This is a genomic window from Streptomyces sp. NPDC051913 (assembly GCF_044593635.1).
GTDB lineage: Bacteria > Actinomycetota > Actinomycetes > Streptomycetales > Streptomycetaceae > Streptomyces.
Window position 1 is genome coordinate 673,777 of the sequence record NZ_JBIUCI010000003.1, and the last position, 49,644, is coordinate 723,420.

Annotated in this window: 46 protein-coding genes and 3 tRNA genes (1 of these 49 only partly in view); 26 read left to right on the forward strand and 23 right to left on the reverse strand. The window is 71.3% G+C overall.

Annotated elements, in window-relative coordinates; translation table 11 throughout:
- Together ACIHIX_RS12135 and ACIHIX_RS12140 are read left to right on the forward strand one after the other, a co-directional pair.
- Positions 1-137, forward strand: partial view of an intradiol ring-cleavage dioxygenase gene (locus ACIHIX_RS12135; RefSeq protein ID WP_399953515.1) — the 3' portion only. The gene continues 805 nt to the left of window position 1, outside the view; 137 of the gene's 942 nt are visible here — the last part of the coding sequence; its start codon lies off the left edge, out of view; the stop codon is at positions 135-137.
- A 9-nt stretch (positions 138-146) separates the two neighbouring features.
- Positions 147-986, forward strand: coding sequence for a triphosphoribosyl-dephospho-CoA synthase (locus ACIHIX_RS12140; RefSeq protein WP_399953516.1), 840 nt, complete (start codon positions 147-149; stop codon positions 984-986).
- Positions 987-1,115: 129 nt separating this feature from the next.
- Here the strand turns inward: ACIHIX_RS12140 and ACIHIX_RS12145 are convergent, their stop codons facing one another.
- From ACIHIX_RS12145 to ACIHIX_RS12160, 4 genes are all read right to left on the reverse strand, one after another.
- Positions 1,116-2,360 carry an MFS transporter gene (locus tag ACIHIX_RS12145; protein WP_399953518.1) on the reverse strand — a complete coding sequence of 415 codons (1,245 nt, stop codon included), beginning with the start codon at positions 2,358-2,360 and terminating at the stop codon, positions 1,116-1,118.
- Positions 2,361-2,406: 46 nt separating this feature from the next.
- On the reverse strand, positions 2,407-3,780 hold the full coding sequence (locus tag ACIHIX_RS12150) for a PLP-dependent aminotransferase family protein (protein ID WP_399953520.1): 1,374 nt from the start codon (positions 3,778-3,780) through the stop codon (positions 2,407-2,409).
- A 93-nt stretch (positions 3,781-3,873) separates the two neighbouring features.
- Positions 3,874-5,334, reverse strand: coding sequence for an aminopeptidase P family protein (locus ACIHIX_RS12155; RefSeq protein WP_399953522.1), 1,461 nt, complete (start codon positions 5,332-5,334; stop codon positions 3,874-3,876).
- Positions 5,335-5,444: 110 nt separating this feature from the next.
- On the reverse strand, positions 5,445-6,956 hold the full coding sequence (locus ACIHIX_RS12160) for a PP2C family protein-serine/threonine phosphatase (protein ID WP_399953524.1): 1,512 nt from the start codon (positions 6,954-6,956) through the stop codon (positions 5,445-5,447).
- 492 nt (positions 6,957-7,448) lie between these two features.
- Here ACIHIX_RS12160 and ACIHIX_RS12165 point away from each other — a divergent pair, with 492 nt between their 5' ends.
- The gene (locus tag ACIHIX_RS12165; RefSeq protein ID WP_399953526.1) at positions 7,449-8,114 is read left to right on the forward strand and encodes a bifunctional DNA primase/polymerase; all 666 of its coding nucleotides are present in this window, start codon (positions 7,449-7,451) and stop codon (positions 8,112-8,114) included.
- 57 nt (positions 8,115-8,171) lie between these two features.
- On the forward strand, positions 8,172-8,714 hold the full coding sequence (locus ACIHIX_RS12170; protein ID WP_399953528.1) for a hypothetical protein: 543 nt from the start codon (positions 8,172-8,174) through the stop codon (positions 8,712-8,714).
- Between the two features lie 255 nt (positions 8,715-8,969).
- Here the strand turns inward: ACIHIX_RS12170 and ACIHIX_RS12175 are convergent, their stop codons facing one another.
- The 3 genes from ACIHIX_RS12175 to ACIHIX_RS12185 all read right to left on the reverse strand — a co-directional run bounded on the left by ACIHIX_RS12175 (position 8,970) and on the right by ACIHIX_RS12185 (position 11,672).
- Positions 8,970-9,935, reverse strand: a complete 966-nt coding sequence (locus ACIHIX_RS12175; RefSeq protein ID WP_399953530.1) for a DUF5926 family protein — start codon at positions 9,933-9,935, stop codon at positions 8,970-8,972.
- Positions 9,936-10,061: 126 nt separating this feature from the next.
- Complete coding sequence (locus tag ACIHIX_RS12180) at positions 10,062-10,700, reverse strand: ATP-binding protein (RefSeq protein ID WP_399953532.1); 639 nt, start codon at positions 10,698-10,700, stop codon at positions 10,062-10,064.
- Between the two features lie 162 nt (positions 10,701-10,862).
- Positions 10,863-11,672 (reverse strand): glycerophosphodiester phosphodiesterase, encoded by an 810-nt coding sequence (locus tag ACIHIX_RS12185; protein ID WP_399953535.1) that lies wholly within the window; start codon positions 11,670-11,672, stop codon positions 10,863-10,865.
- Between the two features lie 281 nt (positions 11,673-11,953).
- Between ACIHIX_RS12185 and ACIHIX_RS12190 the strand changes: the two genes are divergently transcribed.
- Positions 11,954-13,480 carry a S1C family serine protease gene (locus tag ACIHIX_RS12190; protein WP_399953537.1) on the forward strand — a complete coding sequence of 509 codons (1,527 nt, stop codon included), beginning with the start codon at positions 11,954-11,956 and terminating at the stop codon, positions 13,478-13,480.
- A gap of 92 nt (positions 13,481-13,572) precedes the next feature.
- A tRNA-Ser gene (locus tag ACIHIX_RS12195) sits at positions 13,573-13,659 on the forward strand.
- A gap of 91 nt (positions 13,660-13,750) precedes the next feature.
- Here the strand turns inward: ACIHIX_RS12195 and ACIHIX_RS12200 are convergent.
- Positions 13,751-14,212, reverse strand: coding sequence for a hypothetical protein (locus tag ACIHIX_RS12200; RefSeq protein ID WP_399953540.1), 462 nt, complete (start codon positions 14,210-14,212; stop codon positions 13,751-13,753).
- 73 nt (positions 14,213-14,285) lie between these two features.
- The gene (locus tag ACIHIX_RS12205) at positions 14,286-15,221 is read right to left on the reverse strand and encodes a bifunctional DNA primase/polymerase (protein WP_399953543.1); all 936 of its coding nucleotides are present in this window, start codon (positions 15,219-15,221) and stop codon (positions 14,286-14,288) included.
- Positions 15,222-15,569: 348 nt separating this feature from the next.
- On the opposite strand from ACIHIX_RS12205, the gene ACIHIX_RS12210 reads away from it, so the two are divergent.
- The 6 genes from ACIHIX_RS12210 to ACIHIX_RS12235 all read left to right on the forward strand — a co-directional run bounded on the left by ACIHIX_RS12210 (position 15,570) and on the right by ACIHIX_RS12235 (position 21,454).
- On the forward strand, positions 15,570-15,884 hold the full coding sequence (locus tag ACIHIX_RS12210) for a hypothetical protein (protein ID WP_399953545.1): 315 nt from the start codon (positions 15,570-15,572) through the stop codon (positions 15,882-15,884).
- A 380-nt stretch (positions 15,885-16,264) separates the two neighbouring features.
- A complete protein-coding gene (locus ACIHIX_RS12215) occupies positions 16,265-17,239 on the forward strand; it encodes a bifunctional MaoC family dehydratase N-terminal/OB-fold nucleic acid binding domain-containing protein (RefSeq protein ID WP_399953548.1) in 975 nt (324 codons plus the stop codon).
- On the forward strand, positions 17,226-17,669 hold the full coding sequence (locus ACIHIX_RS12220) for a MaoC/PaaZ C-terminal domain-containing protein (protein ID WP_399953550.1): 444 nt from the start codon (positions 17,226-17,228) through the stop codon (positions 17,667-17,669). Before ACIHIX_RS12215 ends, ACIHIX_RS12220 begins: the two co-directional genes overlap by 14 nt.
- A complete protein-coding gene (locus ACIHIX_RS12225; RefSeq protein WP_399953553.1) occupies positions 17,666-18,832 on the forward strand; it encodes a lipid-transfer protein in 1,167 nt (388 codons plus the stop codon). The genes ACIHIX_RS12220 and ACIHIX_RS12225 overlap by 4 nt, the downstream gene beginning before the upstream one ends.
- A gap of 206 nt (positions 18,833-19,038) precedes the next feature.
- Positions 19,039-19,605: a SigE family RNA polymerase sigma factor gene (locus ACIHIX_RS12230; RefSeq protein ID WP_399953556.1), complete on the forward strand. Its 567-nt coding sequence runs from the start codon at positions 19,039-19,041 to the stop codon at positions 19,603-19,605.
- A gap of 172 nt (positions 19,606-19,777) precedes the next feature.
- Positions 19,778-21,454 (forward strand): long-chain fatty acid--CoA ligase, encoded by a 1,677-nt coding sequence (locus ACIHIX_RS12235; protein ID WP_399953559.1) that lies wholly within the window; start codon positions 19,778-19,780, stop codon positions 21,452-21,454.
- Between the two features lie 37 nt (positions 21,455-21,491).
- On the opposite strand, the gene ACIHIX_RS12240 is transcribed toward ACIHIX_RS12235, so the two are convergent.
- Both ACIHIX_RS12240 and ACIHIX_RS12245 read right to left on the reverse strand, forming a co-directional pair.
- Positions 21,492-25,694: a PAS domain-containing protein gene (locus ACIHIX_RS12240; protein ID WP_399953562.1), complete on the reverse strand. Its 4,203-nt coding sequence runs from the start codon at positions 25,692-25,694 to the stop codon at positions 21,492-21,494.
- A 303-nt stretch (positions 25,695-25,997) separates the two neighbouring features.
- Entirely contained in the window at positions 25,998-26,471 is a 474-nt protein-coding gene (locus ACIHIX_RS12245; RefSeq protein ID WP_399953565.1) for an SSI family serine proteinase inhibitor, read from the reverse strand.
- A 172-nt stretch (positions 26,472-26,643) separates the two neighbouring features.
- Between ACIHIX_RS12245 and ACIHIX_RS12250 the strand changes: the two genes are divergently transcribed.
- The 3 genes from ACIHIX_RS12250 (at position 26,644) to ACIHIX_RS12260 (ending at position 27,739) form a co-directional block, all read left to right on the forward strand.
- Positions 26,644-26,734: transfer RNA gene (locus tag ACIHIX_RS12250), tRNA-Ser, on the forward strand.
- A 188-nt stretch (positions 26,735-26,922) separates the two neighbouring features.
- Positions 26,923-26,995: transfer RNA gene (locus tag ACIHIX_RS12255), tRNA-Arg, on the forward strand.
- Between the two features lie 69 nt (positions 26,996-27,064).
- The gene (locus ACIHIX_RS12260) at positions 27,065-27,739 is read left to right on the forward strand and encodes a signal protein (RefSeq protein ID WP_399953567.1); all 675 of its coding nucleotides are present in this window, start codon (positions 27,065-27,067) and stop codon (positions 27,737-27,739) included.
- Between the two features lie 21 nt (positions 27,740-27,760).
- On the opposite strand, the gene ACIHIX_RS12265 is transcribed toward ACIHIX_RS12260, so the two are convergent.
- Positions 27,761-27,940 carry a hypothetical protein gene (locus tag ACIHIX_RS12265; protein WP_399953570.1) on the reverse strand — a complete coding sequence of 60 codons (180 nt, stop codon included), beginning with the start codon at positions 27,938-27,940 and terminating at the stop codon, positions 27,761-27,763.
- 276 nt (positions 27,941-28,216) lie between these two features.
- Here ACIHIX_RS12265 and ACIHIX_RS12270 point away from each other — a divergent pair, with 276 nt between their 5' ends.
- On the forward strand, positions 28,217-29,500 hold the full coding sequence (locus ACIHIX_RS12270) for a hypothetical protein (protein WP_399953573.1): 1,284 nt from the start codon (positions 28,217-28,219) through the stop codon (positions 29,498-29,500).
- 7 nt (positions 29,501-29,507) lie between these two features.
- Here ACIHIX_RS12270 and ACIHIX_RS12275 read toward each other — a convergent pair whose 3' ends face one another.
- Positions 29,508-30,014 carry a hypothetical protein gene (locus tag ACIHIX_RS12275; RefSeq protein WP_399953576.1) on the reverse strand — a complete coding sequence of 169 codons (507 nt, stop codon included), beginning with the start codon at positions 30,012-30,014 and terminating at the stop codon, positions 29,508-29,510.
- A gap of 132 nt (positions 30,015-30,146) precedes the next feature.
- Complete coding sequence (locus ACIHIX_RS12280) at positions 30,147-30,647, reverse strand: MarR family transcriptional regulator (protein WP_399953578.1); 501 nt, start codon at positions 30,645-30,647, stop codon at positions 30,147-30,149.
- A gap of 59 nt (positions 30,648-30,706) precedes the next feature.
- Here ACIHIX_RS12280 and ACIHIX_RS12285 point away from each other — a divergent pair, with 59 nt between their 5' ends.
- From ACIHIX_RS12285 to ACIHIX_RS12325, 9 genes are all read left to right on the forward strand, one after another.
- Positions 30,707-31,081: an HGxxPAAW family protein gene (locus tag ACIHIX_RS12285; RefSeq protein WP_399953582.1), complete on the forward strand. Its 375-nt coding sequence runs from the start codon at positions 30,707-30,709 to the stop codon at positions 31,079-31,081.
- A gap of 39 nt (positions 31,082-31,120) precedes the next feature.
- Positions 31,121-32,002, forward strand: coding sequence for a DUF2797 domain-containing protein (locus tag ACIHIX_RS12290; RefSeq protein ID WP_399953585.1), 882 nt, complete (start codon positions 31,121-31,123; stop codon positions 32,000-32,002).
- A 167-nt stretch (positions 32,003-32,169) separates the two neighbouring features.
- On the forward strand, positions 32,170-32,478 hold the full coding sequence (locus ACIHIX_RS12295) for an antibiotic biosynthesis monooxygenase family protein (protein WP_399953588.1): 309 nt from the start codon (positions 32,170-32,172) through the stop codon (positions 32,476-32,478).
- Positions 32,479-32,578: 100 nt separating this feature from the next.
- Complete coding sequence (locus ACIHIX_RS12300) at positions 32,579-33,319, forward strand: response regulator transcription factor (protein ID WP_026179246.1); 741 nt, start codon at positions 32,579-32,581, stop codon at positions 33,317-33,319.
- Positions 33,316-34,941, forward strand: a complete 1,626-nt coding sequence (locus ACIHIX_RS12305) for an ATP-binding protein (protein ID WP_399953591.1) — start codon at positions 33,316-33,318, stop codon at positions 34,939-34,941. Before ACIHIX_RS12300 ends, ACIHIX_RS12305 begins: the two co-directional genes overlap by 4 nt.
- A 14-nt stretch (positions 34,942-34,955) precedes the next feature.
- Entirely contained in the window at positions 34,956-36,407 is a 1,452-nt protein-coding gene (locus ACIHIX_RS12310; protein ID WP_399953594.1) for a glycosyltransferase, read from the forward strand.
- The gene (locus tag ACIHIX_RS12315) at positions 36,404-38,557 is read left to right on the forward strand and encodes an ArnT family glycosyltransferase (protein ID WP_399953595.1); all 2,154 of its coding nucleotides are present in this window, start codon (positions 36,404-36,406) and stop codon (positions 38,555-38,557) included. Before ACIHIX_RS12310 ends, ACIHIX_RS12315 begins: the two co-directional genes overlap by 4 nt.
- 106 nt (positions 38,558-38,663) lie before the next feature.
- On the forward strand, positions 38,664-40,145 hold the full coding sequence (locus ACIHIX_RS12320; RefSeq protein WP_399953598.1) for an MFS transporter: 1,482 nt from the start codon (positions 38,664-38,666) through the stop codon (positions 40,143-40,145).
- Between the two features lie 120 nt (positions 40,146-40,265).
- Positions 40,266-41,030, forward strand: coding sequence for a TetR/AcrR family transcriptional regulator (locus ACIHIX_RS12325; protein WP_399953601.1), 765 nt, complete (start codon positions 40,266-40,268; stop codon positions 41,028-41,030).
- Here the strand turns inward: ACIHIX_RS12325 and ACIHIX_RS12330 are convergent.
- The 4 genes from ACIHIX_RS12330 to ACIHIX_RS12345 all read right to left on the reverse strand — a co-directional run bounded on the left by ACIHIX_RS12330 (position 41,027) and on the right by ACIHIX_RS12345 (position 45,457).
- A complete protein-coding gene (locus ACIHIX_RS12330; RefSeq protein ID WP_399953604.1) occupies positions 41,027-41,500 on the reverse strand; it encodes a PPOX class F420-dependent oxidoreductase in 474 nt (157 codons plus the stop codon). The two genes, ACIHIX_RS12325 and ACIHIX_RS12330, sit on opposite strands and share 4 nt — an antisense overlap.
- A gap of 9 nt (positions 41,501-41,509) precedes the next feature.
- The gene (locus tag ACIHIX_RS12335; protein ID WP_399953607.1) at positions 41,510-42,334 is read right to left on the reverse strand and encodes a YceI family protein; all 825 of its coding nucleotides are present in this window, start codon (positions 42,332-42,334) and stop codon (positions 41,510-41,512) included.
- A gap of 83 nt (positions 42,335-42,417) precedes the next feature.
- Positions 42,418-44,964, reverse strand: a complete 2,547-nt coding sequence (locus tag ACIHIX_RS12340; protein WP_399953610.1) for an MFS transporter — start codon at positions 44,962-44,964, stop codon at positions 42,418-42,420.
- A gap of 13 nt (positions 44,965-44,977) precedes the next feature.
- A complete protein-coding gene (locus tag ACIHIX_RS12345; RefSeq protein ID WP_399953612.1) occupies positions 44,978-45,457 on the reverse strand; it encodes a MarR family winged helix-turn-helix transcriptional regulator in 480 nt (159 codons plus the stop codon).
- Between the two features lie 231 nt (positions 45,458-45,688).
- Between ACIHIX_RS12345 and ACIHIX_RS12350 the strand changes: the two genes are divergently transcribed.
- A complete protein-coding gene (locus tag ACIHIX_RS12350) occupies positions 45,689-45,895 on the forward strand; it encodes a hypothetical protein (protein ID WP_399953615.1) in 207 nt (68 codons plus the stop codon).
- Positions 45,896-45,913: 18 nt separating this feature from the next.
- Here ACIHIX_RS12350 and ACIHIX_RS12355 read toward each other — a convergent pair whose 3' ends face one another.
- The 5 genes from ACIHIX_RS12355 to ACIHIX_RS12375 all read right to left on the reverse strand — a co-directional run bounded on the left by ACIHIX_RS12355 (position 45,914) and on the right by ACIHIX_RS12375 (position 49,360).
- A complete protein-coding gene (locus ACIHIX_RS12355; protein WP_399953617.1) occupies positions 45,914-46,582 on the reverse strand; it encodes a hypothetical protein in 669 nt (222 codons plus the stop codon).
- A gap of 39 nt (positions 46,583-46,621) precedes the next feature.
- On the reverse strand, positions 46,622-47,515 hold the full coding sequence (locus ACIHIX_RS12360; protein WP_329337269.1) for an RNA polymerase sigma factor SigF: 894 nt from the start codon (positions 47,513-47,515) through the stop codon (positions 46,622-46,624).
- Between the two features lie 303 nt (positions 47,516-47,818).
- Positions 47,819-48,685, reverse strand: coding sequence for an RNA polymerase sigma factor SigF (locus ACIHIX_RS12365; protein ID WP_399953620.1), 867 nt, complete (start codon positions 48,683-48,685; stop codon positions 47,819-47,821).
- A 185-nt stretch (positions 48,686-48,870) separates the two neighbouring features.
- Positions 48,871-49,164 carry a Dabb family protein gene (locus tag ACIHIX_RS12370; RefSeq protein ID WP_399953623.1) on the reverse strand — a complete coding sequence of 98 codons (294 nt, stop codon included), beginning with the start codon at positions 49,162-49,164 and terminating at the stop codon, positions 48,871-48,873.
- A 19-nt stretch (positions 49,165-49,183) separates the two neighbouring features.
- The gene (locus ACIHIX_RS12375) at positions 49,184-49,360 is read right to left on the reverse strand and encodes a hypothetical protein (RefSeq protein ID WP_399953626.1); all 177 of its coding nucleotides are present in this window, start codon (positions 49,358-49,360) and stop codon (positions 49,184-49,186) included.
- Positions 49,361-49,644 lie beyond the last annotated feature (284 nt).

A 49,644-nucleotide genomic window follows, 5' to 3' on the forward strand; every position in this document is an offset into this window, starting at 1 on the left:
ACCCCGACGCCGAGAGCACCGGCGCGGGCAGCGGCGGCGGTGGCGGCGGCACGCCCCCGAGCGGCGCGCCGACCGGCGAACCGCCGTCCGACGCTCCGTCCGAAAGTGCCACTGCCTCGGCCTCGGCGTCCTCGTAAGGTACGGCCATGAGCAGCCGCGAGGACGAAGCGCTGGCGCATGCCGCGGTGACCGCGCTGACCGGGCAGCTGGCCCTGGCTCCCAAGCCGGGGCTGCCCGATCCGCGCGACCTGGACGCACGGACCACCCGCCTGGACCACTGCGCCCTGCGCTGGTCGGCGAAGGCGCTCGTACCCGGCCTCGCGGCCATGGCCGCCGCCGCCCGCCGCACCGGCGAGCCGACTCCCGGGCTCCGCGGCGAACTCGGCGCGATCGGCCGCTGCACCGAGCACTCGGTGGGCCTCGCGGGCGGCGGTCACCGGGGCGCCCTGTGGGCTCTCGGCCTGCTGGTCGCCGCGGCCGCCCTGAACCCCGGGGGCAAGGGCTGGGACGTCGCCGCGACCGCCAAGGGTATCGCCCGGCACCCCGACAAACGGGCCCCGCGACGCCCGTCGCGAGGCTCGTCGGTCTCGGCGAAGTACGGTGCCGCCGGGGCGCGTGGCGAGGCGCGGGCCGGATTCCCGCACGTACGGCGGGCGTTGGACGCGCTGGCCGCCGCCCGCAAGGCGGGTGCCACGGAGGCGGAGGCCCGCCTGGACGCCCTGCTCACCGTGATGTCCACCCTCCAGGACACCGAACTCCTCTACACCGCCGGCCCACTTGGTCTGCGCCACGTCCAGGCCGGCGCCCGCGGAGTCCTGGAAGCGGGCGGCACGGCCACGGCGGCGGGCGCGACGGCCCTCGCCGCCTTCGACGAGGACCTGCACGCGCGCGCGTGGAGCCCCCGCGGCAGCGCGGGGCTGCTGGCGGGGGCGCTGTTCCTGGACTCGCTTCCGGTACGCGCCGGTTCACCGGCCGGAGCGGCCTGAACGCCGGACAGCCGCCCGCACCCGCTCCGGGCGGCCGTCCCTCGCCTCGGGCACCTGTCGGTTGACGAGCGGCGGCTGCCGTCATGTGACGACCAGCGGCTGCCGTCAGTTGACGACCAGCTGCTGCTGTCAGTTGACCAGCACCGGCTGCGGGCCCGCCTCCGGCTGGGCGACGGCGGCCCGGCGCCGCGCGGCCGGGCCCATGGCGTACGACGCCACGAGCGTCGCCGCTCCCAGCAGCAGCCACCCGGCCGTGCCCCACCCGAGCAGCAGCGTCGTCAGCACGAGGGGGCCCAGCGTCCGCGCCACCGTCACGCCGGTGCCGAAGAAGCCCTGGTACTCGCCGACCCGGTCGGCCGGCGCCAGTTCGAAGGACAGCTGCCAGGACCCGGCGGACTGCCCCATCTCCGCGACGACTTGAAGCACCGCCCCGGCGACCAGCGCGCCGGCGGCCACCCACGCCGAGCCGCCCGCCGACAGCGCGAACACCGTGCACGCGGCCAGCATCACCCACCCCGCCCGCCGCACCGCGCGCGTGGCCGACACGAGCCCGGTGACCCCGCGGGCCATGCGCACCTGGAACAGCATCACGGCCCCGGTGTTGAGCACGAACAGCACGGAGACCAGCCAGGCCGGGGCGTCGGTCCGCTCCGCGATCCACAGCGGCAGCGCGAGGCTGAGCAGCGGCATCCGCAGCAGCAGGACGGTGTTGAGGAGCGTGACGACGACATAGCGCCGGTCGCGCACGACGGCGAGGCCGTGACGTTTCCGCGTACCGGCACGAGGCGTCGGCGAAGACGCCGGCGAAGGCAGCCGCAGCAGCACCCCCGCGCACACCACGAAGCTCAGCACGTCCACCGCGAACACCCCGAGATACGCCGCCCGCGTACCGGCCTGGAGCGCCAGCCCGCCCAGCCCCGCACCCACCGCCAGACCGGCGTTGAACGCCGACTGCAGATGGGCCAGCAGCCCGGTGCGCTCCCCGGCGGGCACCAGTCCCGCCAGCAGCGTCTGCCGGGCCGCCGCCAGCCCCGACTGCGCGGCGGCGTAGACGCACGCGGCCAGGACGAACGGCACGAACCCGTGGACGAACAGAAACACCGCCACCGCGCCCCCGGCCACCACCGCCAGCAGCACCGCCGTCCCACGCGCTCCACGCCGGTCGGCCAACCGCCCCAGCGGCACCCCCGCCAACGCGCCGAGGGCCCACGCGAGGGTCAGCCCGAGCCCCACGCGCGCGGGGTCGAGGCCGACGACGTACGTGAAGTAGAGCGCCGACGTCACGAGGAAGGCACCGTCACCGACGGCGTTGGTCAACTGGGCCAGGGCGAGGACGCGTTGCGGCCCCCGGGGCGGGACGAGCGAGTTCGTCATACGACCGACGTTAGAAGCCGACTGGACCGACGGACAGGCCCATTGGTCAACGCTTTTCCTGGCCCAATCCGTCGAGCACCCGCCCCAGCACCTCCAGCGCCTGCGGATAGGCCCGCTCCCGAGGAGTCCCGTACCCCACGACCAGCCCCTGCGCCCGCCCGTCCGCGTCGTCCGGCGAGTGCCAGTGGTCGCCGAGCCGCCCCACCGCGAGCCCCGCCGCCTCGGCCCGCGCCAGGGTTTCCTTCTCGTCGGCGACCTCCACGAGCGCGTGCAGCCCGGCCGCGATCCCCCGCACCACCCGCCCCGTCCCGAGCCGGTGCAGCAGCTGGTCCCGGCGCCGCCGGTACCGCAGCCGGCAGGCCCGTACATGACGGTCGTAGGCATGGCTGTCGATGAGTTCGGCCAGCGCCAGCTGTCCGATGGTCTCGGTGTGGTGATCGCTGTGCAGCTTGGCGTCGGCGACCGCGTCGACCAGGTGCGGCGGCAGCACCATCCAGCCGAGCCGCAGCGCGGGCCCCAGGGTCTTCGACGCGGTGCCCAGATAGACCACGTGCCCGGGCGCCATGCCCTGGAGTGCCCCGACGGGCTGCCGGTCGTAGCGGAACTCGCCGTCGTAGTCGTCCTCGACGATCAGCCCGCCCCGCGCGCGTGCCCAGTCGGTGACCGCCCGCCGCCGCGAGGGATGGAGCGTCACCCCGGTCGGATACTGGTGCGCCGGCGTCAGCACGACCGCCCGCGCGTCCCCCAGCTCCCCCGCACAGGCACCCTTCTCGTCCACCCGCACCGGTACGACCCGACCGCCACCCCGGCGCACCACCTCCCGGTGGAAGGCCAGCCCGGGCTCCTCCATGGCGATCTCGCCGCCGTCGAGCACGCGCGTGAGCAGCGCGAGCCCCTGCACGTACCCCGAGGTGATCACGATCCGCTCCGGCGGCGCGACCACCCCACGCGCCCGCCCCAGATACCCCGACAGCGCGGTCCGCAGCTCGATCCGCCCGCGCGGATCTCCGTAGTCGTACGCCAGCGAGGGCGCCGTGGCGATGGCCCGCCGCAACGCCCGCAACCAGGCCGCCGCGGGAAAGGCCCCGACATCCGGACTCCCCGGCCGCAGATCGAACCGAGGCGCACGCGCGCGTGAGGCGACGGGCGCGGCTTCGGCATCGCCGACCGGAAGAGACGCCACCTGCGTCCCGGCCCCCTGTCGAGCGGTCAGATACCCCTCGGCGACAAGCTGGTCGTAGGCCGCTTTGACAGTCCCCCGAGAAACCCCGAGCTCCTCGGCCAGCCGCCGAGTAGCGGGCAACCGAGCCCCAGGAGCGAGCCGCCCATCGCGCACGGCATCACGAAGGGCACGCTCAAGCCCCGACCGTCGCCCTTCAGCGGCGATCAGCTCAATATGCAGGTCCACTGCAACCCCCAAGGGGCGCGGGGAACTGCGCGACAAGCCCCCACACGCCCGCACAACGCGACGAAAGGCCGGGCACCCCACTGGTACCCGGCCTTCAAGACAACCTCAGGCCTTGAGAGCAGCCATCCAGCTCTCGACCTCGTCGGACCGCCGAGGCAGCCCCTCGGACATGTTCCGGTTACCGTCCACGGTCACCAGGATGTCGTCCTCGATCCGCACACCGATGCCCCGGTACTCCTCGGGCACGGTCAGATCGTCGGCCTGGAAGTACAGCCCGGGCTCGACGGTCAGCACCATCCCCGCCTCCAGGGTGCCGTCGACGTACGACTCCACGCGCGCGGCAGCGCAGTCATGGACGTCCATGCCGAGCATGTGCCCGGTCCCGTGCAGCGTCCAGCGCCGCTGAAGGCCGAGTTCCAGCACCCGCTCGACGGGCCCCTCGACCAGCCCCCACTCGACGAGCCGCTCGGTCAGCACCCGCTGCGCGGCGTCATGGAAGTCCCGGTACTTCGCGCCCGGCTGCACCGCGGCGATGCCGGCCTCCTGGGCGTCGTACACGGCGTCGTAGATCTTCTTCTGGATCTCGCTGTAGCGGCCGTTGATCGGCAGCGTGCGGGTGACGTCGGCGGTGTAGTACGTGTGCGTCTCGACGCCCGCGTCGAGCAGCAGCAGGTCACCGGAGCGCACCGGCCCGTCGTTGCGCACCCAGTGCAGCGTGCAGGCGTGCGGACCGGCGGCGCAGATGGAGCCGTAGCCGATGTCGTTGCCCTCGACCCGCGCGCGGAGGAAGAACGTGCCCTCGATGTAGCGCTCGCTCGTCGCCTCGGCCTTGTCGAGGACCTTCACGACGTCCTCGAAGCCGCGCGCGGTCGAGTCGACGGCCTTCTGCAGCTCGCCGATCTCGAAGTCGTCCTTGACCAGCCGCGCCTCGGAGAGGAAGACCCGCAGCTCCTCGTCGCGCTCGGCGGTGACCTTGTCGGTCAGCGCGGCCTCGATGCCGGCGTCGTGGCCGCGGACGACACGGACCGGGCCCGTCGCCTCGCGCAGCGCCTCGGCCAGCTCGCGGACGTCGGAGGCGGGGATGCCGTACAGCTTCTCCGCCTCGGTCAGGGAGTGCCGGCGGCCCACCCACAGCTCGCCCTGGCCGGAGAGCCAGAACTCGCCGTTCTCACGGTCGGAGCGCGGCAGCAGATAGATCGTCGCCTTGTGCCCGTCTCCGGCCGGCTCCAGGACGAGGACGCCGTCCTCGGTCTGGTTGCCGGTGAGGTAGGCGTACTCCACGGAGGCCCGGAAGGCGTACTCGGTGTCGTTGGAGCGGGTCTTCAGGTTGCCCGCGGGGATCACCAGCCGCTCGCCGGGGAAACGCGCGGAGAGCGCGGCACGGCGGGCCGCGGTCTCGGCGGCCTGGGCGATCGGCTCCAGGTCGTGCAGTTCGGTGTCGGCCCAGCCGGACTTCATGTTCTCGGCGAGCTCGTCGGAGACGCCCGGGTACAGGCCGTTCTTCCGCTGCTTGATGGGCTCTTCCGACTCAGTCTCCGGGGTCTCCGGGGTGAGCTCGTCGGCCACGGTCATCCTCCTCGATACGGCACTGGACCTCCTCCATCGTACGGTCGTACGGAAGGGGGCCCAGGGCCGGAAGGCCTGTTACACGCCGCTGTCCGGCGTTACACGGGGCGCTACTCGAAACGGGCGGCGAGCAGCACGACGTCCTCGTCGGAGTCCGCCGCGTCCAGTCCGTCCGGCAGCACCGTGCGCAGCACGTGGTCGGCGATCGCGTCCGGGTCGTGCCGCAGTGCCCTGGGCACTCCGGCGGCTGCCGCGTGCAGCCGGGCGAAGGCGCGGTCGGTGGCGTCGCCGGTGCGGTGCAGCAGCCCGTCGGTGTAGAGCAGAACCGTCTCTCCGGGTTCGGCCACCAGCTCCACGCTGGGCGCCTCCCAGCAGGCCAGCATCCCGAGCGGCGCCGACACCGACGTCTCCACGAACTCCGTGCGCCGCTCGCCGACCAGCAGCGGCGGGCAGTGCCCGGCCCCGGCCAGCGTGATCTTGCGCAGCGCGGGCTCGCAGTAGGCGAACAGGGCGGTGGCGGAGCGGGCGGGCTCGGTCAGGCGCAGCAGCAGCTCCAGGTCGGACAGGACCGCGACCGGGTCCTCGCCCTCCATGACGGCGTACGCCCGCAGCGACGCTCTGAGCCGGCCCATCGCGGCGACCGCGCTGGGGCCCGAGCCGGTCACCGAGCCGACGGCGAGGCCCAGGGCCGCGTCGGGCAGCGGCAGTGCGTCGTACCAGTCGCCGCCGCCGCGCGGGCCGGTGCGGTGCCGGGCGGCGAGCTGGACACCGGCGACGCGGGGGAGCCGGGACGGCAGCAGCTCCTCGGCCATCGTCGCCATGGACGCGCGCGTGCGCTCGACCTCGACGACGCGGGCCAGGTGTTCGGTGGCGTAGCGGGCGTACAGGCCGACGAGATGGCGCTGGCGCTCGGAGGGCTCGGCCGGTTCGTCGTAGAGCCACACGGCGGCGCCCAGCCGGCCCGCCGCGTCCGACGACAGGGGCAGCGCGTAGCTCGCGGCGTAGCCGAGGCGGGCGGCGACCTCGCGGTGGCGGGGGTCGAGGCCGTCCTCGGCGAAGAGGTCCGGCTCGGCGATCTCGCCGTCGCCGTCGGGCAGTCCCTCCAGGATGCGGCCGTACGACATGACGCTGCGCGGCACCGTCTCGATGTGACCGAGGTCGGCTCGGGCGAGGCCGAGGCCGATGGTGGTGTCGGGGCCGAGTCCGTCGCCGGGTTCCAGGACGAGGAGACCGCGCCGGGCGCCCACCAGGGCGGCTCCGGCGCGCAGCAGTTCGGTCAGGGCGTCCGCGAGTACGTCCGTGCGGGCCAGCCGTTCCGTGAGTTCATGGAGGGTCGTGAGGTCGGAGACCCAGCCGGCGAGCCGGTCCTGGAGCAGGGCTCCCGGGGCGCCTGGTGGAGGGGCCGGTGAGGTGTCCGGGGCTACGGGCGCGGGCGCGACAGTGTGTGCGGGCGAGGGAACCGTTGAATCGATTCCGGCCACTTTCGGAGGGTGAGGGGCGTTCATGGCGTCCGGCTTTCCGACCGGTGCGTATTGCTCAAAAGCATCGCAAACCCCCATGTCATTCTGCGCCGCTAGCAGTGTCTCCACATGTACACGCACTCGTGAGGGGATGTCCAGCATTGTCCTGCCGGGATTCCTGGTGTCCGTGGGTCACCGGTGCACCCCTTGCCGAAAAGCGAAGTTGGCTTGAAACTGACTCAGGTAACGCCTTATTGCGGTCGACTGGCCTTGCTCCACAGAGCGTCACAGCGGTCGTGATGGGTACGTACTCGGAGAAGGCCAGGGGTGGTTGACAACCTCCCGGAACCTGGTGACGGACCCGGGCGTCTTAGCCACCGACGACCGAGCCCCATCCTCCCGTGGCGGAGGCGAAGAGATACACGCGGGACGGCAAACGCCAGACTTCGCCACCCCCACGCCACGCCCATGCTTTTGATAGATGCAGTGTGGGCCCGGCTGCCGTGGACGCAGCCGACGTTCGGCCCATAGGGGTTCCCCTTGTCTCGGGCAGGGGTGTGATGCGCCAACAGGTACGCACAGTGCAGTGATCGACACATGGTGTGATGTGGCCCACGGTGTTGCCAGCGGTGCAACGGAAAGGAACGAGCGCTCATGCGCGAGATCCTCGGAAAGGCACGCAGGCTCCTGTCCAAGCGGAACGACGGGGGGCCTGAGTTGATCAGCGCGGCCCTGACCTTCGCGACGGAATGGCAGTGGCCCGTACTCCCGGGCGCGGCACCGGACCCGCAAGGCCGGGCCCGCTGCTCGTGTCCCGACCCCGAGTGCACGGTGCCCGGGGCGCACCCCTTCGATCCCGGCCTCCTCGCGGCCACGACCGATGAGCGCATGGTGCGCTGGTGGTGGACCAACCGGCCCGCCGCCCCGATCGTCCTGGCCACCGGCGGACCGGCCCCGTGCGCGGTCTCCCTGCCGGCCCTCGCGGCCTCCCGGGCGCTCACCGCCCTCGACCGCCAGGGCATGCGCCTGGGCCCGGTGATCGCCTCGCACCACCGCTGGTCGATCCTCGTCAAGCCGTACTCCATGGAGCAGTTGGGCGAACTGCTGTACGCCAAGGACTTCGTCCCCGGCTCGCTGCGGTTCCACGGTGAGGGCGGCTACCTCGCCCTGCCCCCGTCCGAGACGGGCCACGGCGCCATCCGCTGGGAGCGCGCCCCGCTGCCCGGCTCGGCCTCTCCGTGGGTGCCCGATGTGGAGGCCGTGGTCGACGCGGTGGTCGACGCCCTCACTCGTACGGGTGTGAGCGCGCCCGAGTTGTAGGGGTGTCGGGCGCGCACGCAACCAGCCGTGCGCGCCCGGTCGTTATCGTCCCCTTTCATGAACCTTCGTCTCCTCGCCCTCTCGGGCGTCGTGGCATGCGCGGTCGCGCTGCCGCTGGCCGTGGCGTCCGCAGGGCAGGTGGGAGACGACGTCCGTACGGCTGTACGACCGTCCGGACAGGAACGGTCCTCTGACGAAAAGGCGCCGTCCGCCGCGCCCTCCCGTTCCCCCCTGCTGCTCGGCCTGGGACTCGCCACCGCCGCGCGCTGCGGTCCCGAACTCACCTCCGCGGACGGCATCGAGGCGCAGACGTGTGTGCTGACGCAGGGCGAGGAGACCTGGGCGCGGACCTACTACCGCAATGTCACCGGCAGCGCGCTGGACTCGGTGCTGAGCCTCATGGGCCCGGACGACCGCACCGTGCAGATGCGGTGTGCCGTGGGCGCGGGGGACGAACCGGGGACCTGCGAGACACCCCGGGAGCCCACCCGGGGCGGACCGGAGGCCTACACGGCGGTCGCGGAGTTCGCGGGGGAGGCCGGAAGCGGGCCACTGCTGCTGCGTTCCGGAAGCAACTCTTCGGCGCCTGACGGCAGTTGACGTGCCCCAGCGGTCCGTGAACGGAGGCGGGCAGAGAAAGACCCGGTTGCTGGCGACGGGGGATGCACCAGCAACCGGGCTACTCGAACGGTAACAAGAGATCGGCTGTTCGCAAATTCGATCTCGGAAGTTCGTCGGCTTTCCGGACACCGACTCACTTGTTCCGGACGGGAGTTGTGATCCGTTCCCAGCGATCCTCGAGTGCCGGAGCAGCTGACCGACCGGTCAGCCGCTGTCCGGTCTCGAACCTGTGTGTTAGCTGAGGGTCACCTGTCGGTTGGTCAGGCCGCCCCGCGCGCGACGCTCGTCCGCGGTGAGCGGAGCGTCCGAGGCCAGGGCGGCGGTGAGCCGCTCGGCGAACTCGGCCGCCGGCTTCTCCACGTCGTCCGCCGTCACCCCGCTCGGCAGGTCCCAGACCGGCACGGTCAGGCCGTGGGCCCGGAAGGAGCCGACCAGCCGGGTGCCCTCACCGAGGCTGGACCTCCCGGCCGCGTGCAGCCGCGCGAGGGCGTCCAGAAGCTGCTCCTCGCCGTACGGCATGACCCAGCGCAGGTGGTTCTTCTCCGGCGTCTCGCACCAGTAGGCGGCGTCCACACCCTGGAGCTTCGCGGTCGGGATGGCCGCGGCGTTGGCCCGCTCCAGGGAGGCGGTCACCTCCGGGGTGGCGTTCTCCGCGTCCGGGACCCAGAACTCGAAGCCCTCGTGCACGACTGGCTCGAACGCGCCTTCGGGGTCGAGGAGATCCTGCAGCCGCGGACCGTCGGCGGGGGCGCGGCGGCCCTGGACCGGGGTGCCCGGGTCGGCGGTGAGCGCGCGCTGGAGGGTGTCGGCGAGGTCGCGGCTGATGTCGCCGGACGCCGTGTCGTTCTGCAGGCCCAGCAGGACCGAGCCGTCGTCGCGGCGCAGCGCCGGCCACGCCATCGGCAGCACTGTGGCCAGGGTGACCGACGGGACGCCCTCGGGGAGGCCGCCCTTCAGGGACAGCTCGACCGTGGCGGCCGGCACCAGCTCGCGCAGGGCCACCCAGTCGCCCTCACCGGCCAGGCCCTCGAACGGGCGCTGCACCAGCTCGGTCACCGCGTGCGCGGCGGCCCGGCCGTGACACGCCTTGTAGCGGCGGCCGCTGCCGCAGGGGCAGGGCTCACGGGCACCGACGACCGGGACCTCCCCGTCGGCGATCTGAGGGCGCTGGGCCTTCGTCTGGGGTCGCTTCTTGGCCATCGTGGGGTCTCCCGGTTACGGCTCGTCTCGTACGGCGGGAGCCTAGCCGTTCACGCCATGCGCGACGGGAGCCTGTGGACAACGTGCCGATGTGCCGGGTCGCCCCGGTGCGGCGAGCCCCGGCCCTCAGTCGAGGTCGGTGAAGGCGTCCGCGAAGTCCAGGTCGGGCATGGACGACACCGAGGGGGCCGTGACGCGCGTAGCGAAGTCGTCCCTGCGGTGACCGGCGTCCGGATCATGAACGTCGTCGTGCACGACCACCCACACCGTGATCTCGCCGCGGGCGTCGTCCCGGACGCCCCAGTCGTCGGAGAGCGCGGTGATGATGTTGAGCCCGCGGCCGCCGTGCGCGGTGACCGAGGGCGTGGCCGGAGCAGGGCGGGTGGGCCCGCCGCCGTCCGTCACCTCGACCGTGAGTCTGCCGCTCGGCTCCACGCGCCATGCGGCGCGGACGTCGCCGTCCCCGGCCAGGGCATCGCCCAGTGGCCGGCCGTGTTTGCACGCATTGCTCAAGAGTTCGGAAAGGATCAGTACGGCGTCGTCGATGACCGTTTCCGACACACCGCCCGTCCGTAGCTGAGAACGCATCCGGTGTCTTGCTTCCCCCACGCCCGCAGGGCCATGGGGTACGGCCATGCTCGACGACGTGGGCACCTCCTGTGCCACCACCAACGCCACCCCCGAGACCTCCTTTGCCCCACGCCACGGTGTGGATGCCCCATTGGCCTGTACCGGAAACCGGCCAATCCAGGTCCGCCGACGCATTCGCCGCGATCGAACACGGACCGAACGCGCCGGTGCACTCCCTGTAATCGGATGGCCGGATTTCGGCGATTTGGCCGAGACTGAAGATGCTTCAGTCGACTCGTGGGGTCAAGGTTTCTTCACAGGTCTTTACCAGTGAGTCACCGTCAGGAGCCGGACCGGTCATCGGCCCAGTCGGCGCAGTACCGCGCGGGGCCGGTTGGTGATGATGGCGTCGATGCCCAGCTCGACGCAGAGATCGACGTCCTCGGGCTCGTTCACCGTCCACACGTGCACCTGGTGGCCGGCTCGCTTGAGCCGCTCGATGTACGCCGGGTGATTGCGCACGATCCGGATCGAGGGGCCCGCGATCCGCACGCCCGCCGGAAGCCGGCCGTCCCGGAGGCGGGGCGAGACGAACTGCATCAGGTAGACCGTCGGCAGCGCCGGCGAGGCGGCACGCACGCGTGCCAGCGACCGGGCGGAGAAGCTCATGATCCGCACCGGGGACTCGGCCGCCGTGGCGGGGGCCTCCAGCCCGAACCGCTTCAGCAGCACCAGCAGCCGCTCCTCCACCTGACCGGCCCATCGCGTGGGGTGCTTGGTCTCGATGGCCAGTTCCACCCGCCTGTCCGCGTCCGCGACGAGTTCCAGGAGTCGCTCCAGGGTGAGGACGGAGGTCTCCTCGCGGTCCTCGGGGCGGTGCTCCCAGTCCGGCTCCTCGTCCCGGTTCTTCCAGGAGCCGAAGTCCAGGGTGGCCAGCTCGGCCAGCTCCAGGGCGGAGACCGCCCCGCGCCCGTTGGACGTGCGGTTGACGCGTCGGTCGTGGACGCAGACGAGATGGCCGTCGGCGGTCAGGCGCACATCGCACTCGAGGGCGTCGGCGCCGTCCTCGATCGCCTTCCTGTACGCGGCCAGAGTGTGCTCGGGGGCCTCTTCGGAGGCTCCGCGGTGGGCTACGACCTGAATGCTGTGCTGCCGTGCGTGGGTCACCGCGTCATGGTGCCACCGCCGCGGGGTACGCGTCGCACGAGGTGGGCGACGATCGGACGAGGAGTGAGCGCCGAGATGCGACCGCTTCGTCTGGAAGGTCCCATATAAAGGATGGTCGCAGACCCACAGGCACCGCTTATGGTGCTCTGACGTCCTGTGGGAAAAGCTGACGGCATACAAAAGCACATGCACAGCTGCATCGCGCCGGACCGTCGGCAAGCGTGAACGAGCGTGACCGAGTGCGACCTTAGGACAACAGCCGTGGATCGAGGAGACAAGCTGTGAGCACCGAGAACGAGGGCACTGCCGTACCCCCGGCCCCGTCCGCACCTCCCGTGCCGGTGGATTCCCCCGCAGCCTCCCCGGCCTCCCCGCAGGCGAGCGGACCCGACAGCGGCGCCCCGACGACCCCGCTCCCCACGACGCCTCCGCACGCCCCCGGCGCGCCGGACCAGGAGCTGGTGCACGCGGGCCAGACACCGGCCTACGCGTCGGCGGGACCGAGCGGCCCGCAGGGCGCGCCGGGTCAGCAGGCGCCCGGCTACGGCGTCCAGGGCCAGGCTCCGCAGGCCGCGGACGCCTCGTGGCCGCCTCCGCCGCCCGCCACCCCGGCGTACGCCGACAGCGGCTCCGGTGGCGCCGGCGCCGATGGCTGGGGCGCCTCCTACCAGCAGCCCGCCCCCAAGTCGGGGCGCGGACGCGGCGGTCTGATGGCGGCTGTCCTGATCGCGGCCCTGGTCGCGGGCGGCCTGGGCGGCGGCCTCGGCTACACCCTGGCCAAGAACGACGACAACACCTCGTCGACGACCGTCGCCGCCTCCGACAGCGGCGGAGACGTCAAGCGCGACGCGGGCACGGTCGCGGGCGTGGCCGCCGCGGCCCTGCCGAGCACGGTGACCATCGAGGCCGAGTCGAGCAGCGGCGAGGGCGGCACCGGCACCGGCTTCGTCTTCGACCGCGAGGGCCACATCCTCACCAACAACCACGTGGTGGCGGACGCGGTGGACGGCGGCAAGCTGACCGCGACCTTCCCGAACGGCAAGAAGTACGACGCCGAGGTCGTCGGCCACGCACAGGGCTACGACGTCGCGGTGATCAAGCTCAAGAACGCGCCGGGTGACCTGAAGCCGTTGACGCTCGGCAACTCCGACAAGGTGGCGGTCGGCGACTCGACCATCGCGATCGGCGCCCCCTTCGGTCTGTCCAACACGGTCACCACCGGCATCATCAGCGCCAAGAACCGCCCGGTGGCCTCCAGTGACGGCACGGGCTCGAACGCCTCCTACATGAGCGCCCTCCAGACGGACGCCTCGATCAACCCGGGCAACTCGGGCGGCCCGCTGCTGGACGCCCAGGGCAACGTGATCGGCATCAACTCGGCGATCCAGTCGACGAGCAGCGGCGGTCTCGGCGGCAGCAGCCAGTCCGGCTCGATCGGCCTGGGCTTCGCCATCCCGATCAACCAGGCCAAGTACGTCGCCCAGCAGCTCATCAAGACCGGCAAGCCGGTCTACGCCAAGATCGGCGCGTCGGTCTCCCTGGAGGACTCCAGCGGCGGCGCGAAGATCACCGAGCAGGGCGCCAGCGGCTCCGACGCCGTCGAGTCCGGCGGCCCGGCCGACAAGGCCGGTCTGAAGCCCGGCGACGTCATCACCAAGCTCGACGACCGGGTGATCGACTCCGGTCCGACCCTCATCGGCGAGATCTGGACCCACCAGCCCGGCGACAAGGTCAAGATCACCTACGAGCGGGGCGGCAAGACCAGCACGGTGGAGCTCACCCTGGGCTCGCGTGAGGGCGACAGCTGACCTCACGCGCGCGGCCGTACCGCTGACCCCACGCGCGCGTGGGCACCGGTTACTCTTGTCCCCGCGCCGCCGGTCGACGAGCGGCGGCGCGGGGTGGGTTGCCCGAGCGGCCTAAGGGAACGGTCTTGAAAACCGTCGTGGCAGCGATGTCACCGTGGGTTCAAATCCCACACCCACCGCATGTGTTCGAAGGGGTGTCTCTCCAGGAGAGACACCCCTTCGGCGTTCTCCCCGCGCGTCCCTGGGGCGCCAGGGGCCCGGCCAGGCCCTTCACCTTCGTCCCGGCGTGAGCGGCGGGTCCTGTAGGGCGTGGTCCTGGGCGAGTTCGTCCCAGGCCACGTCCCTGAGGGCCTCCTCGGCGTCGCAGCCCGAGGGCACGAAGGTCGTCGACTGGAACCAGACGACGGTGAGCCGGGAGCGGTACAGGACCGGGTCGTGGGACGGGTCCAGGGCCGTGGAGCGGAAGGCGCCGACACAGGCCACCGCCGGGAGGATCTCGACCGGGCCGTGGGCGCCCGCGTACTGGTCGGGGTACTCGCGCGGCGGTGGGACGAGGTGGAGGGGAGCGGTCGGGTAGGCGTGTGCGGCCGAGCGCAACAGGCCCTGGATCCTGACCTCGTTGACCGGTCGGCACGGATAGCCCTCGGGCAGTTCGCCGTACGTCGAGGAGAGCCGCAGCTCGGCGAGGACGACACTGCGGCCCGAGGCGAGGGTGAGGCGTGCCAGGGCCATGGTCGGCACTCCGGGACGGTGGCGCATCGTGCTCCCGTGGATGGTGCTGTACGTGGTGCCGGGGCATCCGTCCTCACGGCCGGTGCCCCGTCATGCGTGCCGCCGACGCGATCGTGGCGCGGGCCTCGCGTTCGGACAGGCCGGTGTTGAGGGCCGCCTCGACGAGGGGGTCCAGGAGGGCGGGGCCGATGCCGTCCTCGTAGGCACGGCAGGCCGCCCAGAACAGGCGGGTGTTGCGCTGGCCCTCGTGCGCGGCCAGGACGAACTGCACCAGGCCCTGCCCGTGGTCGCCGGTCGACGCGGGCGTGGGGTGGTGGGTGGTGCGGGGCGGCGGGAGCAGGAGGCGCAGCAGGGCCGGCGGGCAGGTGGCGGGCGCGAGGTGGGCCGTGCCGGGGGCTGTCGCGTACACGCCGTGGTCGGTGCGGGAACCGGGGCCGACGAGATAGCCGCCGGCGCCGCGGATGTCGATGCCGGGCGCAAGCCGCCCCGCGGAATTGGGGACGACCACGTCGGGCGGGCCGCTCAGCCACAGATGGCGGCCGCCGCTCGGGGTCAGGACGACCACCGTGGCCGGGATCGTGAAGAGGTGGCGCAGGGCCAGTTCGCGCAGGGCCGTCGAGGAGTCCGTGCCCGATTTCGTGTCGAGGTCGACGCCGATCAGATGGTGGGGCGGGAGGCCGCAGGCGATGCCGTAGCCGGTCGCCCAGGGGGCCGCGGCGAACAGTTCGCGGATGCGGGACGGGTCGGTGGCGGCGTCGTAGACCCCGTGCCCGAAGCGGCCGCACTCGCCGTGGCAGGGCGGGCCCGACGCGGCCTCCGGGGTCGCGTGGGCCGGGGCTACTGGGGTCGCGGGGGCGGGGATGCCGGGGTTCGCGGTGCCGTCGCGGTGCGGCGAGCGCAGCGCCGGGAGCTTCGTCCGGGACAGGGGGATGACAGCCAGTCCGCGCTCGGCCGCGGACAGGGCGTGTGCGAGGGCCAGCGTCGTGGCCTGCCGGTCTGTGGTGGCCATGACTCCATTTTCGTACGAGTGTTCGAAAAAGGGAAGGGAGTTCGGGGGCGACTCGCCGGGCGGGGCGGATTGGCCGGAAAGACGCCGGAACGCTTCACCTCTTGCGGCGCTTGAGGTGGAGATGCCCGGAGAGGGCTGATCCGACGCCTTAGATCGCGAAAGGGGTTTATCGACTTGTCCTCACGCTTCAGGGGGAATGGTGGCTTCCGGGGTGGTTCGCCGGGGATTCGGTGGGCAACTCTGGTCTCGCGACGTCGTGAACGACACCGGGGTGGTCGGCCAACTGCCCTGGAAACAGACTTACTTGACGTATTTCCGGCTCAAGCAGCCGGGTTCTGGAGGAAGAACATGGCAAGCATCCGTACCGCCCGCGTCATCGCCGCCGTCTCCGCCCTTCCGCTCGCCGCGGTGCTGTTCACCGGCGTCGCGACGGCGGACAACGGCGGCTTCGCGGACAACGGATCGAACGCGGGTGTCGCGAGCATCGTCGGCAGCGGGGTCGGTGGCGCGAACAACGGCAACTCGTCCACCACGCAGCAGAACGCGGTCGGCTCCGGCGCCTCGAACCAGAGCAACACCGCGCAGGTCAACGGGTCCGCGTTCACGGCCATCAATCAGGGCAACGACAACACCTCCATCAATTTCACGCCGCTGTGGTGGTGAGCCGGGGGTGAACCGAGGGGGTGTGCCGGGGGGTGGCCTGAGGGGGTGAGCCGAGGGAAGGGCCGGCGGGCTGGGGGGTCGGCCGGCCTGATCCGCCGGGTGTGCTCGAAGGGGTGGTTGTACGGCTGCGCGGTGGTGCTTCGGCGCCGCCGCGCAGCCGTTTTCGTATGACCTTGACAGCTCCGAATATCTGACGGACAGTCAGAAATCTTCTCGAAGTTCGTGGCCGGGTGGTGGGAACCCGGGCGGCGGCTGCGGTGTACCAGAAATGACAGAACGCGACGGGCGGGACGACGGGGACGCGGAAGACAGAGCGAGACAGAGCGAGACAGAGCGAGACAGAGGAAGACACAGGAAGGCAGAGGAGGAGGCTGAGGTTCATGGCGCACGAGCCGCGGGTGAGTGACGAGTTGGGCAGGCGACTGAAGGCGTACGAGGGCCGGACCGCCGCCGTCTCCGCCGCCGGGAAGGACCCTGTCAACGCGCCGATGATCCGGCACTGGTGCGAGGCCATGGGCGACACCAACCCGGCGTACACCGGCCCCGACGCCATAGCGCCCCCCACCATGCTCCAGGCGTGGACGATGGGCGGCCTCTCCGGTCACACGGCCCGCTCCTCGGCGTACGACGAACTGCTCACCCTGCTCGACGAGTCGGGCTGCACCTCGGTCGTCGCCACGGACTGCGAGCAGGAGTACGCCCGCCCCCTGCGCCCCGGTGACGAGATCACGTTCGACGCGGTCATCGAGTCCGTGTCGGACCGCAAGACGACAAAACTCGGCACGGGCTACTTCGTCACGACCCGCATGGACCTCCACGTCGGCCCCGACCTGGTCGGCACTCACCGCTTCCGCATCCTCAAGTACGCACCGGCGCATCGGAGGGAGGGCCCACCGCGAGAGGAACCCGAGCGGGAGAAGCCCCCGCGTCCACGCCCCGTCGTCAACCGTGACAACGCCGGCTTCTGGGAGGGCGTCCGCGAGCGCCGACTCCTGATCCAGCGCTGCACCGGCTGCTCCACCCTGCGCCACCCCTGGCTGCCCGGCTGCGCCACCTGCGGACACCCGGGGTGGGACACGGTCGAGGCGAGCGGTACGGGACAGGTCCACTCGTACGTCGTCATGCATCACCCGCCCTTCCCGGCCTTCGACCCTCCTTACGCGGTCGCGCTGATAGAGCTCACGGAAGGCGTGCGAATGATCAGCAACGTGATCGGGGTGCCGTACGAAGAGGTGCGGATCGGTATGCCGGTGAGGCTCGAATTCAAGGCGTACGACGAGGAGTTGGTGCTGCCGGTCTTCCGGGCCGAGGAAGAACGCGTCGCCGTCGGGGGAGGCTCCCGTGCGGCCCGGTGAGCAACTGCCGCCGTTGGAGATCCCGGTGACCCGCACGCTCGTCGTCGCCGGGGCCATCGCCTCCCGCGACTACCAGGACGTCCACCACGACGCCGAGCTGGCCCGGCAGAAGGGCTCCCCCGACATCTTCATGAACATCCTGACCACCAACGGCCTGGTCGGCCGCTACATCACCGACCACTTCGGAGCGACGGCCGTCCTGCGCCGCGTGGCCATCCGGCTGGGCGCCCCCAACTACCCAGGAGACACGATGGTGTTGAGAGGCGTGGTCGAGGAGGTCACCGAGGAGGCGGACGGCGACACGGCGACGGTCCGCGTGACCGGGGACAACGGCATCGGCAGACACGTCACGGGGACGGTGACGGTCACGGTCCCCTCGGCAGCGGACGCGCCCTCGGAAGCGACCGCCCCCGCGGGAGGTGCCGGATGAGCGTGCGGACGCGGGACTCCCTCGGCGGGCGGGCGGCGATCGTCGGTGTCGGGGCCACGGAGTTCTCCAAGAAATCCGGGCGCAGCGAGCTGAGCCTGGCCGCCGAGGCCGTGCGGGCGGCGCTGGAGGACGCCGGGCTGACGCCCGCCGACGTGGACGGGATGGTGACGTTCACGATGGACACCAGCCCCGAGATCACGGTCGCCCAGGCCTGCGGCATCGGTGAGCTGTCCTTCTTCTCCCGCGTCCACTACGGCGGCGGCGCGGCCTGCGCGACCGTCCAGCAGGCGGCGCTGGCGGTGGCGACGGGCGTCGCGGAGGTGGTGGTCTGCTACCGCGCCTTCAACGAACGCTCGGGGCGTCGCTTCGGCTCCGGGGTGCAGCACCGGGAGCCGTCGGCGGAGGGGGTCGCGCTCGGCTGGTCCCTGCCGTTCGGGCTGCTCACCCCGGCGTCCTGGGTGGCGATGGCGGCCCAGCGCTATCTGCACCTGTACGGCCTGACCCCGGAGGCCTTCGGGCAGGTGGCCGTCACGGCGCGCAGACACGCGGCGACCAACCCGGCGGCCTACTTCCACGGCCGCCCCATCACCCTCGCCGAGCACGCCGCCTCGCGCTGGATCGTGGAGCCGCTCCGCCTCCTCGACTGCTGTCAGGAGACGGACGGAGGCCAGGCGCTGGTCGTCACCTCGCTGGAGCGGGCGCGGGACCTGCCGAATCCGCCCGCCGTCGTGGCAGCCGCAGCTCAGGGGGCGGGCCGGGCCCAGGAGCAGATGACCAGCTTCTACCGCGACGACCTGGCCGGCCTGCCGGAGATGGGAGTGGTGGCCCGCCAGCTGTGGCGGACGTCGGGGCTCACCCCGGCCGACATCGACGTGGGGATCCTGTACGACCACTTCACACCGTTCGTGCTGATGCAGCTGGAGGAGTTCGGGTTCTGCGGGAAGGGGGAGGCGGCGGACTTCGTGGCCGAGGGGCGCCTGCCGCTGAACACCCACGGGGGACAACTGGGGGAGGCGTATCTGCACGGGATGAACGGAATGGCGGAGGGAGTGCGTCAGATCAGGGGGACGGCCGTGAACCCCATACCCTCGGCCCGCCGGGTCCTGGTGACGGCGGGGACGGGAGTGCCGACGTCGGGGCTGGTGCTCACGGCGGACGGATGACCCCGGCCGGATCCGCTCGGATGCCTCCGATCGCCTTCGGCGACCGCCTCCGGTGGACGACCCTCAGGGGTCATCCCGCAGTAGTCCCCGGGCCTTCGTCCACCCTCAGGAGGTGGAGCCACCCCCACCCCTACAACCTGAGGCGGAGTCGTCTTCGGGACCTGCGGCCGATGAGCGGGAGGCCCCCTCGCTCCTAGCGTGGAGCCATGACCACACCCGTCTGCACCAGCGCTTCGGACGCCGCAGTACCGGCGAGGCAGACCCGCCCGCATGTGACGTACCCCTCCTTCTCGTCGTACGTGAAGGCACGCCAGCCGGTGCTGCTGCGTACCGCCCGGTCGCTGACCGCGAACCCGAGCGACGCGGAGGACCTGCTGCAGACCGCGCTCACCAAGACGTACGTCGCCTGGGAGCGGATCGAGGACCACCGGGCGCTGGACGGCTATGTGCGCCGGGCACTGCTGAACACGCGCACCTCGCAGTGGCGCAAGCGCAAGGTGGACGAGTTCGCGACGGACGAGATCCCGGAGCCCGAGCCGCTGCCCGGCGGGGACGACCCGGCCGAGCAGCAGGCGCTGCACGACGCGATGTGGCGGGCGATCATGAAGCTGCCGGCCCGGCAGCGGGCGATGGTCGTCCTCAGGTATTACGAGGATCTGAGCGAGGTGCAGACGGCGGAGGTGCTCGGGGTGTCGGTGGGGACCGTGAAGTCGGCGGTGTCGCGGGCGCTGGGCAAGCTGCGCGAGGACCCGGAGCTGGGCCTGGTGCGATAGCGGGCTCGCGGCGGACTCCCCTCGGTGCCGGCGCGGGCTCTCCTCGGTGCCGGCCTCCCCGGTACCCGCCCCCCGCTGTGAACGCAACGTGACGTGATCGATCACCGCGGCCTAGTGACATACCAAGCGGTATGTGAGCAGAATCAGCGCAACCCTTACTACCGCGTAGGCAATGTCGCCCCGGGAGGACGCCGTGCTGAGCACCATGCAGGACGTACCGCTGCTGATCTCAAGGATCCTGACCCATGGGTCGACGATCCACGGGGCATCACAGGTGACCACCTGGACCGGTGAGAGCGAGCCGCACCGTCGCTCTTTCGCCGAGATCGGCACCCGAGCGGCCCAGCTGGCGCACGCGCTCCATGACGACCTGGGCGTCGCCGCCGACGAGCGGGTCGCGACACTCGCCTGGAACAACGCCGAGCATGTCGAGGCCTACTTCGCGATCCCCTCCATGGGCGCGATCCTGCACACGCTGAACCTCCGGCTCCCGGCCGAGCAGCTGGTGTGGATCGTCAACCACGCGGCCGACCGGGTGGTCATCGCCAACGGCTCGCTGCTGCCGCTGCTCGCCCCGCTGCTCCCGCACCTGAAGACGGTGGAGCACGTGGTCGTGACCGGCCCCGGCGACCGTTCCCTCCTCGACGGCTCCCACGTGCGCGTGCACGAGTACGAGGAGCTGATCGCCACCAAGCCGACGACCTACGACTGGCCGGAGCTGGACGAACGCCAGGCCGCCGCCATGTGCTACACCTCCGGCACCACGGGCGACCCCAAGGGCGTGGTGTACAGCCACCGTTCGATCTACCTGCACTCCATGCAGGTCAACATGGCCCAGTCGATGGGGCTGACGGACCAGGACACCTCGCTCGTCGTCGTGCCCCAGTTCCACGTGAACGCCTGGGGTCTGCCGCACGCCACCTTCATGACCGGCGTGAACCTGCTGATGCCGGACCGGTTCCTGCAGCCCGCGCCGCTCGCCGAGATGATCGAACGCGAGAAGCCGACCCACGCGGCCGCCGTACCCACCATCTGGCAGGGGCTGCTCGCCGAGCTGACCGCCAAGCCGCGGGACGTGTCCTCCCTCGGTCAGGTCACCATCGGCGGCTCCGCCTGTCCGCCCTCGCTCATGGAGGCGTTCGACAAACTGGGCATGCGGGTCTGTCACGCCTGGGGCATGACGGAGACCTCCCCGCTCGGCACCATCGCCCGCCCGCCGGCCCACGCGGTGGGCACGCCGGAGGAGTTCGCGTACCGGCTCACCCAGGGCCGTTTCCCGGCCGGTGTCGAGGCCCGACTCACCGGCCCCGGCGGCGAGCGCCTGCCCTGGGACGGCGAGTCGGCCGGTGAGCTGGAGGTCCGCGGCAACTGGATCGCGGGCGCGTACTACAACGGCCCGGACGCCGAACCCCTGCGCCCCGCCGACAAGTTCAGCGAGGACGGCTGGCTGAAGACGGGCGACGTCGGCACCATCTCCCCCGACGGCTTCCTCACCCTCACCGACCGCGCCAAGGACGTCATCAAGTCCGGCGGCGAGTGGATCTCCTCGGTGGAGCTGGAGAACGCGCTGATGTCCCACCCGGACGTCACCGAGGCCGCCGTGGTGGCCGTCCCCGACGAGAAGTGGGGCGAGCGCCCGCTGGCCACCGTCGTCCTGCGCGAGGGCTCCGCCGCGACCTTCGAGACGCTCCGTGCCTTCCTCGCCGACGAGGGCCACATCGCCAAGTGGCAGCTCCCGGAGCGCTGGACGATCATCGAGTCGGTGCCGAAGACGAGCGTGGGCAAGTTCGACAAGAAGGTGATCCGCAAGCAGTACGCGGAGGGCACCCTGGACGTCACCAAGCTCTAGAAAACCCCTGTCGGCACCAACTGGCCCGCAAGGCGGATCAGTTGGTGCCGATCCGTGCCAGCAGGTCCACGATCCGCGCCTGCACCTCGGCACTGGTCGACCGCTCCGCCAGGAACAGCACCGTCTCCCCGGACGCCAGCCGCGGCAGGTCCGCCTGGTCGACGGCGGCGGTGTAGACGACGAGCGGGGTGCGGTTGAGCTGCCCGTTCGCCCGCAGCCAGTCCACGATCCCGGCCTGCCGCCGATGCACCTGCAACAGGTCCATCACCACCAGGTTCGGCCGGAACTGCCCCGCCAGCGCCACCGCGTCGGCGTCGCTCGCGGCCCGCGCCACCTGCATCCCCCGCCGCTCCAGCGTCGCCGTCAGGGCGAGGGCGATCTCGGCGTGCTCCTCGATCAGCAGCACCCGCGGCGGATGCTGCTCGCTGTCCCGGGGCGCGAGCGCCTTCAGGAGTACGGCGGGATCGGCGCCGTACGCCGCCTCACGTGTCGCCTGTCCGAGCCCCGCGGTCACCATCACCGGCACCTGCGCGGTGACGGCGGCCTCCCGCAGCGACTGGAGCGCCGTCCGCGTGATCGGCCCGGTCAGCGGGTCGACGAACAGCGCGGCCGGGAAGGCGGCGATCTGCGCGTCGACCTCCTCGCGCGAGTGCACGATGACCGGCCGGTACCCGCGGTCGCTCAGCGCCTGCTGGGTCGTCACGTCCGGCGCGGGCCACACCAGCAGCCGACGGGGGTTGTCCAGCGGCTCCGGCGGCAGTTCGTCGTCCATCGGCTGCGGTCGCGGCGGATCGGCGACCTCCACCGCCCCGCCCGGCCCGTCCAGCGGCTCGGGACCCTCGGCGGCGTTCTCGTCCGGCGCTCCTATGGCGTACGACCGTCCGGTGCCCTCGGTCATCTGCGCGAGCCGCGACTGTCCGGCGAGCGAGGGCTGCGGTACCGCGGGCGCCGGTGCGGGCGCGGGGGCCTCCGCGGTGGGGTGCGGACGGCCCGCGGCCGGGTCGGGCGGGGTACCGAGCTTGCGGCGTCGGCCGGAACCTCCCGGCTGATGCGGTGCGGGCGTCGCCGACGTCTGCGGCTGCTGCACCTGGGCGGCCTGCCGGGTGAACGGCACGCCCTGTCCCAGGGTCCGCACGCTGATCGCCCGCCCCTGCGTGGAGTTCGGGTCGACGGGCGCGGCCGCCTCGGCGGGCAACGGCTGAGCGGTACGCGACGGCGCCGGAGCCGTACCGGCGACGGCCTCGGGCGGCAACGGCGTCCCGGGCGCCGGAGTACCGGCGGACTGCGCGGCGACCTCGGCACCGGCCGTGCCGTCGGCGGCGTCGGCGGGCCAGGGCTGCGGTGCGGCCTCGGCCGGAAGCGGCTGCGCGGGAGCGACGGCCGCGGTCGGCGCCGGAGCCGGGGCCTGGGCCTGGGCGGGCAACGCGGCCTGGCCGGTGGCGTTCTGGGCCGGCACCGACACGCCAGGGGCAACGCCCTGCGCCGGCACCGGCTGAGCCGGAACCGACGGGTCCGGAGCCGCCGTCACCTGGACGCCCTGCCCCGCGGCCACCTGCTGCGGTACCGGAACCCCCGGCGCGGGCGCCCCGGCGGCCTCCGCGGGCTGACCCACGGCCCGGCGACGCCGACCCGTCGGCGCGCTCGCGGGGTGCGGCTGCGGCGGAGTGTGGTCCTCGGCCTGGTCGTGCGGCACCGCGTCGTGCCGCCCGTCGTCGACGAACCCGGCCGCGGGCACGGCCTGCCCGGGAACGTGTACGGCGACCTGGGCGCCGGACGCCTGCGGTGGCACGGCGGCCTGAGCCGGGGCTTGCACAGGGGCTTGAACCGGGGCCTGCTGCACGGGAACGGGAGCCTGAGAAGGCGCGGCGGCCCCCTGCCCCGACACCCCGGCACCAGCACTCTCCGGCCCCCGGTCCGCCTCCGCGGGCGGCAGGGCGAACACCGCACGCGGCCCCGCCTCCTGCGCGGCCGCACGCTCGTTCGCGGCGGCCAGCGCACGCCGCCGACGCCCGGTCGGCTGACCCTCGCCCCCGTCCCCGGACGCCACCGCGGGCAACGCGGGTGGCAACGCATGCTGCGCGGGCACTCCCTGCGACGGCACTCCCTGCGGCGGAACGGTCCCGCCCAGCCCACTGCCCACGGCCGCGGTACCCGCGGCATGCTCGGCGGCGGTCATGACGGCACCCTCGGAGACACCGGCGTCGGCGACGGCAGCCGCGGCCCCGTCACCACCGGCGATCTCGGCAGGTCGCCCCCGCCGTCGCCCGGTACCGCCGGACGCCGGCGCGGTACCCGACGCGTCCCCGGGCTCCACGCCCGTCTGCGTCGCGACCGGCGCCGCCTCCTGCGCCGTACGCCTCCTGCGGCGCCCGGTCGGAGCGGTGCCGCCACCGTTCTCGCCACCGCCCTCACCCGGGCCCTCGGCGGAGCCGTCGGAGTCGGCGGGCAGGTCCTCGCTCTCCAGGAACGCGTCGACGGACGACCGCCGCGCCCGGCGTCGTCCACCCGCGTCGGTGGTCTCCGGAGCGGCCTCCAGCGCGGCCGGACCGGAGGCGGAGGGGTCGGCCGGGACCGCGCCCGCGCCACCCCCGATCGGCACTTCGAGGACGTAGGCGCTGCCGCTCATCCCCGGCACCTCATGCGTCTGGAGCACACCGCCGTGCGCCCGCACGATCCCCCGCACGATCGGCTCGTGCACCGGGTCTCCCCCGGCGTACGGGCCGCGCACCTCGATCCGTACGACCTCGCCGCGCTGGGCGGCGGCGACCACGACCGTGTTGTCCATGTAACCGCCCGCCGAGACGGGCGCGTTGCCGGTCGCGTCGACACCGGCGACATCGGCCACGAGGTGGGCGAGGGCGCGGGCGAGCAACTGGTGGTCGACCTCGGCCTCGATGGGCGGCGCGTGCACGGCGAACTGCACGCGTCCGGGCCCGACGAGTTCGACAGCGCCTTCCACACCCGCCGCGACGACGGCGTCGAGCATCACCTTCGTCCGGGTGACGCCGTCGGTGCCCGCGTCGAGCCGCTGGTAGGCGAGGACGTTGTCGATGAGCTGGGTGATCCGCGAGTACCCGGCGGACAGATGGTGGAGGACCTGGTTGGCCTCGGGCCACAACTGCCCGGCGTCGTCCGCCGCGAGGGCGGCCAGTTCGCGGCGGAGTTCGTCGAGGGGGCCGCGCAGCGAGGCGCCGAGCAGCGTCAGCAGCTGCTCGTGCCGGCCGGCGAGCGCCTCGTACCGGTCCTTCTCCCGTTCGCCCAGGGCGGCGTACCGCTCCTCGCCGGCGGCGAGTTCCTCCGCGTGCCGCTCCTGGAGCTCCTCGACCTCGGTGACGTGCTTCTGGCGCAGCGCGGTGAGTTCGGAGGCGTGCTCCTCGGAGAGCCGGTCCAGCTCGTCCGCGTGCTGCTTCTCGACGGTGGCCTTCTCCTCGGCGAGCGTGTCGTAGGGCCGCCGGTCGGTGAAGGTCATGACGGCGCCGACGAGCTGGTCGCCGTCGCGCACCGGCGCGGTCGTCAGGTCGACGGAGACCTTCTCGCCCTTCTTCGACCACACCACCTGCCCGCGCACCCGGTGCTTGCGCCCGGAGCGCAGGGTGTCGGCGAGCGGGGACTCCTCGTAGGGGAAGGGTGTGCCGTCGGCGCGGGAGTGCAGCATCAGCTCGTGCAGCTCGCGTCCGCCGAGGTCGCTGGCCCGGTAGCCCAGTATCTGCGCGGCGGCCGGGTTGACGAGGACGATCCGCCCGTCGGTGTCGGTGCCGACCACGCCCTCCGACGCGGCCCGCAGGATCATCTCGGTCTGCCGCTGGGAACGCGCCAGCTCGGCCTCGGTGTCGACGGTGCCGGTGAGGTCGCGTACGACGAGCATCAGCAGTTCGTCGCCGCTGTAGCCGTAGCTGTCGTAGGCCTGCTGGCCGTTCTCCAGATTGGCGCTGGTGACCTCGACGGGGAACTCGACCCCGTCGGTCCGGCGCGCGATCATCCGGGTCGGCTTGGTCCGCCCCGCCGGATCCATGTGATCGGGCCGCCGCATGGAGCCCGGGATCAGCTTGGAGTCGAACTCGGGCAGCAGATCGAGCAGCCCGCGCCCGACCAAGGCCGTACCCGGCGTCTCGAATGCCTCGAGCGCGATGGTGTTGGCGTTCACGACGGTCCCGTTGGCGTTGACCAGCACCAACGCATCGGGCAGCGCGTCGAGTATGGCTGCGAGGCGAGCAGCGCCTCGGGATGGCCTGCTGCTCACGAGACGCTTCCTCCCTGTTACCGCATCTTGCCGACCGCTCGGGCCATCTTGCCAACCGTCCCGCAGCGTGTCACGCGAGGGAGTCTAAGGGCTGCGGTTGCGCGCGCGGCCCCGGATGAGAGGGAGGTCGCACGACGAAGTGACGTAGAACGTGTGACCGCCTCCCGCGACCTCTTCCTTCGTCCCCCGCGACCTTCGCGGTTCGTTCGCGCCCTCGCTGAATCCGCCATGAAATGCCTGTGCGGACACGACGGGTGCACGGGGTCGCGGACCGCCGTGGCACCTATGGGGCCGCCGGACGCTTCAGGACCGCGGGTCGGGCAGCACCGGCACCATCCGGTCCCACCGCCCGATCTCGCACCCGTTGCTGCGGTCGTACGTCGCCTCGACGGGACGCCCGGCCCAGGTCCCCGTGACATGCGCGGTGGCGGGGCCGCCGTACTGCATGGTGCAGACGCTGTCGTCGGGTACGGGGGCGAAGGCGTCCTTCCCCCAGCGGGTGCCGCGGTCGAGCGCGGCGCAGGCCCGGTCGGCGTCGGGGTGGGTGCCGCCACCGGGATGGCAGTACAGCTCGAAGGTCCCGTCCTCGCCGTGGCCGGCGTTCCTGACGGTGACGGTGAGGTGGTCGCCGGTGCCGAGGTCGTCGCGGGCGGGCGGCGGCATCAGGTCGAGGGCGGCGGCGGGCGCGGCGGCGAGGGAGCCGACGGCGACGAGGGAGGAGGCGCCGGCGACGAGCAGCCGGGCGAGCGGGGCGCGGGACTTCCGGAACAGGGACATGACCTGACTAACGCCGCCCGCCCCGGCCGGTTGCGCCACGGCCCGTCGACCGCGATGAAGAGCTTTGCCCTGCGGCCCGCCTGCCTAGTACCGTGGGAGGCGATTGGTGACACCACGCTCGACTGTGTCATCATCTGCACGCACCACTCGCGCTCGCGCGGGCGGCTGTGCTGGAGGCGTCGCCTAGTCCGGTCTATGGCGCCGCACTGCTAATGCGGTTTGGGACTTAAATCCCATCGAGGGTTCAAATCCCTCCGCCTCCGCGCTTGATCACGAAGCCCCGGTCCTCGGACCGGGGCTTCGTTGTTGTCAGAAGGGGCCTCGCATGGCGTTTTCGCAGGTCACAAGGGGTGCGGCAAACGGATTTCACATGGCGGCGGCAGTCATGTAATGTTCTTCCTGTCGCCGCGAGCGGCCCGGAAGGGCAAGGAACGGCGGGAAAACAGAACAAGCACTCGTAGCTTAACGGATAGAGCATCTGACTACGGATCAGAAGGTTGCAGGTTCGAATCCTGCCGAGTGCACATCGAGAGAGGCCCCGGAGAGATCCGGGGCCTTTCGCGTTTCGTCATGTTGCGGGGAGGGAGAGCGCGATGAAGGTCAGGGGCGGCGGCAGAGCGGGGCTCGTGGTGGTGGGGCTGGCGGCCGTGCTGGTGGGGTGCGGTCGTGACGACGGAGGCGAGGAGGCCGGAGAGACGCCGGAGTCGGCGTCCGCGTCCGTATCCGCGTCCGGGTCCGCGTCCGTGTCCTCGGCGGAGCAGGGGCGTCTCGCCCCCGATGTGCTGCAGAGCCGCTGGTGGTCCTGGGCGGCTTCGGAGCCCGAGTCGACCAACCCGGTCGCCGACGAGGACGGCGGTGACTGTGCGCGGAACCAGCCGAAGGACGTGTGGTTCCTGGCCGGCACCTTCGGTACGCGGGCCGAGCGGAGCTGCCCGGTGCCCGCGGGCGTGCCGGTCGCCTTCCCCCTCGTGAACCGGATCGGCGGGCTCGACGACTGCGCGCTGTTCATGGACGGCATCGACGGATCGGCGGTCCTGGACGGCAAGAAGGTCAAGGCGGACGTCTATCGCGAGGACGCCGTGACCGTGGAGGGCGTCGCGAGCAATCCCGTCACCGGCACCGACCAGACGTTCGAGGGCACGGGCTGCGGACTGTGGGTCCAACTGCCCGCTCTCAAGAGCGGTGTGCACTCGCTGAAGATCCGTGGCACCGCCGGGGACTTCGCGACGGGGGTCGACTACACGCTGACCGTGGCCGCCGCCTCGTAGTCGGAGGCCGGGTACGCGAGTTCAGGCCGCCGCCCCGGCCAGCCGGTGGAAGGCCTCGATCGTGTGCGGGTGGGCGAGTTCGTCCAGCAGGTGGCGCCACTCGGGGTCGGCGGCGGCCGGGTGGGCCTGGTCCCAGGCGGTGAGCAGCGGGGCGAGTTCGCTGTCGTCGGCGGGAAACGGCGTGTGGGGCTGGGTGTTCATGGGAGCTTCCTTCCGGTGAGGGGTCGAGCCTCTGGGGCGGGACCCGTTTCCTCTGGAGGCCGTTGAAAACCTCTGGCTTCCACCATGCCGCGAGCCCCCTCGCGGAACCATGGAGTCGCCTACCGGGCCGGGGGTGTGGCCAGCCCCACCCGTCAGGTGCGGCTGCCCCGTGGCGGGGCGACGGCGTCCCAAGTGCCGTGTCACTCCCGCCTGTTGAAGCGAACATTTGCGCTTGTGTCGCATGTTCGAATGCGCCTAGTTTTTCACGTCATGACCATGACGAGAAGAACGATCCTGCGCGGCATGGCCGCCGCACCCCTCGCCGGTGCGGCCGCGAACGTCCTCGCCGCCGCGCCCGCCGACGCGGCGACCGTCGCCGCGAACCAGTACTCCCTGGTCGGCCGCACCTCCAACGAGCACGGTGAATTCGCCGCCCTGACGGCCGGGTTGGCGGCGCGGCTGACCAAGGTGGACGCCACCACCGTCATAGCCACCGCCAACCGCGACGCCGACCCGCTGAGCAGCGCACCCAGCACCGCCGAGGCCTTCCAGACCGGCTTCGCGTGGGACCCCGCCGACCAGGACGTCCCGTACTGGATACCCCAGGGCGTCACCACCAGCGCCGACGCCTACGGCAACGGCCGCTACCCGGACAGCGGCGGCGACAAGGTCGTCCTCGTCTCCTGGTACTTCGAGACCGACACCGACCCCGACACCCCGGGCGACGAGTACGCCATCGACAAGGGCATGCGCCTGACCTTCGTCGACTACAACACCCCCGCCGCGCCCACCTATCGGCACGTACTGCTCGTCGAGCCGGTACGCACGGCCTCGGGCGCCTCCTCCTTCGCGCCCGTCCAGAAGCACGCCGGCGGCATCATGTGGTACGGCAACCTGCTCTACGTCGTCGACACCTACAAGGGTCTGCGGATCTTCGACCTCAACACCCTGTTCACCGTCGAGACCGCGGAGAAGGACGTCTGCGGTCTGCACACCGACGGCAAGTACTACGGGTACGGCTACCAGTACGTCCTTCCGCAGAGCTACGCCTACGACAACGCCGGAACGTATCTGCGCTACTCGGCGATCGGCCTCGACCGCGCCAGCACCCCCGACAGCCTGGTGATCGGCGAGTACTCCCTGGACGGCGTGGTCTCCTACAACGACCCCGGTCACACCTTCAACGGCACCGGCGCTCCCGCCGAGACGACGCCCCATGTCGTCCGCTGGCAGCTCGACTACACCGACCGGCACCCGGGTTCGCTCACCGCGACCGAGGCCGTGACCGTCGCCCAGAAGAAGATCCAGGGCCTCGTCTCCCGCAACACCAAGCACTACCTCTCGGTGAGCGCTGGCCCGTCCACCAAGGGCGCCCTGCGCACCTTCACCTCCGGCGCGTCCACCGCCACCACCGTCGCCGACCTCGCCGTCGGCTGCGAGGACCTGAGCTTCCACAGCAGCGGGGCGTCCGGCTGGTCGTACAGCGAGTCGGTGATCTGGAACGTCAGCGAGTACGACGGTCTGCGGTACGTGTACGCGGTGCGGGCGGACGGCTCGTAGCCGCCCTCTACCGGGCGAGCTGGAGGTCGCCGTGGTGGAGGCGGGCGGCGGCCGGCAGGGGCCGTACGGTCGCCGTCTCCCCGCGGGTGCCGGCGAAGACGCACAGCCGCAGCACCAGGAAGCGGCCGATGCCGGCGAGGCCGGAGGCGCCCAGATAGACGGCCTGCTCCCAGGCCAGGCCCGGCGAGGACTGCACGGAGTGCAGAAGGAACATCGCGGCGCAGGTCACCACGTAGGCCGCCGTCGCGGAGCCCGCCGACTGCAGATGGCGGCGCAGGCCCGCGCGGCGGCCGGTGCCGAAGGTGAACAGGGCGTGCAGTTCGGTGCACAGGATCGTGGACGCCACCGTGATCACGGCGTTGGCGGCCGCCCAGGGCATCAGCAGCGCCAGCAGCGGGACCGCCGCGCTCGACAGCAGTCCGACGCCTCCGCCGCACACCACGAACCGGACGAAGGAGGCGAGCGGACCCACCTCGGGCTTCGCGTCCGTGCGTTCCGCGCGGTGCGTCTCCATGGTGGTGTCCTTCCGGGGCGGTCGAGGAGCTGCTGACGTGCTCCACGATCTCCCCGTCCGCCGCGCGAAACGATGGTGTGCCCTCCCGGAACGAGGGTGGGGCCAGCTCCACCATCCCCCCTCCGCCGCCCCCTACTTGCCCTGCTCAGCCGCCTGCGCGTCCTGGCTCCGCAGCTCCTCGACGTACTCCAGGGCGAGCCCTGTCGTCCGGGTGAACCAGTCGTTCAGTACGGCGATCTCGGCCGCGGAGTAGTCGGCGAAGAGGGTGTCGAGGCGGGCGTAGTAGGGGCCGTACAGGGCCGTGAGACGGGTGACCGCGGCCGGGACGGCGGCGACACGGACGCGGCGGCGGTCGCCGGGGTCGGGGCGGCGGGTGATGAAGCCGCCGCGCTCCAGACGGTTGAGGATGCCGGTCATCGCGCCCGTCGTGACATGGGCGTGCTCCGCGAGGTCGCCCGCGGTGAGCAGGTTCTCGCCGGCCTTCAGGACGCAGGCGAAGCAGAGCAGGTCGGTGACGTTCAGGCCCAGCCGCTGGGCCATTTCCTGCTGGCCGAGCAGGTGCGTCGCGATGAGGGAGTCCATCGACGACAGCGCCTCGGCCGGGGTGGCGGCGGGACGGGGCTTGGCTGGCATCTTCCGTATTACCTTAGATCGTGAGAGGTTTATGGTGTGAACTTCTTAGATCGTGAGAGATGTGGGGTGGGTACGTGAGTCAGTATGACGAGGGGCACACGGTCGCGGGGTGGACCGGATGTGCCGTGGCCACGATTGGTTGTGTGGTCCTGGGCCTAGGGGTGGTCACGGCCTCGGTCCCGGTGCTCGCGGTCGGGGGTGCCGTGGTGCTGTTGGGGCTTCTGGTCACCTGGGCCCTGCATCTCGCGGGCTGGGGCAAGCCGCCGGGGCGCCGGCCGCGGGAGCAGTGGGGGATGCGGACGCGGGACCTGTCGGCGCGGGACGGGCATCCGGGGTGTGTGGGGTGCCGGTTGGCAGGGCGGGGGCGGCGAGCCGCGGCGCTGGTGGTCGCCGCTGCCGAGCCGGAGGTCGTCACCGTGGATGCCGGTGGCTGAGCGGGCCGTTGTCAGTGGTGCCCCCTACTCTCGATCGGGATGGCACAGGCATGGAAGTGCACGGGGCTGCGCTGGTCGGCGGACGGTCCTGTGCTGACGTGGGACGGGGGCCGGCGCTCCGCGCTGACCTGGGGGAAAAGGGTGGCCTTCGGGGTCGCGGACGGGGGTGGGCGGACCTGCGTGGGGGCGCGGGGGCACGCGTGTCCGGTGCGGGCACCCGTGGCAGGGCGCAGTACGGGAGCGCGGTGCGAGGAGTGCGCGCGCCTCGACCGGGCGCACTCGGTGGCCGCCGACACGATTGCGGACGATCCGCGCCCGTACCACGTGTATCTGGCGTGGTTCGGCCCCGGGATGGTCAAGGTCGGGATCACCGCTGAGGAACGGGGCTCCGCGCGGTTGCTGGAGCAGGGGGCCGTCTGTTTCAGCTGGCTCGGCGTCGGTCCGCTCATGGCCGCGCGGCGGAGCGAGGAACTGCTGCGGGCCGCTCTCCGTGTCCCCGACCGGATTCCGTACGCCGACAAGCGCGCGGTGCGGTCCGCGTTGCCGGGGACCGAGGGGGAGCGGGCGGCGGAGATCGCGGAACTGCATGCGCGGGCGGTGGCGTTGGGCGGCTGGCCGGAGTCGCTGCGGGCCGAGCCGTTCCGGCCCGTGGACCACGTGGGGGTGTTCGGCCTCGTGGGGGCGCCGGCCGCGGTCGGCGCGGTGACCGAACTGATCGCGGGTGGTGTGGTCGGCGGACGGCTGGTCGCCGCCGCCGGGCCGGATCTGCATCTGGAGACCGGGGACGGGGTGGTCGTCCTCGACACGCGGTTGATGACCGGGTGGGGGCTGGTGCCGGTGGTGGAGGGGGCCGCGGTGGAACTTTCGGTGCCGGTGCGGGAGTTCAGGAGGGAGACGGGGGTGCAGGACGGGTTGTTCTGACGGACCGGGCGGGCGCCCCAGCAGCGGAAGGTAAAGAGTCGGATCCCGCCGGGATCCCTTTCGGTAAGGAGGCTGGACGCGGATCATCGCCCTGACCGACCGTGGAGGACATGAGCGATCACTCCCTTGCGCCTGTCCCTGCCCATCAACCTCCCTATTACGCAGCCGTGTTCACCTCCCTGCGCACCGAGGAGGCCGAGCGGGACGGTGGGTACGGTGCCACCGCGAAACGCATGGGTGAGCTGGTCCAGGAGATCCCCGGCTTCCTCGGCGAGGACTCGGCGCAGACGCCGGGCGGGCTGTCGGTGACCGTGGCCTACTTCCGGGACCTGGCCGGCATCGAGCAGTGGCGCGATCACGCGGCACACCGGGAGGCCAAGGAGCGGGGCCGGGCACACTGGTACGAGCGGTACTCGCTGCACATCGCGAAGGTCGAGCACAGCAGCGGGTTCGAGCGGTCGAACGCCGCGGACTGAGGCCTCCCCAGGGGTTCCCTGAGAGGTCCCTGTGCGTTTCTCAGGAAAATCACAGCTTCCGGAAAGGGTGCTCTCAGAGGGCGCAGACAGTGTGTCCACCATGACCACGACCTCGCCCCAGGGGCGCACCGAACTGCTGAGGCCGGACGGGAGCCCCGTCCGAGTGCTTGTGGTGGACGACGAGCTGTCGATCACCGAACTGCTGTCCATGGCCCTTCGTTATGAGGGCTGGCAGATCCGGAGTGCGGGGGATGGCACCGGTGCCATCCAGACCGCCCGGGAGTTCCGGCCCGACGCCGTCGTTCTCGACATGATGCTGCCCGACATGGACGGGCTGACCGTTCTCGGCCGCCTGCGGCGTGAGCTGCCGGACGTTCCCGTCCTCTTCCTCACCGCGAAGGACGCCGTCGAGGACCGTATCGCCGGACTCACCGCCGGGGGCGACGACTACGTCACCAAGCCGTTCTCCCTCGAGGAGGTCGTGGCTCGACTGCGCGGACTCATACGGCGCTCCGGTGCCGCCGACCGGCGGTCCGATTCCGTGCTCGTCGTCGGTGACCTCACCCTCGACGAGGACAGCCACGAGGTCTCGCGGGCCGGGGAGGGCATCCACCTCACCGCGACCGAGTTCGAACTCCTCCGCTTCCTGATGCGTAATCCCCGGCGGGTGCTCAGCAAGGCGCAGATCCTCGACCGCGTGTGGTCCTACGACTTCGGGGGGCAGGCCAATGTCGTCGAGCTCTACATCTCGTACCTGCGCCGCAAGATCGACGCCGGTCGCGAGCCGATGATCCACACCCGGCGCGGCGCCGGTTACCTGATCAAGCCCGCGGCGTCATGAGCGGACGACGACGGGAGCGTCCGCAGAAGAAGCGACTGGGCAAGCCGCGTACCCTGCGGGCGCGGCTCGTCGTCGCGTCCGTTGTGCTGATCGCCGTGGTGTGTGCGGTGATCGGGACCGTGACGACGTTGGCGTTGCGGTCGCATCTGTACGACCAGTTGGACAAGCAGCTGGGTGATGTCTCGGCGCGCGTGTACATGGGCAGCAAGCCGCCCGGCGAGGGGGACAAGGGCGTCGCGGTCCCCCAGAGCTCCCAGACGAACAGTCTCAGCCTCGACGACTTCGTCAAGCGTGGTCCGCAGCCGGAAGGCACGATCATCGCCAAGGTCGTGAATGGCAGCATCACCGATGCCCGGGTCGGTGAGAAGGACGCGGACAACACCGACATCAGCGGGATGAAGGCCGAGAGCGTCAGCGAGGCCGCGCAGTCGGCGCTGAACGAGGTTTCCCAGGACGACGGCGAGCACACCGTCGACCTCCCCGGCCTCGGCGAGTACCGCGTCGTGTTCAAGAGCACCGGCGCCGGCAACAGCTACTACGTGGCCATTCCCACCACCGGTGTCAACAACACCCTCAACACCCTCATAGCCGTAGAAGCCAGCGTCACCGCCGCCGGTCTCATCGCCGCCGGTATCGCCGGTACCGTCATCGTCGGCGTGGCCACCCGCCCCCTGCGCCGCGTCGCCGCGACCGCGACCCGGGTCTCCGAACTCCCCCTCCACACCGGCGAGGTGAACCTCAGTGAGCGGGTGCCGGAGTCGGAGTGCGATCCGAGCACCGAGGTCGGCAAGGTGGGCGTCGCGCTCAACAGGATGCTGGACCACGTCCACGCCGCCCTGCACTCGCGCCAGCAGAGCGAGATGCGGGTACGGCAGTTCGTCGCGGACGCCAGTCATGAACTCAGAACCCCCCTCGCCTCCATCCGCGGCTACGCCGAACTGACCCGGCGCGGCAGAGAGCAGATCGGCCCCGACACCCGCCACGCGCTCGGACGTATCGAGTCCGAGGCGGGGCGTATGACGTTGCTCGTCGAAGACCTGTTGCTGCTCGCGCGGCTCGACGCCGGGCGCCCGCTCCAGTTCGAGCAGACCGACCTCATCCCCCTCGTCGTGGACACCATCAGCGACACCCGCGCCGCCGGCATGGAGCACAACTGGCGGCTGGACCTGCCCGACGAACCCGCACTCGTCTCCGGCGACGCCGCCCGCCTCCAGCAGGTGCTCATCAACCTGCTCGGAAACGCCCGCAAGCACACCGAGCCGGGGACCACCATCACCGCCCGTATCCAGCGGCGCGGGCCCTGGATGTGTGTGGACGTCGAGGACAACGGCCAGGGGATACCGCCGGATCTGCTGCCGCATGTCTTCGAGAGGTTCGCGCGCGGTGACTCGTCCCGGTCCCGGGCCTCCGGGTCGACGGGGCTCGGGCTCGCCATCGTGCAGGCCGTGGCGACCGCGCACGGCGGTGCCGTGACCGTGGACAGCGTGCCGGGGCGGACCGTGTTCACGGTTCATCTGCCCGCGCTCGCGCCCGCGACCCCCCGCCCGGCGCCCGAAACGAACTGGCAATCGCACTCACAGGCACAGCACAGTGCCAGCACATGGGTGCAACAGGGCACTTGACCACAGTCGGTGTCATGCGAACCGACTCTTCTCCCGGCACTCTGCCGGCGCGGGAGCACCTCCCGGCCGCAGATGCCGGTACGCCTGTCCTGGACGTAGTGATCCCCGTCTACAACGAGGAGAAGGACCTCCAGCCGTGTGTGCGGAGACTGCACGAGCACCTCACCCGCACCTTCCCGTACGCGTTCCGCATCACGATCGCGGACAACGCGTCGACGGACACCACCCCGCAGGTGTCCCAGCGGCTGGAGGCGGAGATCGCCGAGGTCCGGGCCTTCCGACTGGAGCAGAAGGGCCGCGGTCGCGCCCTGCGCACCGTGTGGTCCGCCTCGGACGCGCCGATCCTCGCCTACATGGACGTGGACCTGTCCACCGACCTCAACGCCCTGCTCCCGCTGGTGGCCCCGCTGATCTCGGGCCACTCCGACCTGGCGATCGGGTCCCGGCTCGCCCGCTCCTCACGCGTGGTGCGCGGCCCCAAGCGGGAGTTCATCAGCCGCTCGTACAACCTCATCCTGCGCGGCTCGCTCCAGGCCCGCTTCTCGGACGCGCAGTGCGGCTTCAAGGCCATCCGGCGTGATGTGGCGCAGGTGCTGCTGCCGATGGTCGAGGACACCGGCTGGTTCTTCGACACCGAGATGCTCGTCATCGCCGAGCGCGCGGGGCTCAGGATCCATGAGGTTCCCGTCGACTGGGTCGACGACCCGGACTCCACCGTCCACATCGTGAAGACCGCGACCGAGGACCTGAAGGGGGTGTGGCGGGTGGGCAAGGCGCTGGCCTCCGGCTCGCTGCCGCTGGACCGGATCGCGCGTCCCTTCGGTGACGACCCGCGCGACCGCGAGATCAAGGACGTACCGAAGGGGCTGGCCCGTCAGCTCGTCGGGTTCTGTGTCGTCGGCGGGCTGTCGACGCTCTTCTATCTGCTGCTCTACAGCGCCTTCCGGCAGTTCGGCGGCTCGCAGGTGGCCAACGCGCTCGCGCTGCTGGTCTCCGCCGTCGCCAACACCGCGGCCAACCGCCGGCTGACCTTCGGGGTGCGCGGCAGCGGCGGCGCCGTCCGGCACCAGGCGCAGGGCCTCGTCGTCTTCGGCATCGGCCTCGCCCTGACCAGCGGTTCGCTCGCCGCCCTCAACGCGGCCAGCAGCAGCCCCGCGCACTCCACCGAGCTGGCGGTCCTGATCGCCGCCAACCTCGCCGCGACCGTGCTGCGCTTCCTGCTCTTCCGGGCCTGGGTGTTCTCCGACCGCCGCGAGTCGACGGTCGTAGCGAGCCACACCCCCGCCCCCGCCGCACCACCTCTCCACCCGCCGCTGCCGGTGCGCGCGGGCGGCAACCACTTCACGTACGACGAGTACGACGACCAGTTCCGCGCCGGTGAAGCCGCGGACCGCACCTGGGGGGACGCCACCATGCAGTTGCAGCCGGTGCGTCCGACCGACACCGACCCGAGGGACGCCCGATGACCATCACCAGTACGGCCGTGCAGGAGCCCACGGCTCCCCCGGCCTCGCCCGCCCCCGGGGCCGGCGAGCCCAAGCAGCCGTTCGTCAGGAGACTCTGGCGCGGCCGTCCCGAGGACCCCCGCTGGGCCCGCCCCGCCTTCTGGGGCCTGCTCCTGGCCACGGCGGTGCTCTACTTCTACAACCTGAGCTCCTCCGGCTACGCCAACTCCTTCTACTCCGCGGCCGTCCAGGCGGGCAGCCAGTCCTGGAAGGCGTTCTTCTTCGGCTCGCTCGACGCGGCCAACGCGATCACCGTCGACAAGCCCCCGGCCTCCCTGTGGCCGATGGCCCTGTCGGTCAGGATCTTCGGCCTCAGCTCCTGGGCGATCCTGATGCCCGAGGTCCTCATGGGCATCGGCTCGGTCGCCGTCGTCTACGCCTCCGTGCGCCGCCGCTTCAGCCCCGCGGCCGGTCTGATCGCGGGCGCCGCGCTCGCGCTCACCCCCGTCGCGGCGCTGATGTTCCGGTTCAACAACCCGGACGCGATGCTGGCCCTGCTGATGGCCGTGGCCTGCTATTTCGTGGTCCGGGCCGTGGAGGACGGCCGCACCAGGTGGCTGGTGTGGGCGGGTGTGGCGATCGGCTTCGCGTTCCTCGCCAAGACGCTCCAGGCCTTCCTGATCCTGCCGCCGCTCGCGATCGTGTACGCGGTCTGCGCGCCGGTGTCGCTGAAGAAGCGGTTCGGCCAGCTGGCCGCCGCGACCGGCGCGCTGATCCTCTCCGGCGGCTGGTGGGTCGCGATCGTCGAACTGTGGCCGGCCTCCTCCCGCCCCTACATCGGCGGCTCCCAGAACAACTCCTTCCTTGAACTGACCTTCGGCTACAACGGACTCGGCCGCCTCAACGGCGAGGAGACCGGCAGCGTCGGCGGCGGTGGCGGCAACAGCGGTGGCCAGTGGGGCGAGACCGGCTGGGACCGGATGTTCAACTCCGAGATCGGCGGCCAGATCTCCTGGCTGCTCCCGGCGGCCCTCATCCTGCTGGCCGCGGGCCTGTGGGCGACGCGCAAGGCCCGCAGGACCTCCGTCACCCGCGCCTCGTTCCTGGTCTGGGGCGGCTCGCTGGTCATCACCATGGTCGTCTTCAGCTACATGGCGGGCATCTTCCACCAGTACTACACGGTGGCCCTCGCCCCCTACATGGCGGCCGTGATCGGCATGGGCGCCGGGCTCCTGTGGGAGAAGCGCGGCGAGATGTGGGCGTCGATCACGCTGGCGGCCTCGGTGGTGGCGGCCGCGGTCTGGAGCTACGTCCTCCTCAACCGCACCTCCGATTACCTGCCCTGGCTGAAGTGGCTGGTCCTCGTCGGCGGTCTGGTCGCCGCGCTCGGCCTGATCTTCGCCGGCCGGATCAGCCGCCAACTCGCCCTCGCGGCGGCGTCCCTGGGCCTGGTGGCCTCCCTCGCCGGTCCGACCGCGTACACCATCAGCACTCTCCAGGAGGGCCACACCGGCTCCATCGTGACGGCCGGTCCGGCCGGCGCGAGCATGATGGGCGGCGGCGGTGGCCGGGGCGGTGGCCCCGGTGGAGGCGGTGGCTTCCCGGGCGGTGGCCAGAACAGCCAGCAGGGTCAGCAGGGTCAGCAGAACGGCCAGCAGGGCAACGGCTTCCCGGGGGGCGGCATGCCCGGCCAGAACGGCAACAGCAACGGCAACTCCCAGAGCCAGCAGGGCAACGGCTTCCCCGGTGCCGGTCAGACAGGCGAGGGCGGCGGCATGGGCGGCGGCGGTGGCGTCGGCGGCCTGCTGAACGGCGCGACCGTCTCCGACGAGGCCAAGAAGCTCCTGGAGACCGACTCCGGTGACTACACCTGGGTCGCGGCGGCCATCGGCGCCCAGAACGCGGCGAGCTACCAGCTCTCCACCGGTGACCCGGTGATGGCGATCGGCGGCTTCAACGGCACCGACCCGTCCCCGACGCTGGCCCAGTTCAAGCAGTACGTCGAGGACGGAAAGATCCACTACTTCATCTCGTCCGGCTCCGGCGGCGGCATGGGCGGCAGCAGCAGCGGCACGTCCTCGCAGATCACCTCCTGGGTCGAGGCCAACTTCAAGAAGGTGACGGTGGGTTCGTCGACCTTCTACGACCTGACCCAGAAGGCGAGCAGCTGACGCAGGGAACGAGAGAGGGCGGCGACCACGGCGGTCGCCGCCCTCTTCGCCGTACGGCGGGAAATCGCGTTGTACGCTGTATAGGAGTCGTTCTACGGTGTACAGCATGTCCGCTCCCACATCAGTGACCGTCTCTCAGGGCCACCCCCAGCGCTGGCTCATCCTCGGTGTCATCTGTCTCGCCCAGCTGACCGTCGTCCTCGACAACACCGTGCTGAACGTCGCGATCCCCTCGCTCACCCGTGAGCTGGGCGCGGCCACCTCGGACATCCAGTGGATGATCAACGCGTACTCGCTCGTGCAGTCCGGGCTGCTGCTCACCGCGGGCAGCGCCGCCGACCGCTACGGCCGCAAGAAGATGCTGATCGCCGGTCTGAGCCTGTTCGGTGTCGGTTCGCTGATCGCCGGACTGGCGGACAGCACGGGTCAGTTGATCGCCGCGCGCGCCGGGATGGGTGTCGGCGGGGCGCTGTTGCTGACGACGACACTCGCGGTCGTGATGCAGATCTTCGCGCCCGAGGAGCACGCCAAGGCGATCGGTGTCTGGGCCGCCGTCAACGCGCTCGGCTTCGCCTGCGGCCCGCTGCTCGGCGGGTTCATGCTGGACCACTTCTGGTGGGGCGCGATCTTCCTGGTCAACCTGCCGGTCGCGGCGGTGGGGTTGGTGGCGGCCGTGACGCTGGTCCCGGAGTCCAAGAACCCGCGCGGCGACCGCCCTGACCTGCTGGGCGCGTTGCTGTCGACGATCGGTATGGCGTCCCTCGTCTTCGCCATCATCTCCGGCCCGGAGCACGGCTGGACCTCGGGTCGGGTGCTGCTGACGGCGGCCGTCGCGGTGGGCGTCCTCGCCGGGTTCGCGTACTGGGAGAGCCGGATCGAACACCCCATGCTCGACCTCCAGTTCTTCCGCGACCGCCGCTTCACGGGCGCCATCGCCGGCGCGGTGCTCATCACCTTCGGCATGGGCGGCTCGCTCTTCCTGCTCACCCAGCACATGCAGTTCGTCCTCGGCTACGGCCCCCTGGAGGCGGGCCTGCGCACCGCGCCGCTCGCCCTGTCGATCGTCGTCCTCAACTTCTCGGGGCTGGCGGCGAAGTGGGCGACGCGGCTGGGCAACCCGGCCGCCATCGGACTCGGGATGGCGCTGATGGCGGGCGGACTGGTGTCCATCGCCGCGGTGGCCTCCGGCGGTTATGCGGGGACGCTTGTGGGGCTGTTGCTCATCGGGGCGGGGGCGGCTGTCGCCAATCCGGCGATGGCGCACGCGATCATGAGCTCGATACCGCCGGAGAAGGCGGGGATCGGGGCCGGGATCAATGGGACCGTTGCCGAGTTCGGGCAGGGGTTGGGGGTTGCGGTGCTGGGGGCTGTGTTGAGTTCGCGGTTCGCCGCGCTGGTCTCTGTGGCGGCGTCGTCGTTGCCGGCGGCGTTGGCCGAGGCGGGGTCGGCTGCGGAGAGGGCGCGTATTACGGAGGCGTTCTCTTCCGGGCTGGAAAGCAGTTTGCTGGTGGGGGCGGTTGCGGTGTTGGCGGGTGGCGTGGTCGCGGCTGCCTTGTTGCGGCGGGCTGAGCGGGGTGCGGGCGCCTAGTAGCTCGGGGGGCGCGGTGAGTGCGCGAGTGCGGGTCTGTTGTGGCTGGTCGCGCAGTTCCCCGCGCCCCTGAAGGGGCGTTTAGGCTGATCGGGATCATTGAAGCCAGGAAGGTGCGCCATGGTGGAGGCTGGGGAGCGGGCTGCGCGTACCAGTGTGTGGCTGGAGGGCGGTAAGGCTCGGCGGGGCGGTCAGCCCTCCGGGCTCGATCGGGAGAGGATCACCTCCGCCACCGTGCGGCTTCTCGACCGTGAGGGGCTGGCCAAGTTCTCCATGCGGCGGCTCGCCGCCGAGCTGAACGTGACCGCGATGTCCGTCTACTGGTACGTCGACACCAAGGACGACCTCCTGGAACTCGCCCTCGACGCCATCTACGGCGAGCTCGACCTCCCCGACCCGGAGGCGGACGGCGAGGACTGGCGCGGTCAACTGCGCACGCTGGCCCGGGGTTACCGGTCCCTGCTGGTCCGGCATCCCTGGATCTCCCCGCTGGTCGGCACCTTCCTCAACATCGGGCCGAACAGTCTGGCCTTCTCCCGGGTCATCCACGGAGTGATCCGCCGCACCGGCCTGCCCGCGCACGGGGTGGCGGCGGCGATCTCCTCGGTCTTCCAGTTCGTGTACGGCTTCGGCACCATCGAGGGCCAGTTCAACGCCCGTTCCGCCCAGGTCGGCATGACCCCGGACGAGTACTTCCGGGACGCGATGAGCGCGGTGAGCCAGGCCCCGCAGACCGCCGACCTCGTCAAGGAGGCCGAGGACATCATGGCGGCGCGGGGCGGCGACACGGTCGAGGAGATGTGGGAGCGGGACTTCGCCTTCGCGCTGGACCTCCTGGTCAAGGGCATCGAGGCGATGGCCGAGCAGAGCCCCCCGGCTTCCTAGGCCTCCGGCGAGGCCAGCCGCGCCGGGAAGCCGCCCGTCGCCACCGGCCCCCACCTCTCCGGCGTGACCCGGATGATCGACTTGCCCTGCTTCACCATCGCCGCCCGGTACTCGTCCCAGTCGGGGTGCTCCCCGGAGATGTTGCGGAAGTACTCCACGAGCGGTTCGACGGAGTCGGGCGAGTCGATGACCTCGGCGGTCCCGTCGATCTGCACCCACGGTCCGTTCCAGTCGTCGCTCAGCACGACGACGCTCACCCGCTCGTCACGCTTGGCGTTCCGTGTCTTCGCCCGGTCCGGGTAGGTGGACACCACGATCCGCCCGGAGTCGTCGACCCCGCAGGTCAGCGGTGAGGCCTGCGGGCTGCCGTCGGCCCGGCGGGTCAGCAGCAGGGCGCGGTGCCGGGGCCGTACGAAGTCCAGCAACTCGTCGAGGGAGACACGGGTGTTGGTAGCGATGTTCGGAGCCATGGCCCCACCCTAGGCCTGCGGAGGCAGAGACTCCCCTTGCACCGCCTGAATGTCGAGCTCCACCCGCAGTGTCGTACCGATCGCCGCGATACCCGCCTGCACGACCTGGTTGTAGTTCATGGCGAAGTCGTCCCGCCGCAGCTCGGTCGTGGCCCGGAACGCCGCCCGGGTACCGCCCCAGGGGTCGGCGCCGGTGCCGAGGTAGGCGAGGTCCAGGTCGACGGGGCGTACGACACCGTGCATGCCCAGTTCGCCGTGGACCGTCCAGCGGTCGGCGCCCGCGAGCGAGATGCCCGTCGACCGGTAGGTGATCTCGGGGTGCACCTCGACGTCCAGGAAGTCGGCGGACCGCAGGTGGCCGTCCCGCATCGCGTTGCCGGTGTCGATGGACGCGGCCCGGATCACGGCCTCCACACGGGACTTGGTGACGTCGTCCGGCGCGATCTCGATCGTGGCGGTGAAGTCGGTGAAGCGGCCGTGGACGCTGGAGATGCCCAGGTGCTGGGCGACCGCGCCGACGCTGGAGTGGGCCGGGTCGACGGTCCAGGGTCCCGGCGGCGGGAGTTCGGTGCCGCCCTGCCGGGCCAGGGTGACCGTGCCGACCTCGGCCCGGCCGCTCGCGGTGACGATCGCGCTCGACGCGGCGGGCGCGTAGCCGACGGCGGTGACGATGACGGTGTACGCGCCGGGCGCCAGCGGCTCGGGATCGCGGATCGCGCCCTCGTCGTCGGCCTCGGCCCGCAGCACCTGGGTGCCGGTCATGTCCGTCACCGTGACGACCGCGTGCGACACGGCCCATCCGTCCCGGGTGCGGATCCTCGCGGTCAGTCCCATCTCAGTTCTCTCCTCACACAGGTCCGGCCCGTGGAACGCGCCTCCGCTCGAAACGCGCTCCACGGGCCGGGGTATTCAGTGACTCACTCGCCGGGGTGCGCGAGCTCTATGTCGTGGCCGTCGGTCCCCCGGCCGGCCACCGTCAGGGCCGTCGCGACCGGCGGGTAGCCCGTCGCGATGACCGTGTACTCGCCGCCGTCCAGGTCGGTGAAGGCGTACGCCCCGTCCGACCCGGTGGTGGCGGTGCCGACCACGTTGCCCGCCGCGTCCACGAGGGTCACTCGTGCGTCGGCCAGCGGACCGTGCGGCGCTCGTACGACGCCCTGGACCTGGGCGCCCGACTCCAGCTCGACCTCGACCCGGGTCACACCCGTGCCGCCGACCTCGACGGGCAGCGCCCGCGGCCGGTACCCGGCGGCGTTCACCGCGACGGTCACGGCACCCGGCACCAGCTCGGCGAAGCCGAACTCGCCCTGCTCACCGGTGGTCCCGGTGGCCAGCAGATCGCCGCGGACGTCGGTCACGATGACCATGGCGTCCTTCACCGGCAGCGCGCTGTCCGCGGCCCGGACGACACCGTTCAGCCCGCTCGTACCGCTGAGCAGGATGTCGTACGCCACCGGCTCGCCGCCCACCACGACGGTGGACGCCTGCGGCTGGAAGCCGTCCGCGGAGGCGATCAGGACGTACGAGCCGACGCTCGGCGCCTCCACGCCGTACGAACCGTCGGCCTGGGTCACCGACCGGCCCAGCTGCCGTCCCGCGAGGGAGATCAGCGTGACCGCGGCCTGCGGGACGGGCGCGCTCTCGGCGCCGCGGACATGGCCGCGGACCGGGATGCCGCCGCCGGTGGGGGCGGTGGGGGCGGTGGGGGCTTCGAGGGTGGCGACCGCGGCGAGCTTCTGCGTGCCGTCGGCTGCGGCGGGCTGCGTCTCGGAGGTGGCGGCGGCCCAGCTCGGGACGCGCTCCTCGGAGACCGCCTCGGTCGCCTTCTCCTCGGCGGTCACAGCCGGGGCCCCTTCCGTGACCGGAGTGGCCTCCTGCGCCAGGGCGCCCTTGGTGCGCAGCGGGACCTCCTTGATGAACAGGGTGATGAGGAAGGCGATCGCCGCGAGGGCGGCCGCGATCAGGAACACGTCCGCGATGCCGTGGCCGTACGCGCTCTCCATGACCGTGCGCAGCGGCGCGGGCAGCGCGTCCATGTCCGGGATCGAGCTGGAGGAGCTGGAGCCGGAGGCCGCGGCGGCGTACTTGGGGCCGAGGGCGGTGATGCCGTCCGTGGCGTAGTCGGTGATCTTGTTGGCCATCACGGCGCCGAGCACCGAGACGCCCATCGCACCGCCGAGGGACCGGAAGAAGGTGACCGTGGAGGACGCGGAACCGAGGTCCTTGGGCTCGACCTGGTTCTGGGTGCACAGCACCAGGTTCTGCATCATCATGCCGATGCCGAGACCCAGCAGGGCCATGAAGATCGCGGTCTTCCAGTAGTCCGTGTCGTAGCGGATGGTGCCGAGCAGACCGAGGCCCGCCGTGATGAGGACACCACCGCTGACCAGCCAGGCCTTCCAGCGGCCCGTACGGGTGATGAACTGCCCGGAGACGGTGGAGGAGACGAACAGACCGCCGATCATCGGGATGGTCAGCACGCCGGACATGGTCGGGGACTCGTCGCGGGCCAGCTGGAAGTACTGGGCGAAGAAGACCGTGCCGGAGAACATCGCCGTACCGACGAACATCGAGGCGATGGACGAGAGGGTGATGGTCCGGTTCCTGAACAGCCGCAGCGGGATGAGGGGCTCGGCGGCCTTCGACTCGACGAGCACGAAGATCAGGGCGAGCGCGATCGAACCGCCGACCATGGCGTACGTCTGCCAGGACAGCCACTCGTACTTGTCACCGGCGAAGGTGACCCAGATCAGCAGCAGCGAGACCGCGGCGGCGACGAAGAACGCGCCGGCCCAGTCGACCTTCACGTTCCGCTTCACGATCGGCAGGTGCAGGGTCTTCTGGAGCACGATCAGCGCGATCACGGCGAAGGGCACACCGACGTAGAAGCACCAGCGCCAGCCCAGCCACGAGGTGTCGGTGATGACACCGCCGAGCAGCGGGCCGCCGACGGTGGCGACGGCGAAGGTCGCGCCGAGGTAGCCGGAGTAACGGCCGCGCTCACGCGGGGAGATCATCGCCGCCATCACGATCTGCGCCAGGGCGGAGAGACCGCCGACGCCGATGCCCTGGACCACCCGGAAGGTGATGAGCATGCCGGCGTTCTGGGAGAGGCCGGCGGCGGCCGATCCCAGTACATAGATGACCAGCGCTATCTGGACGAGCGCCTTCTTGCTGTAGAGGTCGGCGAGCTTGCCCCACAGCGGGGTGGAGGCCGTCATAGACAGCAGGGCGGCGGTGACGACCCAGGTGTAGGCGGACTGGCCGCCGCCGAGGTCGCCGATGATCTCCGGGAGGGCGTTGGAGACGATCGTGGACGACAGGATCGCCACGAACATCCCGAGCAGCAGCCCGGAGAGCGCCTCCATGATCTGCCGGTGGGTCATCGGGGTGTCCGCCGAGTGCCCGGCGCCTCCCCCGTGCTTGGCGTGAGCCCGCACACCGGCTGGTGTGGTCGTTGCCATGGGCTTCCTTGTCTCAAGTGTTTGCGGGTGTACGGGTGGGATCGTCAGAGGTGGTGTGGGCGGTGCGGCAGTCGTCGAAGCTGGCCCGGAGCCGGGCCATGAGGCCGCTCAGCTGGGCCACCTCGGCGTCGCTCCAGTCACTGAGCCGCTCGGCGAGCATCCGGCAGGTCCGCTCCGACAGCTCGTCGAGCTGGGCCAGCCCCGTCGGGGTGAGGTGCAGGATGCGGCCGCGCTTGTCCGCCGGGTCGAGGGAGCGCCGGATCCAGCCGCGCTCGGCGAGATGCGCCGCGTGCCGGCTGGTCACCGACATGTCCACGGCGAGCAGCTCGGAGAGCTTGCTCATGCGCATGTCCCCATGGCGGGCGAGCAGCGTCAGCACGGCGGCGGAACCGCTCGGGCAGTCGGACGGCAGGATCCGCCCCATCTCCCGTTTCACGGCGCCGAAGGCACTGAACTGACGCATCAGCTCCTCGTACTGCGCCTGTCCGGCCATTCCACCTCCCGTATTCGTTGCTTGGGGCAACCATAGGAGCGGTTGGTTGCTACAGGCAAATAAAACGGGGTGGGTGCGACATAAAAACTTGGCAAAGGCAAGTATTGCGAGCGTAAATGCCCAGGTGGAACGGCGGTGGAGTCGGTCGCCGCCTGCCCTCACCTTGGCCGGTCACAGCGGAGCCGCACCCGCACTTGGGCCGCACCGCCTCATTCGCTAGTCTCTCGCCCCATGGCTAACCCCCAGGACCCCCAGGGCAACTACGACCCCGCCGGCAGCACCCAGATGTTCCGCGCGTTCGTCGACGAGGGCCCGCAGGGCCGCCAGCAGGCGGCCGCCGCCGCCCCCGCCTCCTCCGGCCCCCGCATCGGCCTGATCATCGGTGTCGTCGTCGCCGTGGCGATCGTCGCGGCGGTGGCCTGGCTGGCGCTCAAGTAACGGGCACCGTCCGAAGGGCTACTTCCAGCGGACGTCGACGTCCCGCGTCTCGATGTGCATGCCGAGCGGCACCCGCCAGTCGTCGACGCACACCGTCCACGTCCGCTCCTTCCGCGCGCCGCCCTCGATCGGCGCCGGAAGCCCCACCTCCGACTCGACGGTCCCCCAGTCGACCCCGAGCGCCCCGATGATGTGCGTACCGAAACCGACGGTCCCCGAACGGACCGCCGAGCCGCCGGAGTTGCGGAAGACGAGCGTCACGTCCTCGCACCACCGCTGATCGGTGGCGGTCCGTACGGGGTCACCCCAGGTGAGGGAGGCCGGGGCGGTCGCGCGAGGGGTTGTCGGCGCCGTACGGGGGGCAGTCGGCGTCGCGGACGGCGAACTGGACGCCGTACGACCGGACTCGGTGCCGCCCGACTGTCCGGCGCTCGGCGTTCGAGGCCTGGCTTCCTTTGAATCTCCGCCTGGTGTCGGGGAGTTGCCCGAAGGCGTCTCTTCGAGCGGCACCACCCGCACGTCCCCTGTCGGCTTCACGGCCGTGGGCGTACCGCCCGCCGGGCCGACGGCCACGTAACCCTCGCCTGTGCTCCCGCAGGCGGCCAGCGCCGCGCTCAGACAGACGACGGCCGCCGATGCGCCGATCGCGGCGCCTCGACGGCCATACGTCCATGTCGTACGCGGCATCGGGCCATAGTGGCTGACGCCTCGTCAATTATGAAGAGGTCAGTCGGAGATGAGACCTTCCCGCAGCTGGGCCAGGGTCCGGGTCAGCAGCCGGGAGACGTGCATCTGGGAGATGCCGACCTCCTCGCCGATCTGCGACTGGGTCATGTTGGCGAAGAAGCGCAGCATGATGATCTGGCGCTCGCGGGGCGGGAGTTTGGCAAGCAGGGGCTTGAGGGACTCGCGGTACTCGACGCCCTCCAGGGCGGTGTCCTCGTAGCCGAGGCGGTCCGCGAGGGAGCCCTCGCCGCCGTCGTCCTCCGGGGCCGGGGAGTCCAGCGAGGAGGCCGTGTAGGCGTTGCCGACCGCGAGGCCGTCGACGACGTCTTCCTCGGACACGCCCAGTACGGCGGCGAGTTCGGCGACCGTCGGGGAGCGGTCGAGCTTCTGGGAGAGCTCGTCGCTGGCCTTGGTGAGGGCGAGCCGCAGTTCCTGGAGGCGGCGCGGGACCCGCACCGACCACGAGGTGTCGCGGAAGAACCGCTTGATCTCGCCCACGACCGTCGGCATCGCGAACGTCGGGAACTCCACGCCCCGTTCGCAGTCGAAGCGGTCGATCGCCTTGATCAGGCCGATGGTGCCGACCTGGACGATGTCCTCCATCGGCTCGTTGCGGGAGCGGAAGCGGGCCGCCGCGTACCGCACGAGCGGGAGGTTGAGCTCGATGAGGGTGTCCCGGACGTAGACACGCTCGGGGCTGTTCTCGTCGAGTGCGGCGAGCCGCAGGAAGAGGGAGCGGGACAGGGTGCGGGTGTCGATGGCTCCGGAGACAGCCGGGGGAGCCGGGAGGGCCGGGGCCGGCGCGGCCTCGACAGCGGTTACGTCGTCGAGCGCGGGCGCAGCCTCGCTCTTCGTGAGCGTGAGCACCTTGGAGCTGCCCTGTTCTGCGGACATGCCACCCCCTCTGGGTCGCGGGACGGTCGCGGCGGGCGTTCCGTCGAGGAACGTCAGCCTTCACCTGAATACCGGCGCCGAAGCCCCGGCAAACGCGCTTCCGGCAGAATGTCACATGTCGGCAACACGCTGTAGTGACATGTCGACACCTGAGACGCGAATCCGCCCTGGATAAAGGGGGTCTGACGGTATTTCGGCGCAGAAACGTCGGGATCCGCGCTGGTGAGCGATTCGCTCGCGAAGGTGATCTATCGCTTCTGTATTCGGTTGGGCCTCGTTCGATTCTGGACGAGACCTCTATCGCTAGGCCTCGATGCGGTTCGCGGACCGCAAACGCTGGAAGCTACGCGCGAGTAGCCGCGAAACGTGCATCTGGGAGACGCCGAGTTCCGCGCTGATCTGAGACTGGGTGAGATTGCTGTAGTACCGCAGCAGCAGGATTCGCTGTTCCCGCTCGGGCAGTTGCACCAGCAGATGCCGGACGAGGTCGCGGTGCTCCACGCCGTCCAGGGCGGGGTCCTCGTAGCCGAGCCGGTCGAGAAGGCCCGGCAGTCCGTCGCCCTCCTGGGCGGCCTCCAGCGAGGTCGCGTGGTACGAGCGTCCGGCCTCGATGCAGGACAGCACCTCGTCCTCGCCGATGCGCAGCCGCTCGGCGATCTCGGCGGTGGTGGGGGTGCGGCCGAAGGCCGTCGTCAGGTCCTCCGTCGCACTGTTGACCTGCACCCACAGCTCGTGGAGCCGGCGCGGTACGTGCACGGTCCGTACGTTGTCCCGGAAGTACCGCTTGATCTCGCCGACGACCGTCGGCATCGCGAAGGTGGGGAACTGCACGCCGCGGTCCGGGTCGAAGCGGTCGATGGCGTTGATGAGCCCGATCGTGCCGACCTGGACGACGTCCTCCATCGGCTCGTTGCGGGAGCGGAAGCGGGCCGCCGCGTACCGCACGAGCGGGAGGTTGGCCTCGATGAGCGCCCCGCGCACCCGGTTGTGCTCGGGCGTGCCCGGCTGGAGCTCCTTGAGCTGCCCGAAGAGCACCTGGGTGAGCGCCCGGGTGTCGGCGCCGCGGCTGCGCTGGGGGGCGGGGGGCGCCGGGGTCTGGACGGGCGCGGGGGTCTGGACCGGAGCCTCTTCCTGGGGTGGCGCAGTACTGGCCGACACGGTCAACGCCACCTCTTCATGGGTCTACATCGGTCTACATCGGTCAACTCATCCGTCAAAAGCGGTCATAGCATCACAAGACATGTGCACTGTGTGCAAGCACCCCATAACACCGTGTTGAGGGAAGAGTTGAGGCACAAGACGCACAAAAGCCCCCCGCCGTTCCGGCGAGGGGCCATACGGAGACGAGGTTCTGCTCAGTACGCGTAATCCGCGATCACCCAGGTGGCGAACTCCTTCCAGAGCCCCACCCCCGCCTGGTGCTCCGGGTGCTCCACATACCGGCGCAGCGCTTCGGCGTCCTCGAAGCCCGAGTTGATGGCGAAGTCGTAGGCGATGGGCCGGTCGCTGAGGTTCCAGCCCAGCTCCCAGAACCGGATCTCGTCGATCTTCCCCTCAAGCGCCCGGAAGGCCTCGACGCCCTCCTTGACCCGCGGGTCGTCGCGCTCCACACCGTCGTTGAGCTTGAACAGGACGAGATGGCGGATCATGAGCACTCCTGAATACGGCTTACTGCGCCCCGTCGGCGAGCCAGGTGAAGAAGTCGCCGATGGCCTGGGCGGCGTCCGATATGCCCTCGAACCCTATCTGGACGTAGTCGGCCGCCTTGGCCGGGTCCGTGATGATCACGTACAGCACGAAGACCACGAGCACGTAGACGGCAGCCTTCTTCGAATTCACCGCCATCGCGGCCTCCCCCGTGACTGTGGTGCCTGTGGGACTGGTGTGCCGGCGGCGAGTGTAACTTCACGTCGTATTTAAGGACCAACGGCCTGCCGTCCCAGGTCCTTTGCCGGGCCCCGGGAGGGAGGCCCCGGCGCAGGGCGGAAGAGAGTGTGGGTCGGGAGAACAGTCGGTGGGTGTGGGCGGGGCCCGGCGCACCCCCCCACGGCAGGCACAACAAACGGGAGGGCTGGTTGCGCCCCCGGGGGAAGCCAGCCGGCCACCCAACAACATCGGGGGAAACCCCC

What these genes read in the sequence shown, in the direction of transcription:
- ACIHIX_RS12320 (WP_399953598.1), top strand. Translation starts at nt 38,664, where the DNA reads ATGTCCGCTCCCACATCAGTGACCGTCTCTCAGGGCCACCCCCAGCGC.
- ACIHIX_RS12275 (WP_399953576.1), bottom strand. Translation starts at nt 30,014, where the DNA reads ATGGAGACGCACCGCGCGGAACGCACGGACGCGAAGCCCGAGGTGGGT.
- ACIHIX_RS12345 (WP_399953612.1), bottom strand. Translation starts at nt 45,457, where the DNA reads ATGGCCGGACAGGCGCAGTACGAGGAGCTGATGCGTCAGTTCAGTGCC.
- ACIHIX_RS12170 (WP_399953528.1), top strand. Translation starts at nt 8,172, where the DNA reads ATGAACCTTCGTCTCCTCGCCCTCTCGGGCGTCGTGGCATGCGCGGTC.
- ACIHIX_RS12360 (WP_329337269.1), bottom strand. Translation starts at nt 47,515, where the DNA reads ATGTCCGCAGAACAGGGCAGCTCCAAGGTGCTCACGCTCACGAAGAGC.
- ACIHIX_RS12160 (WP_399953524.1), bottom strand. Translation starts at nt 6,956, where the DNA reads ATGCTGGACATCCCCTCACGAGTGCGTGTACATGTGGAGACACTGCTA.
- ACIHIX_RS12340 (WP_399953610.1), bottom strand. Translation starts at nt 44,964, where the DNA reads ATGGCAACGACCACACCAGCCGGTGTGCGGGCTCACGCCAAGCACGGG.
- ACIHIX_RS12215 (WP_399953548.1), top strand. Translation starts at nt 16,265, where the DNA reads ATGGCGCACGAGCCGCGGGTGAGTGACGAGTTGGGCAGGCGACTGAAG.
- ACIHIX_RS12330 (WP_399953604.1), bottom strand. Translation starts at nt 41,500, where the DNA reads ATGGCTCCGAACATCGCTACCAACACCCGTGTCTCCCTCGACGAGTTG.
- ACIHIX_RS12270 (WP_399953573.1), top strand. Translation starts at nt 28,217, where the DNA reads ATGACGAGAAGAACGATCCTGCGCGGCATGGCCGCCGCACCCCTCGCC.
- ACIHIX_RS12235 (WP_399953559.1), top strand. Translation starts at nt 19,778, where the DNA reads ATGTCGCCCCGGGAGGACGCCGTGCTGAGCACCATGCAGGACGTACCG.
- ACIHIX_RS12350 (WP_399953615.1), top strand. Translation starts at nt 45,689, where the DNA reads ATGGCTAACCCCCAGGACCCCCAGGGCAACTACGACCCCGCCGGCAGC.
- ACIHIX_RS12370 (WP_399953623.1), bottom strand. Translation starts at nt 49,164, where the DNA reads ATGATCCGCCATCTCGTCCTGTTCAAGCTCAACGACGGTGTGGAGCGC.
- ACIHIX_RS12375 (WP_399953626.1), bottom strand. Translation starts at nt 49,360, where the DNA reads ATGGCGGTGAATTCGAAGAAGGCTGCCGTCTACGTGCTCGTGGTCTTC.
- ACIHIX_RS12200 (WP_399953540.1), bottom strand. Translation starts at nt 14,212, where the DNA reads ATGGCCCTGGCACGCCTCACCCTCGCCTCGGGCCGCAGTGTCGTCCTC.
- ACIHIX_RS12285 (WP_399953582.1), top strand. Translation starts at nt 30,707, where the DNA reads ATGTGGGGTGGGTACGTGAGTCAGTATGACGAGGGGCACACGGTCGCG.
- ACIHIX_RS12165 (WP_399953526.1), top strand. Translation starts at nt 7,449, where the DNA reads ATGCGCGAGATCCTCGGAAAGGCACGCAGGCTCCTGTCCAAGCGGAAC.
- ACIHIX_RS12325 (WP_399953601.1), top strand. Translation starts at nt 40,266, where the DNA reads ATGGTGGAGGCTGGGGAGCGGGCTGCGCGTACCAGTGTGTGGCTGGAG.
- ACIHIX_RS12280 (WP_399953578.1), bottom strand. Translation starts at nt 30,647, where the DNA reads ATGCCAGCCAAGCCCCGTCCCGCCGCCACCCCGGCCGAGGCGCTGTCG.
- ACIHIX_RS12140 (WP_399953516.1), top strand. Translation starts at nt 147, where the DNA reads ATGAGCAGCCGCGAGGACGAAGCGCTGGCGCATGCCGCGGTGACCGCG.
- ACIHIX_RS12225 (WP_399953553.1), top strand. Translation starts at nt 17,666, where the DNA reads ATGAGCGTGCGGACGCGGGACTCCCTCGGCGGGCGGGCGGCGATCGTC.
- ACIHIX_RS12265 (WP_399953570.1), bottom strand. Translation starts at nt 27,940, where the DNA reads ATGAACACCCAGCCCCACACGCCGTTTCCCGCCGACGACAGCGAACTC.
- ACIHIX_RS12245 (WP_399953565.1), bottom strand. Translation starts at nt 26,471, where the DNA reads ATGTCCCTGTTCCGGAAGTCCCGCGCCCCGCTCGCCCGGCTGCTCGTC.
- ACIHIX_RS12355 (WP_399953617.1), bottom strand. Translation starts at nt 46,582, where the DNA reads ATGCCGCGTACGACATGGACGTATGGCCGTCGAGGCGCCGCGATCGGC.
- ACIHIX_RS12310 (WP_399953594.1), top strand. Translation starts at nt 34,956, where the DNA reads ATGCGAACCGACTCTTCTCCCGGCACTCTGCCGGCGCGGGAGCACCTC.
- ACIHIX_RS12210 (WP_399953545.1), top strand. Translation starts at nt 15,570, where the DNA reads ATGGCAAGCATCCGTACCGCCCGCGTCATCGCCGCCGTCTCCGCCCTT.
- ACIHIX_RS12315 (WP_399953595.1), top strand. Translation starts at nt 36,404, where the DNA reads ATGACCATCACCAGTACGGCCGTGCAGGAGCCCACGGCTCCCCCGGCC.
- ACIHIX_RS12260 (WP_399953567.1), top strand. Translation starts at nt 27,065, where the DNA reads ATGAAGGTCAGGGGCGGCGGCAGAGCGGGGCTCGTGGTGGTGGGGCTG.
- ACIHIX_RS12175 (WP_399953530.1), bottom strand. Translation starts at nt 9,935, where the DNA reads ATGGCCAAGAAGCGACCCCAGACGAAGGCCCAGCGCCCTCAGATCGCC.
- ACIHIX_RS12230 (WP_399953556.1), top strand. Translation starts at nt 19,039, where the DNA reads ATGACCACACCCGTCTGCACCAGCGCTTCGGACGCCGCAGTACCGGCG.
- ACIHIX_RS12145 (WP_399953518.1), bottom strand. Translation starts at nt 2,360, where the DNA reads ATGACGAACTCGCTCGTCCCGCCCCGGGGGCCGCAACGCGTCCTCGCC.
- ACIHIX_RS12335 (WP_399953607.1), bottom strand. Translation starts at nt 42,334, where the DNA reads ATGGGACTGACCGCGAGGATCCGCACCCGGGACGGATGGGCCGTGTCG.
- ACIHIX_RS12300 (WP_026179246.1), top strand. Translation starts at nt 32,579, where the DNA reads ATGACCACGACCTCGCCCCAGGGGCGCACCGAACTGCTGAGGCCGGAC.
- ACIHIX_RS12305 (WP_399953591.1), top strand. Translation starts at nt 33,316, where the DNA reads ATGAGCGGACGACGACGGGAGCGTCCGCAGAAGAAGCGACTGGGCAAG.
- ACIHIX_RS12290 (WP_399953585.1), top strand. Translation starts at nt 31,121, where the DNA reads ATGGCACAGGCATGGAAGTGCACGGGGCTGCGCTGGTCGGCGGACGGT.
- ACIHIX_RS12180 (WP_399953532.1), bottom strand. Translation starts at nt 10,700, where the DNA reads ATGCGTCGGCGGACCTGGATTGGCCGGTTTCCGGTACAGGCCAATGGG.
- ACIHIX_RS12205 (WP_399953543.1), bottom strand. Translation starts at nt 15,221, where the DNA reads ATGGCCACCACAGACCGGCAGGCCACGACGCTGGCCCTCGCACACGCC.